This is a genomic window from Mycobacterium lentiflavum (assembly GCF_022374895.2).
GTDB classification, from domain to species: Bacteria; Actinomycetota; Actinomycetes; order Mycobacteriales; family Mycobacteriaceae; genus Mycobacterium; species Mycobacterium lentiflavum.
Map to the genome: position 1 here is coordinate 514424 of NZ_CP092423.2, position 57007 is coordinate 571430.

Annotated in this window: 55 protein-coding genes (2 of these 55 cut by a window edge); 34 read left to right on the plus strand and 21 right to left on the minus strand. The window is 66.7% G+C overall.

Translation table 11 applies throughout. The features are described from left to right. The 3 genes in view from MJO58_RS02465 to MJO58_RS02475 are tightly spaced (at most 56 nt apart) and all read right to left on the minus strand, a layout consistent with a single transcriptional unit that may run on beyond the window. Positions 1 to 366 carry the 5' end (the start) of an ABC transporter substrate-binding protein gene (locus MJO58_RS02465; RefSeq protein ID WP_239721911.1) on the minus strand. The gene continues 633 nt to the left of window position 1, outside the view, so 366 of the gene's 999 nt are visible here — the first part of the coding sequence; the start codon lies at positions 364 to 366; the stop codon falls past the left edge of the window. 56 nt (positions 367 to 422) lie between these two features. After that, entirely contained in the window at positions 423 to 1001 is a 579-nt protein-coding gene (locus MJO58_RS02470; protein WP_239723143.1) for an acyl-CoA-like ligand-binding transcription factor, read from the minus strand. Beyond that, the gene (locus tag MJO58_RS02475) at positions 994 to 2256 is read right to left on the minus strand and encodes a DNA polymerase domain-containing protein (protein ID WP_239721912.1); all 1263 of its coding nucleotides are present in this window, start codon (positions 2254 to 2256) and stop codon (positions 994 to 996) included. Before MJO58_RS02475 ends, MJO58_RS02470 begins: the two co-directional genes overlap by 8 nt. 58 nt (positions 2257 to 2314) lie before the next feature. Here MJO58_RS02475 and fadD2 point away from each other — a divergent pair, with 58 nt between their 5' ends. Continuing rightward, positions 2315 to 3994, plus strand: a complete 1680-nt coding sequence (gene fadD2, locus MJO58_RS02480) for a long-chain-fatty-acid--CoA ligase FadD2 (protein ID WP_239721913.1) — start codon at positions 2315 to 2317, stop codon at positions 3992 to 3994. 19 nt (positions 3995 to 4013) lie between these two features. Here fadD2 and MJO58_RS02485 read toward each other — a convergent pair whose 3' ends face one another. Then, positions 4014 to 4394, minus strand: a complete 381-nt coding sequence (locus tag MJO58_RS02485; RefSeq protein WP_239721914.1) for an ATPase — start codon at positions 4392 to 4394, stop codon at positions 4014 to 4016. 607 nt (positions 4395 to 5001) lie between these two features. Here MJO58_RS02485 and MJO58_RS02490 point away from each other — a divergent pair. Then, entirely contained in the window at positions 5002 to 5376 is a 375-nt protein-coding gene (locus MJO58_RS02490; protein ID WP_239721915.1) for a hypothetical protein, read from the plus strand. Between the two features lie 182 nt (positions 5377 to 5558). On the opposite strand, the gene MJO58_RS02495 is transcribed toward MJO58_RS02490, so the two are convergent. From MJO58_RS02495 to MJO58_RS02510, 4 genes are read right to left on the minus strand one after another with little or no spacing between them, the layout of a single operon-like run. Continuing rightward, entirely contained in the window at positions 5559 to 7757 is a 2199-nt protein-coding gene (locus tag MJO58_RS02495; RefSeq protein WP_239721916.1) for an acyl-CoA dehydrogenase family protein, read from the minus strand. A gap of 51 nt (positions 7758 to 7808) precedes the next feature. Next, complete coding sequence (locus MJO58_RS02500) at positions 7809 to 8792, minus strand: 2-hydroxyacid dehydrogenase (RefSeq protein ID WP_239721917.1); 984 nt, start codon at positions 8790 to 8792, stop codon at positions 7809 to 7811. Next, positions 8768 to 9901, minus strand: a complete 1134-nt coding sequence (locus MJO58_RS02505) for an alpha/beta hydrolase (RefSeq protein ID WP_090598905.1) — start codon at positions 9899 to 9901, stop codon at positions 8768 to 8770. The genes MJO58_RS02500 and MJO58_RS02505 overlap by 25 nt, the downstream gene beginning before the upstream one ends. A 1-nt stretch (position 9902) precedes the next feature. Then, positions 9903 to 10535 carry a TetR/AcrR family transcriptional regulator gene (locus MJO58_RS02510; RefSeq protein ID WP_090608363.1) on the minus strand — a complete coding sequence of 211 codons (633 nt, stop codon included), beginning with the start codon at positions 10533 to 10535 and terminating at the stop codon, positions 9903 to 9905. Between the two features lie 103 nt (positions 10536 to 10638). Here MJO58_RS02510 and MJO58_RS02515 point away from each other — a divergent pair, with 103 nt between their 5' ends. Further along, positions 10639 to 11220 (plus strand): VOC family protein, encoded by a 582-nt coding sequence (locus MJO58_RS02515; RefSeq protein WP_239721918.1) that lies wholly within the window; start codon positions 10639 to 10641, stop codon positions 11218 to 11220. Between the two features lie 35 nt (positions 11221 to 11255). Continuing rightward, positions 11256 to 11804, plus strand: a complete 549-nt coding sequence (locus tag MJO58_RS02520; RefSeq protein WP_090598913.1) for a hypothetical protein — start codon at positions 11256 to 11258, stop codon at positions 11802 to 11804. Here MJO58_RS02520 and MJO58_RS02525 read toward each other — a convergent pair. Then, positions 11737 to 12441, minus strand: coding sequence for a TetR/AcrR family transcriptional regulator (locus MJO58_RS02525; RefSeq protein WP_239721919.1), 705 nt, complete (start codon positions 12439 to 12441; stop codon positions 11737 to 11739). The genes MJO58_RS02520 and MJO58_RS02525 overlap by 68 nt on opposite strands. Positions 12442 to 12519: 78 nt before the next feature. Between MJO58_RS02525 and MJO58_RS02530 the strand changes: the two genes are divergently transcribed. From MJO58_RS02530 to MJO58_RS02540, 3 genes are all read left to right on the plus strand, one after another. Further along, complete coding sequence (locus MJO58_RS02530; RefSeq protein WP_239721920.1) at positions 12520 to 13428, plus strand: oxygenase MpaB family protein; 909 nt, start codon at positions 12520 to 12522, stop codon at positions 13426 to 13428. 159 nt (positions 13429 to 13587) lie between these two features. After that, the gene (locus MJO58_RS02535) at positions 13588 to 15186 is read left to right on the plus strand and encodes a PPE family protein (protein WP_239721921.1); all 1599 of its coding nucleotides are present in this window, start codon (positions 13588 to 13590) and stop codon (positions 15184 to 15186) included. 175 nt (positions 15187 to 15361) lie between these two features. Next, on the plus strand, positions 15362 to 16954 hold the full coding sequence (locus MJO58_RS02540; RefSeq protein WP_239721922.1) for a PPE family protein: 1593 nt from the start codon (positions 15362 to 15364) through the stop codon (positions 16952 to 16954). A gap of 20 nt (positions 16955 to 16974) precedes the next feature. Here the strand turns inward: MJO58_RS02540 and MJO58_RS02545 are convergent, their stop codons facing one another. Continuing rightward, positions 16975 to 17274, minus strand: a complete 300-nt coding sequence (locus MJO58_RS02545; protein WP_090598923.1) for a hypothetical protein — start codon at positions 17272 to 17274, stop codon at positions 16975 to 16977. Positions 17275 to 17871: 597 nt separating this feature from the next. Here MJO58_RS02545 and MJO58_RS02550 point away from each other — a divergent pair. The 13 genes from MJO58_RS02550 (at position 17872) to eccE (ending at position 35714) form a co-directional block, all read left to right on the plus strand. After that, positions 17872 to 18777, plus strand: a complete 906-nt coding sequence (locus MJO58_RS02550) for a class I SAM-dependent methyltransferase (protein ID WP_090598927.1) — start codon at positions 17872 to 17874, stop codon at positions 18775 to 18777. Positions 18778 to 18956: 179 nt separating this feature from the next. Beyond that, a complete protein-coding gene (locus MJO58_RS02555) occupies positions 18957 to 20462 on the plus strand; it encodes a PPE family protein (RefSeq protein ID WP_239721923.1) in 1506 nt (501 codons plus the stop codon). Between the two features lie 551 nt (positions 20463 to 21013). Further along, positions 21014 to 22867: a type VII secretion AAA-ATPase EccA gene (eccA, locus tag MJO58_RS02560; protein WP_239721924.1), complete on the plus strand. Its 1854-nt coding sequence runs from the start codon at positions 21014 to 21016 to the stop codon at positions 22865 to 22867. Beyond that, positions 22864 to 24465: a type VII secretion protein EccB gene (gene eccB / locus MJO58_RS02565; protein WP_090598938.1), complete on the plus strand. Its 1602-nt coding sequence runs from the start codon at positions 22864 to 22866 to the stop codon at positions 24463 to 24465. The genes eccA and eccB overlap by 4 nt, the downstream gene beginning before the upstream one ends. Continuing rightward, positions 24462 to 28430 (plus strand): type VII secretion protein EccCa, encoded by a 3969-nt coding sequence (gene eccCa, locus MJO58_RS02570; protein ID WP_239721925.1) that lies wholly within the window; start codon positions 24462 to 24464, stop codon positions 28428 to 28430. The genes eccB and eccCa overlap by 4 nt, the downstream gene beginning before the upstream one ends. A gap of 34 nt (positions 28431 to 28464) precedes the next feature. Beyond that, the gene (locus tag MJO58_RS02575) at positions 28465 to 28773 is read left to right on the plus strand and encodes a PE family protein (protein WP_090598946.1); all 309 of its coding nucleotides are present in this window, start codon (positions 28465 to 28467) and stop codon (positions 28771 to 28773) included. 2 nt (positions 28774 to 28775) lie between these two features. Next, on the plus strand, positions 28776 to 30272 hold the full coding sequence (locus MJO58_RS02580; protein WP_239721926.1) for a PPE family protein: 1497 nt from the start codon (positions 28776 to 28778) through the stop codon (positions 30270 to 30272). A 54-nt stretch (positions 30273 to 30326) separates the two neighbouring features. Continuing rightward, the gene (locus MJO58_RS02585; RefSeq protein WP_090598955.1) at positions 30327 to 30620 is read left to right on the plus strand and encodes a WXG100 family type VII secretion target; all 294 of its coding nucleotides are present in this window, start codon (positions 30327 to 30329) and stop codon (positions 30618 to 30620) included. A gap of 32 nt (positions 30621 to 30652) precedes the next feature. After that, complete coding sequence (locus MJO58_RS02590) at positions 30653 to 30943, plus strand: WXG100 family type VII secretion target (RefSeq protein ID WP_025736523.1); 291 nt, start codon at positions 30653 to 30655, stop codon at positions 30941 to 30943. 10 nt (positions 30944 to 30953) lie between these two features. Continuing rightward, positions 30954 to 31826 carry an ESX secretion-associated protein EspG gene (locus MJO58_RS02595; RefSeq protein ID WP_239721927.1) on the plus strand — a complete coding sequence of 291 codons (873 nt, stop codon included), beginning with the start codon at positions 30954 to 30956 and terminating at the stop codon, positions 31824 to 31826. Positions 31827 to 31897: 71 nt separating this feature from the next. Then, positions 31898 to 33310, plus strand: coding sequence for a type VII secretion integral membrane protein EccD (gene eccD / locus MJO58_RS02600; protein WP_239721928.1), 1413 nt, complete (start codon positions 31898 to 31900; stop codon positions 33308 to 33310). Beyond that, entirely contained in the window at positions 33307 to 34719 is a 1413-nt protein-coding gene (gene mycP, locus MJO58_RS02605) for a type VII secretion-associated serine protease mycosin (RefSeq protein WP_090598965.1), read from the plus strand. The genes eccD and mycP overlap by 4 nt, the downstream gene beginning before the upstream one ends. Next, the gene (gene eccE / locus MJO58_RS02610) at positions 34716 to 35714 is read left to right on the plus strand and encodes a type VII secretion protein EccE (RefSeq protein WP_239721929.1); all 999 of its coding nucleotides are present in this window, start codon (positions 34716 to 34718) and stop codon (positions 35712 to 35714) included. The genes mycP and eccE overlap by 4 nt, the downstream gene beginning before the upstream one ends. Here eccE and MJO58_RS02615 read toward each other — a convergent pair. After that, the gene (locus MJO58_RS02615) at positions 35701 to 36903 is read right to left on the minus strand and encodes an alpha/beta hydrolase family protein (RefSeq protein ID WP_239721930.1); all 1203 of its coding nucleotides are present in this window, start codon (positions 36901 to 36903) and stop codon (positions 35701 to 35703) included. The genes eccE and MJO58_RS02615 overlap by 14 nt on opposite strands. A gap of 138 nt (positions 36904 to 37041) precedes the next feature. Between MJO58_RS02615 and MJO58_RS02620 the strand changes: the two genes are divergently transcribed. Next, entirely contained in the window at positions 37042 to 37821 is a 780-nt protein-coding gene (locus MJO58_RS02620) for a trans-aconitate 2-methyltransferase (RefSeq protein WP_090598973.1), read from the plus strand. 7 nt (positions 37822 to 37828) lie between these two features. On the opposite strand, the gene MJO58_RS02625 is transcribed toward MJO58_RS02620, so the two are convergent. Further along, a complete protein-coding gene (locus MJO58_RS02625) occupies positions 37829 to 39202 on the minus strand; it encodes a sulfatase family protein (RefSeq protein ID WP_090598977.1) in 1374 nt (457 codons plus the stop codon). 180 nt (positions 39203 to 39382) lie between these two features. After that, a complete protein-coding gene (gene bluB, locus MJO58_RS02630) occupies positions 39383 to 40111 on the minus strand; it encodes a 5,6-dimethylbenzimidazole synthase (RefSeq protein WP_239721931.1) in 729 nt (242 codons plus the stop codon). 49 nt (positions 40112 to 40160) lie between these two features. On the opposite strand from bluB, the gene MJO58_RS02635 reads away from it, so the two are divergent. Further along, the gene (locus MJO58_RS02635; RefSeq protein ID WP_239721932.1) at positions 40161 to 40445 is read left to right on the plus strand and encodes a hypothetical protein; all 285 of its coding nucleotides are present in this window, start codon (positions 40161 to 40163) and stop codon (positions 40443 to 40445) included. Between the two features lie 117 nt (positions 40446 to 40562). Next, positions 40563 to 41459 (plus strand): alpha/beta fold hydrolase, encoded by an 897-nt coding sequence (locus MJO58_RS02640; protein ID WP_090598989.1) that lies wholly within the window; start codon positions 40563 to 40565, stop codon positions 41457 to 41459. A gap of 32 nt (positions 41460 to 41491) precedes the next feature. Here MJO58_RS02640 and MJO58_RS02645 read toward each other — a convergent pair whose 3' ends face one another. Next, positions 41492 to 41971 carry a winged helix-turn-helix transcriptional regulator gene (locus tag MJO58_RS02645; RefSeq protein ID WP_090598993.1) on the minus strand — a complete coding sequence of 160 codons (480 nt, stop codon included), beginning with the start codon at positions 41969 to 41971 and terminating at the stop codon, positions 41492 to 41494. A 117-nt stretch (positions 41972 to 42088) separates the two neighbouring features. On the opposite strand from MJO58_RS02645, the gene MJO58_RS02650 reads away from it, so the two are divergent. Then, positions 42089 to 42583 carry a hypothetical protein gene (locus MJO58_RS02650; RefSeq protein WP_239721933.1) on the plus strand — a complete coding sequence of 165 codons (495 nt, stop codon included), beginning with the start codon at positions 42089 to 42091 and terminating at the stop codon, positions 42581 to 42583. Between the two features lie 289 nt (positions 42584 to 42872). On the opposite strand, the gene MJO58_RS02655 is transcribed toward MJO58_RS02650, so the two are convergent. Then, on the minus strand, positions 42873 to 43355 hold the full coding sequence (locus MJO58_RS02655; RefSeq protein ID WP_239721934.1) for a hypothetical protein: 483 nt from the start codon (positions 43353 to 43355) through the stop codon (positions 42873 to 42875). A 68-nt stretch (positions 43356 to 43423) separates the two neighbouring features. Between MJO58_RS02655 and MJO58_RS02660 the strand changes: the two genes are divergently transcribed. Beyond that, the gene (locus MJO58_RS02660; RefSeq protein WP_239721935.1) at positions 43424 to 44059 is read left to right on the plus strand and encodes a phosphatase PAP2 family protein; all 636 of its coding nucleotides are present in this window, start codon (positions 43424 to 43426) and stop codon (positions 44057 to 44059) included. Between the two features lie 86 nt (positions 44060 to 44145). Beyond that, on the plus strand, positions 44146 to 44826 hold the full coding sequence (locus MJO58_RS02665; protein WP_239721936.1) for a L,D-transpeptidase family protein: 681 nt from the start codon (positions 44146 to 44148) through the stop codon (positions 44824 to 44826). 3 nt (positions 44827 to 44829) lie between these two features. Here the strand turns inward: MJO58_RS02665 and MJO58_RS02670 are convergent, their stop codons facing one another. Both MJO58_RS02670 and MJO58_RS02675 read right to left on the minus strand, forming a co-directional pair. Further along, on the minus strand, positions 44830 to 45309 hold the full coding sequence (locus tag MJO58_RS02670; RefSeq protein ID WP_239721937.1) for a nuclear transport factor 2 family protein: 480 nt from the start codon (positions 45307 to 45309) through the stop codon (positions 44830 to 44832). A 4-nt stretch (positions 45310 to 45313) separates the two neighbouring features. Next, positions 45314 to 45934, minus strand: a complete 621-nt coding sequence (locus MJO58_RS02675; protein ID WP_090599012.1) for a TetR/AcrR family transcriptional regulator — start codon at positions 45932 to 45934, stop codon at positions 45314 to 45316. Positions 45935 to 45972: 38 nt separating this feature from the next. On the opposite strand from MJO58_RS02675, the gene MJO58_RS02680 reads away from it, so the two are divergent. The 3 genes from MJO58_RS02680 (at position 45973) to MJO58_RS02690 (ending at position 49784) form a co-directional block, all read left to right on the plus strand. Beyond that, on the plus strand, positions 45973 to 47202 hold the full coding sequence (locus tag MJO58_RS02680; RefSeq protein WP_239721938.1) for a hypothetical protein: 1230 nt from the start codon (positions 45973 to 45975) through the stop codon (positions 47200 to 47202). A gap of 154 nt (positions 47203 to 47356) precedes the next feature. Beyond that, a complete protein-coding gene (locus tag MJO58_RS02685) occupies positions 47357 to 49306 on the plus strand; it encodes an Hsp70 family protein (RefSeq protein WP_239721939.1) in 1950 nt (649 codons plus the stop codon). A 91-nt stretch (positions 49307 to 49397) separates the two neighbouring features. Continuing rightward, positions 49398 to 49784, plus strand: coding sequence for an Rv0313 family protein (locus tag MJO58_RS02690; RefSeq protein WP_090599018.1), 387 nt, complete (start codon positions 49398 to 49400; stop codon positions 49782 to 49784). 180 nt (positions 49785 to 49964) lie between these two features. Here the strand turns inward: MJO58_RS02690 and MJO58_RS02695 are convergent, their stop codons facing one another. After that, positions 49965 to 50684: a DUF3060 domain-containing protein gene (locus MJO58_RS02695; protein WP_239721940.1), complete on the minus strand. Its 720-nt coding sequence runs from the start codon at positions 50682 to 50684 to the stop codon at positions 49965 to 49967. A 66-nt stretch (positions 50685 to 50750) separates the two neighbouring features. Between MJO58_RS02695 and MJO58_RS02700 the strand changes: the two genes are divergently transcribed. Next, positions 50751 to 51770, plus strand: a complete 1020-nt coding sequence (locus tag MJO58_RS02700) for an NADP-dependent oxidoreductase (protein ID WP_090599024.1) — start codon at positions 50751 to 50753, stop codon at positions 51768 to 51770. Positions 51771 to 51886: 116 nt separating this feature from the next. On the opposite strand, the gene MJO58_RS02705 is transcribed toward MJO58_RS02700, so the two are convergent. Beyond that, a complete protein-coding gene (locus MJO58_RS02705; protein WP_239721941.1) occupies positions 51887 to 52492 on the minus strand; it encodes a hypothetical protein in 606 nt (201 codons plus the stop codon). A 118-nt stretch (positions 52493 to 52610) separates the two neighbouring features. Between MJO58_RS02705 and MJO58_RS02710 the strand changes: the two genes are divergently transcribed. After that, a complete protein-coding gene (locus tag MJO58_RS02710; protein WP_090599033.1) occupies positions 52611 to 53030 on the plus strand; it encodes a MarR family winged helix-turn-helix transcriptional regulator in 420 nt (139 codons plus the stop codon). A 227-nt stretch (positions 53031 to 53257) separates the two neighbouring features. Continuing rightward, positions 53258 to 54091 carry a glycoside hydrolase family 16 protein gene (locus tag MJO58_RS02715; RefSeq protein ID WP_090599037.1) on the plus strand — a complete coding sequence of 278 codons (834 nt, stop codon included), beginning with the start codon at positions 53258 to 53260 and terminating at the stop codon, positions 54089 to 54091. Here the strand turns inward: MJO58_RS02715 and MJO58_RS02720 are convergent, their stop codons facing one another. Further along, positions 54092 to 55594, minus strand: a complete 1503-nt coding sequence (locus MJO58_RS02720) for a glycosyltransferase family 39 protein (RefSeq protein WP_239721942.1) — start codon at positions 55592 to 55594, stop codon at positions 54092 to 54094. It abuts the gene before it with no gap. Positions 55595 to 55642: 48 nt separating this feature from the next. Next, complete coding sequence (locus MJO58_RS02725; RefSeq protein WP_090599046.1) at positions 55643 to 55870, minus strand: hypothetical protein; 228 nt, start codon at positions 55868 to 55870, stop codon at positions 55643 to 55645. Positions 55871 to 55989: 119 nt separating this feature from the next. Between MJO58_RS02725 and MJO58_RS02730 the strand changes: the two genes are divergently transcribed. Together MJO58_RS02730 and MJO58_RS02735 are read left to right on the plus strand one after the other, a co-directional pair. Next, positions 55990 to 56295: a hypothetical protein gene (locus tag MJO58_RS02730; protein WP_239721943.1), complete on the plus strand. Its 306-nt coding sequence runs from the start codon at positions 55990 to 55992 to the stop codon at positions 56293 to 56295. Between the two features lie 215 nt (positions 56296 to 56510). After that, a protein-coding gene (locus MJO58_RS02735; protein ID WP_090608372.1) for a GAP family protein crosses the window boundary here: on the plus strand, positions 56511 to 57007 show its 5' portion. 196 nt of this gene lie beyond the right edge of the window; 497 of the gene's 693 nt are visible here — the first part of the coding sequence; the start codon lies at positions 56511 to 56513; the stop codon falls past the right edge of the window.

Sequence of the window (57007 nt, forward strand, 5' to 3'; positions counted from 1 at the left end):
AGAGATCTGGTCGACGGCTATCCCGTTGTCCAGGTTCAGCACCACGGGTTGTGCGCTGCCGAGCTTGGGCTGGGCCCACGGCCACACCGCGAACGGCTGGTCACCGAACCAGTTGGTCACCGCGATCGGTACGACGCCGAGGGCGAGCAGGTCGTCTTGCTCGGTGTAGCCCGCGCTGACCACACGTTTGGGCGGCGTCTTGACGACGGTCTGACCGAAAAGATGGGTGATCGTCACGCCTTCGCTGCCGGCAGTGCCCGCCGGCGGTTTGGGGTTCGAGCACCCCGCCGCCGGCCCGGCCGCCGCGGCGGCCGCGGCGGCACCGGCGAGCTGCAAGAACCCCCGCCGATTCCATCCCTGTCGCATCGCGTGAGAGTATCGCGTGGCCGACTCTGACCTGCATCGCCGCACGGTTTTGCCGCTCACCGCAGCGGCATGCCGGCATCGACGAAGTCCAGGGCCCGATAGATCGTCGCGGCCGTCGGTGGCGCGCTGTCGGCGGCGGCCATCATCGCGCCGGTCAGTGCTCCGGCGAACACCCGGACTTCGAAATCGTCTGTGGGACGGCCGATTCGGCGCCCGATCATCTCGGCCACAACGTTGACGGTGCGGTAGTACTCGTCGTACATGGCGGCCTTGAGCTCGGGTATCGAGAACATCAGCCGCTGCCGGGTGTTCTCGAAATCCAGCTGCTCAGCGGGCAGAGCGGCCATGACTTCGGTGTAGGCGCGGCGGATCGCCTCGGTGGGCGACAGCTCGGGCGGCTGCGCCTCGAACGCCGCGAAGATCAGCGGGTCCAGGTCGTCGGCGAGCAGCAACGACTCCTTGGATCCGAAGTAGCGGAAGAAGGTACTCGGCGACACCTCGGCGGCCTCGGCGATCTGCTCGACGGCGGTGGCCGCATAGCCGTTCGCCTCGATCAGGCGGAATGCCTCACGCCTGATGGCCTGGCGGGTCTTGAGTTTCTTGCGCTCCCGCAGACCCAGGGGTTGATCAGTCAGCTTTCCAGTCCCCTTTCCCTTCCCAAGGGCTGTAGTCGGCGATCAGCTCCTCCTGCGGCGGGCGCTGGTCGGCGGGAACGTGCTGCAGGTTGATCCGGATCCGGTACCAGATCGAACTCGGCCCGCGCATGCCGTCGACCAGCACATCGGCCGGCGCCAACCGCTCGGCGACGGCGGGGTAGCGGTCACGCCAGGTGTCCAGCGCGGCCATTGCCTCGTCCTTGGTCTTGGTCCGGGCGATCTCGATCAGTGGCATCGAGGACTGGCGGCGCCCGTCGGCGCTCTTTGCCGCGCCGCGCGGCGCCCGCTCCGGGGGGCCCATTTCCTCGGCCAGCATCAGCAGCCGGTCCAGGTCGCCGACCGCTGCTTGGTTGGAGGGGTCCATCCCCGCCCACGGGTCACCGATAGCGGCGAACCGGTCGGGGACGGTGGCGATCGTGAACGCCTCCGGCCGGCAGCCGGCCACCTCGTCCCAAAACAGCGGCGTCGACACCCGGGCGTCCGCGGTGGCCCGCACCGAGTAGGCGGACGCGACCGTGCGGTCCTTCGCGTTCTGGTTGAAGTCGACGAACACCCCCTCGCGCTCTTCCTTCCACCAGCGGCTGGTCGCGGCGTGGGGCACTCGCCGTTCCACCTCACGGGCCACGGTCTGGGCGGCCAGCCGGACCTGACGGAACTCCCAGCGTGGGGCGATGCGGGCGTAGATGTGAAGGCCGCGCGACCCGGACGTCTTCGGCCACGCGACCAGGCCGTAGTCCTCCAGCACCTCGCGGGCCACCAGGGCCACGTCGACGATGCCCCGCCAGTCGACCCCGGGCATCGGGTCCAGGTCGACGCGCAGCTCATCGGGGTGGTCGAGGTCGGTGGCGAGCACCGGGTGCGGGTTGAGGTCCACACAGCCCAGGTTGATCGCCCACGCCAGCCCAGCGGCGTCGTGGATGACGGCCTCGGCGGCCGACGTGCCCCGCGCGTAGTGGAGCTCGGCGACGTCGACCCAGTCCGGCCGCTTCGTCGGCGCACGTTTCTGGAACACCGCCTCCTGCGCGATTCCCTTGACGAAGCGCTTGAGGATCATCGGGCGCCCGGCCACACCCCGCAACGCACCGTCGGCCACCGAAAGGTAATAGCGGACCAGGTCGAGCTTGGTGTAAGGCCCGGTCTCACCATGGGCTTCGAAGACGACTTTGTCCGGGTGAGTGATCGTGACATGGTGCCCGGCAACCTCCAATGACACCGGACCGGTCATGGCGTTCATCGTAATTCCGGGAAAATTTTCTGGCCGCGTTGCGACCCGCGTCACATATGGTGAGGTTATGCCTAACCTTCCAGGCCTGCCCGGGCAAGCCGTTTCCAAGGTCCAGCAATATGTCGAACGCGGCTCAGCCGAACTGCACTACGTGCGGAAGATCTTCGAGGCGGGTGCATTCAAGCTGGAGTCGCCGCTGAAGACCGCCGCGATGGCGACCGACATCGCGAAGTGGGGTGAGTTCGGCATGCTGCCCTCGCTCAACGCCAGACGGACGCCGGATCGCGCGGCGCTGATCGACGAGGACGGCGAGTTCAGCTATCGCGAGCTCGACGAGGCCGCCCACGCGGTGGCCAACGGCCTGATCGAAAAGGGCGTCAAGGGCGGCGACGGCGTCGCCATCCTGGCCCGCAACCACCGCTGGTTCGTCATCGCCAACTACGGCGCGGCCCGCGTCGGTGCCCGCATCATCCTGCTCAACAGCGAATTCTCCGGTCCGCAGATCAAAGAGGTCTCCGAGCGCGAAGGCGCCAAGGTCATCATCTATGACGACGAATACACCAGCGCCGTCAGCAAAGCTGAGCCCGAACTCGGCAAGCTGCGCGCGCTGGGCACTAACCCGGACAGTGACGAGGACTCGGGCAGCACCGACGAGACGCTCGCCGACCTGATCAAGCGCAGCAGCTCCGAGCCCGCGCCCAAGGCCAGCAAACACGCGTCGATCATCATCCTGACCAGCGGCACGACCGGGACACCCAAGGGCGCCAACCGCAGCACCCCGCCCACCCTGGCCCCCGTCGGCGGCATCCTGTCGCACGTCCCGTTCAAGGCCAACGAGGTCACCTCGCTGCCGGCGCCGATGTTCCACGCGCTCGGTTATCTGCACGCCACTATCGCGATGTTCCTGGGATCGACGCTGGTGCTGCGGCGCAAGTTCAAGCCACCGCTGGTGCTGGAAGACATCGAGAAGCACAAGGTGACGGCCATGGTCGTGGTGCCGGTGATGTTGTCGCGCATCCTCGACACGCTGGAGAAGATGGATTCCAAGCCCGACCTGTCCAGCTTGAAGATCATCTTCGTGTCCGGATCTCAGTTGGGGGCCGAGTTGGCCAACCGCGCTCTGAAGGACATCGGTCCGGTCGTTTACAACATGTACGGCTCGACGGAGATCGCGTTCGCGACGATTGCCCGGCCCGAGGACCTGGAGAAGAACGCCTCGACGGTCGGTCCGGTCGTCAAGGGTGTGAAGGTCAAGATCCTCGACGACAACGGCAACGAGGTGCCCCAGGGCGACGTGGGTCGCATCTTCGTCGGCAACGCCTTCCCGTTCGAGGGCTACACGGGCGGCGGGCACAAGCAGATCATCGACGGCCTGATGTCGTCGGGCGACGTCGGCTACTTCGACGAAGACGGCTTGCTTTACGTCAGCGGCCGCGACGACGAGATGATCGTCTCCGGCGGCGAGAACGTGTTCCCCGCCGAGGTCGAGGATCTGATCAGCGGACACGAAGCCGTGGTGGAGGCCACCGCGATCGGTGTCGAGGACAAGGAGTGGGGCCACCGGCTACGCGCGTTCGTCGTGAAGAAGGAAGGCGCCGACCTCGACGAGGACACCATCAAGGGATACGTACGCGACCACCTGGCCCGCTACAAGGTGCCGCGCGAAGTGATCTTCCTCGACGAATTGCCGCGCAACCCGACCGGCAAGATTCTCAAGCGCGAACTGCGCGAAATGCAGGTCGACTAGCGGCGCGGTGGGGGACCGGCTAGCGCCGGTCCTGGATGGCTCGGACGATCTGGGCCGCGAGTTTGGGATCGGCCAGCAGCTGGTCGATGAGCGCGGTGAGCACCTCCTGGCCGGTGACCCGGGCGACGCCCAATTGGTCGGCGGCTTCCCGCTGCCAGATGTCGAGTGCTCGATGGGTGGCGGCCGGGAGGTCGACGGTACGCCGCGTCCGTTGGATGCGGGGGGTTTCGCCCGTGGAGCGTGACCGGGACCCCGCGGGATCGCCGACCATTCGTGGCGGGCGCGGCTGCCGGAACCCGGCAAGGCGTTCGGTTGGTGCGCTGTCTCCGGCGGGTGTCGGGGACATCTGCGCTCGGAACCCTCCGGCGCCGGGCCCGTTGTGGCCGGGGTTGAAGCTCACTGGGCGACCGTCCCTCCCGTGGGTTGCCGATCAGTAAATCAGTGCTTCCGTACACGTTGCCTACTGATTGTCGCACTGACCCCAGCGTAAGTCGCGTCGCGCGAGGTCGGGTGTTACGGCGGCATGCCGAGGAGCCGCGGCCAGCGCGGACGTGGCCGCAATCCTCACCGGCGGAAATTAGAAAGTAGCTGAAGGAATATAGCAAGCAATGTTCCTGACGACCGTGTGTTTGTCTGGCACGGAGTTTATCCGGGGAGGCCATAAAAGAGTACGGCGCCGCGAGTTGAGCGCATCGAGTTGCAGTAAACGATGATTTGCTTACTTGATGATCTCCGTACGTCAGTACATCAGTAAATGGCTTTGATCGGGGATTTAACACAACCAGTGGTTACTGATCTCAGTATCATCTGGTTTCCTGAATAACGCGGATAAGTATTAATTGAAACGCAGAATTACGGTACGCAGATACGTTCTACCGTTCGGCCCGGCGCAATTGAATTGTTACCGAATTCACGCCGCGATTTGGAGCCATTGCTATTGTTTGCCAAGGAATTTATGCGTAGCGTTTCGAGATGTCGGGGGACAGGGTTCTGGGAAGGAGCTCACCATGAGGAATTCAGTGCGATCGCTCCGCGGCGCGGCCGCGGGCGCTGTCGGCGCCGGCGCGGTGGCCGGCGCGATGCTGTTCGGCGGGACGCCCGCGGCGCAGGCCGCGCCGGCGCCCGCACCCGCGCCCGCCACGACTTTCGACATCGGCGGCCCGCACGGTGGCGCCCCGCTCAGCCCCGGGACTCTTCCCGAGCGGCCCGGCGGTGGCCACGGTGGCCACGGTTGGGGTCCCGGCGGCGGACACGGTGGTTGGGGTCACGGCGGCGGCTGGGACCGCGGCGGCGGCTGGGACCGCGGCTGGGGCCACGGCTGGGGTAATGGTTGGGGACACCCTGGCTGGGGCGGCGGCAACTGGTGGCGCCCCTGGTGGTGAGCCGCCAAAATGCGGGGCCGGCCAGCCTCGTCCTGCCAGATACATAGGCTGGCCGTCCCGCAACTAAGGGGGGAACCCACGCCGGTCTGACGACCCCAGACCGGCCTCAGACCGGCGTGGCCCTCAACTACATAGACGTCCATGCCGAACCGGGACCGGCCTCGGTTCGGCATGGATTTTCTTTACGGGTCGCGCGGCAGGCCCAGCAGCCGCTCGGCGATGATGTTGAGCTGTACTTCCGAGGTGCCGCCGTAGATGGTGGTGGCGCGGCTGGCCAGCAGATACTCGCCCCACTTACCCGCCAGCTCATCGGGGTCGCCGATTGCGGCGTCGGTGCCGAACGAGGACACCGCGAATTCGGCGTAGCCCTGACCGGTGCGCATCGACAACAGCTTCGAGATCGCCGCGGACGGCATCGCGTCACCGCCGGCCAGCGTCAACAGCGTCGAGCGCAGGTTCAGCACCTTGGCCGCGTGCCCTTCGGCGATCAACTGCCCGGCCCGGTGTTGGGCGACCTGATCGAATTGCCCTTCAGAACGGTAATTGCGGACGAACTCGACGAACTGGGGCAGGGTCGCCAGGAAGTTTGCGTCGCTGCTGCCGATCGACACCCGCTCCGCGGTCAGTGTGTTGCGGCTGACCTCCCAGCCGCGGTTGACCTCGCCCAGCACGCACTCGTCGGGAACGAACACGTCGTCGATGTAGACGGTGTTGAACATCGCGTTCCCGGTCAACTCCCGCAGCGGCTTGACCGTCACACCTTCGCTGCGCATGTCCAGCAGGAAGTAGGTGATGCCATTATGTTTCGGAGCGCTGGGCTCAGTTCTCGCCAGCAGCGCACCCCAGTGCGAGTACTGGGCGGCGGTGGTCCAGATCTTCTGGCCGGTGATGCGCCAGCCGCCGTCGGCCCGGGTCGCTTTGGTGCTCAGCCCGGCCAGGTCCGATCCGGCGCCCGGCTCGGAGAACAGCTGACACCAGACCATCTCGCCGCGGAAGGTAGGCGGCAGGAAGCGTTGCTTCTGCTCCTCGGTCCCGAACGCGACGATCGACGGGATGATCCACGCCGCGATGCCGACCTGTGGCCGCCGGACCCGCCCGGTGGTGAACTCCTGGGCGATGATGATCTGCTCGATCGGGCTGGACGCCCGGCCCCACGGCTTGGGCAGGTACGGCAATACCCAACCGCCCTCGGCGAGTGCCACCGTGCGCGGCTCCCGATCCCTCGCCTTGAACGCGGCGACCTCCGCGCGGATCTCCTCACGCAGCTTCTCGGTCTCGGGATCCAGGTCGATGTCCACCGGCCGCATGCCGGTGGTAGTCGCGGTGTTGACCACCTTCTGCGGGTAGTCCGAACTGCGACCGAAGCAGGCGGCCAGCATCAGCGCACGGCGGTAGTACACGTTCGTGTCGTGCTCCCAGGTGTAGCCGATGCCGCCGTGCACCTGAATGCAGTCCTGCGTGCAGCGCTGGGCGGCCGTGGGTGCCAGCGTCGCGGCCACGGCGGCGGCGAACTCCACGTCCGGCGAGCCTTCGTCGATCGCGCGTGCCGCATCCCACACCGCCGCGGTGGCCCGCTCGGTGTCGGCGATCATCTCGGCGCACTTGTGCTTGATGGCCTGGAACTGGCCGATCGGCCGGCCGAACTGCTCCCGGATCTTGGCGTACTGCGCCGCCGTGTCGGTCGCCCAGCGGGCCACGCCGATCGCCTCGGCGGACAGCAGCGTCGACATCAGCGCGTGGGCGTTCGTCCTGGTCAAGGTGCTCAACAGAGCATCCTCGCCGACCTCGACGGCGTCGGCGGTCACATGGGCAATCGGCCGCAGCGGATCCAGGCTTTTCACCGGCTCGATGTCGAGTTCCTCGGCGCGCAGCACCACCCACTCGTCGCCGGAGTCGATCGCCACTGGCAGCACCAGCACCGACGCCTGCGCCGCGGCGGGCACCGCGCGGACCTCGCCGCGGATCACCAGCACCCCCTCGTCCTCTGGGCCCTTGCGGGTGGCGGTCAGCCCGGAGTCCAGCGCGTAGGCGGCGATGGCCGCGCCGGACGCCAGCTCGGCGAGCACCTTGGCCTCCGGGTCGTGCGACGCGATCAGGGCACTGGCGATCGCCGACGGCACGAACGGCCCGGGCACTGCGCCGTAACCGAACTCGGCCAGCACGATGGCCAGCTCGAGCAGGCCGAAGCCCTGCCCGCCGACCGCCTCGGAGAGATGAACACCTTGCAGGCCTTGCTCGGCGGCAGCCTGCCAGTACGGCGGCGGGTTCTCGACCGGAGTCTCCATGGCCGCGTGCAACACCTCGGACGGCGCGACGCGCGCCACCAGGGAGCGCACCGAGTCGGCCAGATCTTGATGCTCGGAAATTATTGCGATCGGCATTGGTCGCCTTCCCATGCGTTCGGGGCTTGTTTCGGCCAAGCAGTCTTCAATCTAATAACCGGTGGGTTGGTTGACTACAGGGGTTACCAGGTGGGCTAGCGGCTCGCCGTCGCGCAGCCGGCGGCAGTTGGCGACGGCCTGGACCAGATAGCGCCGCATCGTGTCGACGGTGTACCAGGTGACGTGCGGTGTCAGCACGACGTTGTCCAGGCCGAACAGCGGATTGTCGGGCGCGGTCGGCTCGGCCTCGAAAACGTCGAGGCCCGCGGCCGCCAGCCGTCCGTCGCGCAGCGCGCCGGCCAGCGCGTCCTCGTCGACGATGGCGCCGCGCGAGGTGTTGACCAACACCGCGCTCGGCTTCATCAAGGCGATCGCGTCCCGGTTGAGCAGATGATGGGTGTCGGCCGTCAACGCCAGGTGCAGCGAGACGATGTCGCTGCCGGCGAGCAGTTCGGGCAGCGGCCGCCAGCCGGGCCGGCCGTCGTCGCGCGTGCTGGTGTGCACGACGGTGGCGCCCATGGCGCCGACGAAGGCGGCGACGCGCGCGGCGATGTTGCCGTAACCCACCAGGCCGACTGTGCAGCCACCGATGTCGCGGACTGTCTCGCCCAGGTCGGGATCGAGCGGCCACCCACGCCCCTGTCGGGTGGCCCGGTCGAGCTCCGGCAGCCTGCGCAGGGCGGCGAGCATCAACAGCACGGTTCCCTCGGCCACCGACGGCGCATTGGCGCCGGGCATGTTGGCGACCGCGATGCCGCGGTCGGTCGCGGTCGCCACATCGATGGTGTTCACCCCGGCGCCGAGCTTGTGCACCAGCCGCAGCTTCTTCCCGCGTTTCAGGTCGTCGCCGGACAACGGCCGTAGTACATGCCAAATCACGTCGGCTTCGGGCAGCTCGCGGTAGAAGCCGGTGTCGTCATCGGGGGCGCACCAGCGAATGTCGAGCCAATCTGCTTCGGCCGCAAGGAAATCGAGGACTTTGTCACCGGGAACGAAGTGGGCGAGAACTCTCAGCGCCACCGCTTGCTGATCCACCTGGCGATGGTATCCGCCTGCTCGCTACGCGCGCCCGGGGTGGTGAAGTAGTGGTCGCTGTCGATCGAGACCTGCAACTTGTCAGTGCTCGCGAGCGCGTCGTAGATGCGTTGGGCGTCCGACGGAAACACGCCGGTGTCCGCCTCGGCGTTGATCACCAGGGCCGGGCAGGCGACGCGGCCCAGGTGCGGCTCGGCCCGGGTTTGCGCCACCCGCAGGCTCCACATACCCAACCAGTTACGCAGCGTGCAGGACGCGGCGATGCCGTGTGCCGAGCGGTTGGCCTTGGCCGGCACACCCGCGTAGCACAGGTTAGGCGAACGCTGGGTGGGCTCGATGCTGGGATCGACCATGCGGGGATCGGCCCAGGTTCGCATCACCGAGAACGGCCTATCCGAAAAGCCGGCTGCGCGAACACGTTTGAGTTCCGTCTCGGCCCAGTCGGTGATGGCGTGGTTGCGCGCGAGCTGCGCCGAGCGGTATCGGGCGATGAACTCCGGCGGGTACGGCGGACCGTTGACCTCGTTGAACAGGTCGAGGTCTGGGTCGGTGGCGACGGGGTCGTTTTCGTCGACGACGGCGGCATCCATCCAGGCGGTCAGCACCTCCGGGCGTCCGGGGTGCGCCGCGGTGGCGACATAGCCGTCGGCGGGGAGCAACTCCGTCAGCCCGCTGGCCGGCCGCATACCCGGCAGTGGGGTCACATTCGGCTCGACGGCCTGTGACTGGTATGCGGACATCAACGATCCGCCTCCCGAATTGCCCAGCAGTACAACGGTGTCCACGCCCTGAACCTCGCGTAACCAGCGCACTCCCACGCCGATGTCGACCAGCGCGTGGTCGAGCAGGAAATTGTTTTCGAAGCCACGGAACCTGGTGTTCCAGCCGAGAAATCCAATACCCCGAATCGCCAGGTAATCGGCGAGATAGTGCTCGGAGAAGTCGATCTGGTAATGCGTGGCGATCATGGCTACCTTCGGCTTGCGCCCCACGCCGCGGTGATACAGCCCCTGGCAGGGGTGTCCGCCCGCGCCGGCGCGCCCGGCGGTGGGCGACGGAAGGCCGACGAACTCGCGGACAACTCCTGCGCTGCCACTGTTAGGCGTCAATTCAATGACCTTCCGTTGCGAAGATCGCCCGGTAGTAGATGTTCGCGAGGGTTTGAATGCAGGCCTGGTCGTCGAGTTCCCCGTCGGTGGATCGACTGAGCTGGATGTAACAGAACTGGTTGAACATCGCCACGATCGCCTCGGCGATCAGCTGTGGATCGTCGCCCGGGCAATACCCTTTGGTTTGCGCGCGACGTACCGTTTCGGCGATGAAAGAGATTGGGATATCGCAGATCTCGGCCCAGTATTGCGCGAAGTCGTCGTTGACCATCGCCAGCTGGGACACACTGATCACCTCGGCCAGCCGGTTGCGGTAGGTGTGCCAGTGCGCCGCGGCCGCCTCGTGGGCGCGTTCCCGGTTGGACAGACCATGCCCGGTGACCGAGCGGGCGCGCTCGTTGGCCTCGTCACGAAAGCGCAGCGCCCACTGGCGGACCATCGCCTCTTTGGAGTCGTAGTAGTTGTAGAAGGATGCCGACGAACGGCCGGCTTCCGCGGCGATGTCGGCAATCGTCGTCGCCAGGATTCCCTTGCGCGCGATGACCGTTCGCGCGGCCGCATCGATCGCCGCCTGCGTCTGACGGCCGCGGTGCGTCGGGAATTCGGCCGGCCGGCCGTTGGACGCCGCCGCGATCGGCACCTGATATTCCTCCTTGGAGTGGAACTGAATCTGATGTTAGATTCAGTTTCACTGATTAGCCAGGCCCGACGCGTCAGGAATCTAGGGGAGCCGCAACATGATCAAGCCCGACCACCCCAACTCCGAATTCGAACTCGGCGGAATCAATCATGTTGCGCTGGTGTGTTCGGACATGGCTCGCACCGTGGACTTCTACAGCAACATTCTCGGCATGCCACTGATCAAGTCGCTCGATCTACCGGGCGGCGCGGGCCAGCATTTCTTCTTCGACGCCGGCAATGGCGACTGCGTCGCGTTCTTCTGGTTCGCCGACGCACCCGACCGGGTGCCGGGCATCTCGTCGCCCGGCGCGATTCCGGGTATCGGCGACATCACCAGCGCGGTCAGCACGATGAACCATCTCGCCTTTCACGTCCCGGCCGAGAAGTTCGACGCTTACCGGCAACGGCTCAAGGACAAGGGCGTACGAGTCGGCCCGATACTCAACCACGACGAGAGCGAGATGCAGGCTTCGGCGACGTTGCATCCCGGCGTCTACGTGCGCTCGTTCTACTTCCAGGATCCTGATGGGATCACGCTTGAGTTTGCCTGCTGGGTACAGGAATTCGGTGCGAGTGATGCGCAGGCTGTGCCCAAGACGGCGGCCGACCGGCGACCCCGGGAGCACGCCGTAACCTAGTCGGCAAAACCGTTGCCAAGTCGGGGGAGTCGATGATGACGGACGGCATTTTGACCGACGAGCAGATCGCGGCGCTGACACCCGCGCAGCGGCGGGATCTGATCACGCGGCTGGAGGCACCGCTGTCCGAGGTGATCGACCCGGCGGTGATTGCCCGGATGAGACGTCTCCGATTGGGCCTGATGATCGGTGGCTCGATCGCGATGATTCCCTGGCTGGCCTATCTCGCGCTGACGCTGCCGGATAGTTACGTCGCGCACAACTGGGTACTGACCTGGGTGGGCTTCGACATCCTGTTGGTCGGCTTCATGGTGGCGACGGCGGTTTTCGGTTACTTCCGCCGCCAGGTATTGCTGTTCGCGGCCTTCACTTCCGGCGTGCTGCTGATCTGTGACGCCTGGTTCGACCTGATGACCGCCGGGCCCGAAGACATCTGGCTGTCGGTGGTGACCGCACTGGGCATCGAGGTGCCGCTGGCAATTTTCATGATCCGTGGTGCCCAGCGCATCATGCGGCTCACGATGTTGCGTCTATGGCTCTTGGATCCCGGGATGCGGCTGTGGCAGTTGCCGTTGTTTCCGTGAGGCCGTACAGCCGCGGATGGGCGAGTTCGTCGAGCAGCACGGCCAGCTGATCGACGAGTTGGTCGGGGTCTAGCTGCACGTCGCCGACCAGCCAGGCGCTGATCATCTGCCCGACCCCGCCCACCGCGAAGTGTGCGCCCGCCTTCACGCTGTTGCTGGCCGGCATCCGCAACTTGTCGCCACCGTGCTGGCCCAGCAGCATTGCGAACAGTGCGGTGGATTCGGCGCGTTTGCGCACGATCACGGCGTCGGCGAGCTGGGTGCTGAACAACAGCCGTCCGACCCGCGGATCCTCGGCGATGGTTCGCACGATGTTGGCCATGCCGGCGCGGGACTGTTCCGGTATGGGCACCGCTGCAACCGCGGCCTGAGTGGTGGCGGCCAGGTCGGCGATCACCGAGTCGAACACCGCGCCGACGAATCCGTCTCTGTCGCTGAAGCTTTCGTAGAAGTAGCGAGGGGTCAGGCCGGCGCGGGTGCAGACCGCGCGAACCGTCAACGCCGACGCATCCTGCTGGTCGGCGCCCAGCAGGTCTAGGCCCGCGGCCAACAGCCGGCCCCGTCGTTCGGCCAGTCGCCGCGCGGCCTCGACGCCGCGGTAAGGGCGCTCGCTGGGGGTCTGGTCCATGAGCACCATCTTGACACCGACGCGATGCCCCGACAATATCAGGAAACAAGCGTTGTCACATTTAGCGAAGAGGCCGAGGGTTACCGGATGGCGATTCACGAGACGGTTGCGCCGCTCATTCCGCATGTCGAGCGCCCGATCTCCGATCCACCGCGGCCACAGTCGAGGCGACGCAGCCGGCTGGTGCCCGATGGCTACGCCCTGATGGGTGTGGCGTTGCTGGCCGGTCCGGCCAACGTGATCATGGAGCTGTCGATTCCCGGCGTCGGCCACGGCGTGGCGGAAAGCCGGGTCGAGAGCGGTCGAATCGACCGTCATCCGATCAAGCGGGCGCGCACCACTTTTACCTACATCGCGGTCGCCAACGCCGGGACCGACGAGCAGAAGGCCGCCTACCGGCGCGCGGTCAACCGGTCGCATGCAGAGGTCTACTCCAGGCCCGGTGACCCGGTGCAGTACAACGCATTCGATCCGGAGTTGCAGCTGTGGGTGGCGGCCTGCATCTACAAGGGTGGCATCGACATCTACCGCACCTTCATCGGCGAGATGACCGAGCAGGACGCGGATCGGCGCTACCGCGACGGCATGTCGCTGGGCACCACGTTGCAGGTGCCACCGGAGATGTGGCCGGCGGACCGGGCGGCGTTCGACAAGTACTGGCAGGAGTCGCTGGAGAAGGTCCACATTGACGACACCGTTCGCGAATTCCTGTATCCGATCGCCGTGTCCCGGGTGCGCGGCGTGCGCTTGCCCCGGCGGGTGCGCGAACCTTTGGAGAATTTCAACCTGCTGATCACCACCGGCTTTCTGCCGCAACGGTTTCGCGATGAGATGCGGCTGCCGTGGGATGCCGCCAGGCAGCGGCGCTTCGACCGGCTGATGTCAGTCCTGGCGGTGGTGAACCGGATGCTGCCGCGGGTCCTCCGGGAGTTTCCGTTCAACCTGATGCTCTGGGATCTGGACCGCCGGATCCGGACGGGACGCCCGTTGGTCTAGCGCACCGTGGGGCCGCCGTACCAGGCTCTGTTGATAACGACAATCATTTTCAGTACGCTCTTGGCAACCTCATATCTTCCAGCCCTGAGGAGTTGCCGTGCTGCCAACTGGCGATGTCGCGTCAGGTTCGTCGTGTTTGGTTGTGGGCGGTGGTTTGGGATGACGGCGCCGGTGTGGATGGCTGCGCCGCCGGAGGTGCACTCGGCGTTGTTGAGTAGTGGTCCGGGGCCGGCGTCGATGTTCGCGGCGGCGGCGGCGTGGAGTTCGATGAGTGTCGAATACGCTTCGGCGGCAGAAGAGCTCAGCGCATTGTTGGCTTCGACTCAGGCCGGGGCGTGGCAGGGGCCCAGCGCCGAGTCGTATGTGGCCGCGCACGCGCCGTACTTGGCGTGGTTGTCGAAGGCCAGCGTGGACAGTGCTGCGGCGGCCGCCGAGCACGAGACGGCGGGGATGGCGTATACCGCGGCGTTGGCGGCGATGCCGACTTTGCCGGAGTTGGCCACTAACCATGTCGTCCATGGTGCGTTGATGGCGACGAATTTCTTTGGTATCAATACGATTCCGATCGCGGTCAACGAGGCCGACTATGCGCGGATGTGGGTCCAGGCCGCCACCACGATGACGACCTATGAAGCCGTCTCCAGCGCGGCCGTGGCGGCCACACCGCAAACCGACCCAGCACCGCAGATCATGCACGCCGACGACGCAGTCGCCCAGGACGACGGCGGCGGTGACGACGAGGAGTTCCCCGACCCCTCGGTCGACAACCCGTTCAACCAGTTCCTTGCCCAGATTCTGCGGTGGTTCGGGATCGATTGGAATCCCGGCCAAGCGACTGTCAATGGCATCCCGTACGACGAATACACCAACCCGGGCCAGCTGATCTTCTGGGTTGTTCGCGCACTGGAACTGCTTGAGGACTTTGAGCAGTTCGGCGAGTACCTGCAGACAAATCCGGCCTTGGCTTTTCAGTACATCGCCTTCCTCGAGTCAGTCGACTGGCCGACCCACATCGCTGAGATCGCCAGCTGGCTATCGAGCACGCCGCAATTGCTACTCGTTCCGGTCATTGCGGCGGTTGCGCCGCTCGGGGCCGTCGGCGGCTTGGCCGGTCTGGCCGGACTGGCCGGAATACCTCAGCCAGCCGTCCTGCCGGCGCCGCCCGCTCCGCCGCCGCCCGGACTGGTGCCGGCGCTCGGGTCGACCCCGATCGCCGCGCCGGCTGCGGTCCCCGCCTCGGCGCCCGCGCCCGCGCCCACTGCCGCGCCGAGTACGGTGGCCAGTCCGGCGCCGCCCGCGCCGCCGGCTCCGGCCGGGCCTGGATTTGTGCCGCCCTATTTCGTCGCGCCGCCCGGCGTCGGGGCGGGTTCGGGAATGAGCGCGGCCGCTGCGGCTGCCGCGAAAAAGAAGGCGCCGGAACCCGATTCGGCTGTTGCCGCCGCCGCTGCGGCAGCTCGAGAGGCGGCCCGGTCGCGGCGGCGCCAGCGGTCACGGCAGCGCGGGTACGGCGACGAGTACATGGACATGAACGTCGACGTCGACCCGGACTGGGAGGAGCCGACGACGACGGCGTCGGATCGGGGCGCGGGAAACCTGGGTTTCGCGGGCACCGCGCGCGTGCAAAGCCCCGCCGCTGCGGGGTTGGCCACGCTGGCCGGTGACAAATTCGGCGGTGGCCCACAGCTGCCGATGGTGCCGGGCACCTGGGACGCAGGCAATGGTGCCGCAGAAAGTGAAGGGCCACAAGACAGTAGGTAATCTCACGGCCAACACCAGCGGCAATGGCGATGCCCGTATCGGCGGGGCTGATCGCTTAGTGTGACGCTGTCTTGATAACGACAATCATTTTCATTAGGCTCCTCGGCAACTTTACAGTCCGTCTCAGCCGAGGAGTTGTGGTGATGTCGTGTTTGGTTGTGGGCGGTGGTTTGGGATGACGGCGCCGGTGTGGATGGCTGCGCCGCCGGAGGTGCACTCGGCGTTGTTGAGTAGTGGTCCGGGGCCGGCGTCGATGTTCGCGGCGGCGGCGGCGTGGAGTTCGATGAGTGTCGAATACGCTTCGGCGGCAGAAGAGCTCAGCGCATTGTTGGCTTCGACTCAGGCCGGGGCGTGGCAGGGGCCCAGCGCCGAGTCGTATGTGGCCGCGCACGCGCCGTACTTGGCGTGGTTGTCGAAGGCCAGCGTGGACAGTGCTGCGGCGGCCGCCGAGCACGAGACGGCGGGGATGGCGTACACGGCGGCGTTGGCGGCGATGCCGACTTTGCCGGAGTTGGCCACTAACCATGTCGTCCATGGTGCGTTGATGGCGACGAATTTCTTTGGTATCAATACGATTCCGATCGCGGTCAACGAGGCCGACTATGCGCGGATGTGGGTCCAGGCCGCCACCACGATGACGACCTATGAAGCCGTCTCCAGCGCGGCCGTGGCGGCCACACCGCAAACCGACCCAGCACCGCAGATCATGCACGCCGATGCGGCTACCGACGACGATCACGATCACGATCACGAGGAAGGCGACGGCCACGAAGGTCACGAGCACGGGTTTGACAGCCCGTTGAGTCGGTTCGTCGCACAAATCCTGCGGCTATTCGGAATCGATTGGGATCCCCTCGAGGCGACTCTCAACGGAGTGCCCATTCACGACTACACGAACCCCGGTGAAGTCCTCTGGTGGGTGGCGCGGGCGCTCGAACTATTCTCAGATTTTCAACAGTTTGGCGCTTTGTTGCAGGAAAACCCGGCCGCAGCTTTCCAATTCATCACCGAGCTCGTGCTGCTCGATTGGCCGACCCACCTAGCCCAGCTCGCTAGTTTTCTACCCACCCAGCCGCAGTTGTTCCTGGTGCCGATGCTCATCGTGGCGGCCCCCTTCGGGGCCGTCGGCGGCTTGGCCGGTCTGGCCGGACTGGCCGAAATCCCTCAGCCAGCCGTCCTGCCGGCGCCGACCGCTCCGCCGCCGCCCGGACTGGTGCCGGCGCTCGGGTCGACCCCGATCGCCGCGCCGCCGGCCGCGCCGGCTGTCTCGGCGCCAGCGCCCGCGCCCACTGCCGCGGCGAGCCCGGCGGCTAGTCCAGCGCCCGGCCCGCCCATCAATAGCGGATTTATGCCCCCGTACGCGGTCGGGCCGCCCGGTATCGGGTTTGGTTCCGGGATGAGCGCCGCTGCCGCCGCGGCCGCGAAAAATAAGGCGCCGGAACCCGATTCGGCTGCTGCCGCCGCTGCGGCAACTCGAGAGGCGGCCCGGTCGCGGCGGCGCCAGCGGTCACGGAAGCGCGGGTACGGCGACGAGTACATGGACATGAACGTCGACGTCGACCCGGACTGGGAGGAGCCGACGACGACGGCGTCAGATCGGGGCGCCGGAGATCTTGGGTTTGTCGGTACGGCGCGCAAGGAAACCGCAGCCGCGGCGGGCCTGGCAACTCTGGCCGAAGGTGAATTCGGTGACGGGCCGAATATGCCAATGCTGCCGGGCAGCTGGGGCCCGGAGGGCAGCGCAGGGTCGCCAGACAGCGACGGCTAACGCGCGTAAACCCTTGGGCGTCAGTGCTCGTCGTAATGGTCGTCGTGCGCGGCGTGCCGGCAACCGTCGTGCACGTAGTCGACGTGATCCCGGTGCGGGATCGCGACGTGCCCGCATCCCGTACCGTGCACGTGATCATGAGGTTCGTGCACGGTGTGGCTGGAGGGCTCGCATTCGTCGTAGTGACCCTCGTGCAGCCGATGTATGTGACCGTCGTGCACGTAGTCGATGTGACCTTCATGTGGGACCGCGACGTGCCCGCATCCTTCGCCGTGCGCATGATCGTGTTCAAGGTGTTCGTTGTGGAGTGTGCTCGTCATCTAACTCCGCCTCCGTGCGGGATCTTGGAATCGCGCACCAATTGGCGCGATTACCGTGAGGCTAGCTCGATGCCCCACCACCGTCGAGGGCATCAGGCCTCCCGTCGGCCGCGGTTCATCGGGCCGTTGACCGTCGGCAAGGATCGTCCACGCTCTAACCAGTCCGCGATGATCGTCGCGTCGTCGGCGTCCGCGATGGGACCGATCCATAGCGGCGGGCCGCAAGGTACGCGGTCTTGCGTGCCTGGCTGAAGCAAGGCCACGACGCCGCATCCGGTCGGGCGGGATGCGGCGTCACAAACATGGACTCCGCGGCGACGAGTATGGGCTCGGATGGTGAGACGTAGCTCCGCGACGACGGCAACGCCTTGGTCGCCGACGCAGGCCGCGCGTACGACCACGTTGAACGGACGTTTGGTGGCGTTGCCTGATTGGCATCGGTACCGAATGAGCTGCTACATCCGGTCGGGCTATTGAGTTGGCGAGCAAACCGTTCACCAGGCCGCTGCCTAAAAGCAACGTGAGCTGTCCCGGCTTCAATGTCCTTTGCCCCCAGCGGGAAAGGACGGGTCGGCGCGCCGGCGTAGTGTCGATTGGGTGCGTAGCGAAGGTGACACCTGGGACATCACAACGAGCGTCGGATCGACGGCGTTATTCGTAGCGACGGCGCGGGCACTGGAGGCGCAGAAGCCCAACCCGCTGGCTCTGGACCCGTATGCGGAGATCTTCTGCCGCGCCATCGGGGGTTCGTCGGCCGACGTTCTGGACGGCAAGGAGCCCGACCACCCGCTCAAGAGCGCCGACTTCGGCGACCATTTCGTGAACTTCCAGGCCGCTCGCACGAAGTACTTCGACGAGTACTTCCTGCGGGCCGCCGACGCCGGAGCCCGGCAGATCGTCGTGCTGGCGGCCGGGCTTGACTCGCGCGCCTATCGGCTGGACTGGCCCGCCGCGACCACGATCTTCGAGCTGGACCGCCCGCAGGTCCTCGATTTCAAGCGTGAGGTGCTCGCCGGCCACGGCGACCACCCGCGCGCCGAGCGCCGGGAGATCGCCGTGGATCTGCGCGACGACTGGCCAGAAGCGTTGCGCGACAGCGGCTTCGACCCCGCCAAGCCCTCGGCGTGGATCGCCGAGGGTCTGCTGATCTATTTGCCGGCCACCGCGCAGGAGCAGCTGTTCACCGGCATCGACAGCCTGGCCGGACACGGCAGCCATGTCGCGGTCGAGGACGGCGCACCGCTGCAGGCCGACGAATTCGAGGCCGCGGTCGAAGAAGAGCGTGCGGCCGCGGCGCAGGGCGACAAGCGGCTGTTCTTTCAGTTGGTCTACAACGAGCAACACGCCCCGGCCACCGAGTGGTTCGGTCAGCACGGCTGGAACGCGGTCGGCACCCCGCTGGCCGATTATCTGCGCGAGGTCGGCCGCCCGGTCCCCGGACCGGACACCGAGGCGGGTCCGATGATTGCCCGCAACACCCTGGTCAGCGCCGTCCGGGCCTGAGCTCGCTGCGCCTGCTTTTCTGAAGAACTTTCAATGAGTTGAAAGTCCGCCGGAACTTCTGCATACCCCTCACCGACTAATTACCGGCTGATACGTGCCGCCCACAGCCCGGGTGTCGTCGGTTTCGGCTAGGCGAGGAGTGCTGACATGGCGCTACGGTCCGACGAGGGCGGCCGCGAATGACCGCACCGATATGGATGGCATCGCCTCCCGAAGTTCATTCCACCTTGCTGAGCAGCGGTCCAGGGCCCGGCGGCTTGTTGGCCGCCGGCGGCGCCTGGAGCTCGTTGAGTGCCTCGTACGCGGAAACCGCGGACGAACTCTCCGCGATCCTGGCGGACACTCAGGCCGGGGCCTGGCAGGGGCCGAGCGCCGAGGAGTATGTGGCCGCTCATGCGCCCTACCTGGCGTGGCTGACCCAGGCCAGCGCCGACAGCGCGTCGATGGCGGCCCAGCACGAGACGGCGGCCGCCGCGTACACCGCAGCATTGGCCGCGATGCCGACACTGCCCGAACTGGCCACCAACCACGTCGTCCACGGCGCGCTGGTGGCGACGAATTTCTTTGGCATGAACACGATTCCGATCGCGGTCAACGAGGCCGATTACGCGCGGATGTGGGTCCAGGCCGCCACCACGATGTCCACCTATCAAGCCGTCACCAGCACGGCACTGGTGGCCGCGCCGCAAGCCGATCCGGCGCCGGTGATCATGCACGCCGACGAAGACAGCGGTGACACCGGCAACGATAGCGGGAGCAATCTTCCCTACGACGACATCATCGACAACGACGACGGCAACCCGTACCAGCTGAGTTGGTGGATCAACCGATTCCTCGAAATATTCCAGACGCTCGACCGCGATTTACGGCTATTCCAAACGAACCCGGCCCAGGCGTTCCCGCAGCTGTTGGCCGATATTGGGTTACTGATCGCCGACGAGTTCACCCACGTTGGCGAGGCGTTTCAGGCCTTCGCCCCGCAAATTGCGATTATTGTGGCGACCTCCACCCTTGGGTTCGCCGGAGCCTTGGCGAGCCTGGCGTCGCTGGCGGCCATTCAGCCTCAAGTTGCCGCGGCCCCGGCCCTGGCGGTGCCCGCACCAGCGCCGGCGACGCCGAGCCTGCATGCGGTGGCGGGCATGCCCACCGTGGGTGCGCACGCCGCCCCGACGCCGTCCTCGGCTCCGAATTCGGCTCCCGTGTCCGCGCCGGCTTCGGCGCCGGCAGCCGGATCCCCACCGCCGCCCGCCGGGGTCGAGAGCGCGTACCCGTACCTAGTGGGAGGCCCCGGCATCGGGTCCGGCGCCGGGATGAGCAGCGGTGCACAGCGCAAGGCTCCGCAGCCCGATTCGGTCGCGGCCGCCGCCACGGCCGCGGCGCGGGAAGAGAGCAGGGCACGTCGGCGCCGGCGGGCAGCGATGCGAGGCCACCAGCCTGGCTACCGTTACGAATTCTTGGACTTCGATGATGAGGCCGGCCCGTTCGTCGACGCTCCGGCAGTCGACGGCCCGACCACGCCTTCCGCGCAGGGCGCGGGTGCTTTGGGGTTTGCTGGGACGGTCCGCAAGGATGCCGCTGCCGCAGCAGGATTGGCGACGTTGGACGGCGACGGATTCGGGAGTGGCCCGTCGGTTCCGATGGTGCCCGGAACCTGGCCGGGGCCCGGCGCTGACGGACCGACGTGAAACGGCCGGGAGCTGGAACCGAGCGTGCCCGATAGGGAACTTTTCTGGTCGAGCAGCCGACTATTAGCTGCCTGCTCGCGGCGCCGCTATCAACTAGGCGGTCGTTGCGCCCCACCCGACCGGTTAGGAGTCGCTGCTGTGACCGCGCCGGGTTTGATCGCCGCACGCTCACGACGGCGTATGGCCCTCAATGACCTCAATGACCTCAATGACCGCGGCGAATCCGCGTCGGCCCCTGGGATTGAGGCCGGCACGTTCCTAGCGTCGGCGCGCGGGGCGGGGTCCCAGCGGGTTTCACCCGTCTCGGGTTGCAAGAGTCCGCTTTGATAATGAAAACCATATTCAGTAAGCTTTGGTCGCCGCACGAAGTGCGGCCAATGCCACAACAGGAGCGGGGAACCGGTGAGCGGGCAGAATACGCAGGTCAAGGCCCCGAACGGGGTCGGTGGGCGGCAAGTCGGGCGGCCACGGGAGCCTCGACACTTAGCTTATGCAATGCTAACTTCAGCAAATTAAGTTAGGGGAGACTATCTTCATGGAAAATTGCGGCCGTGGAACTCGGTGATAGCGGGGTGCTCGCAGTCCAGCCCGGCACTTCCCGGTTGGACACCAGAGTCGACAGCGACGTCGTTAGCCGCTTTGCGACGTGCTGCCGCGCCCTTGGCATCGCGGTCGATCAACGTCAGCGCCCGGCCGATCTGGCCGCCGCTCGCTCGGGCTTCACGGCGCTGACCCGCGTCGCACATGATCAGTGCGACGCGTGGACCGGGCTCGCGGCCGCGGGCGACGCATCCTTCCGGGTGCTGGAGGCGGTGTCGCGCACCGTGGCCACGGCCGGCGTGCTGCAGCGGCAGGCTGACCTGGCGCCCGGCGCCCTGGGCTTCCGTTACGACAGCGGACTGTATCTACAGTTTCGCGCCACCAACCCGGACGAGTTTCACCTCGCCTACGCCGCAGCCCTGGCGACGGCCGGGCGGTTTGCCGAGGCCGACGAGATCGTTACCGGGCTGACCGCTCGCCGCCCGCGCTGGCGTGAGGCGCGGTGGATCTCCGTCGTGATCAACTACCGCGCCGAGCGGTGGTCCGACGTCGTCAAGCTGCTGACCCCGATCGTCAACGACTCCGATCTCGACGGCGCCTACGCCCACGCGGCCAAGATCGCCCTGGGCACCGCGCTCGCCCGCCTGGGCTTGTTCGCCCCCGCGCTGTCTTACCTCGAGGAGCCCGAGGGCCCGGTCGAGGTGGCCACCGTCGATGGGACGTTGGCCAAGGCGCTTGTGCTACGCATGCACGTCGACGAAGAGTCGGCGAGTGAAGTGCTGCAGGACCTGTATGCCGCACACCCGGAGAACGAACAGGTCGAAAAGGCCTTGACCGACACCAGTTTCGGGATTGTGACCACCAACGCGGCCCGCATCGAGGCCCGCACCGATCCGTGGGATCCGGAAACCGAGCCCAGCGCAGAGGATTTCGTCGACCCTGCCGCGCACGAGCGCAAGTCCGTGCTACTGCACGAGGCCGAACGTCAGCTCACCGAGTTCATCGGCCTCGAAGAGGTGAAGAACCAGGTATCGCGGCTCAAGAGCTCGGTGGCCATGGAGCTGGTGCGCAAGCAGCGCGGCCTGCAGGTTGCCCAACGCGCCCACCACCTGGTTTTCGCCGGACCGCCCGGGACCGGTAAGACGACGATCGCGCGTGTGGTTGCCAAAATCTATTGCGGGCTGGGCCTTTTGAAGAAGGAAAACATCCGCGAGGTGCACCGCGCCGACCTCATCGGTCAGCACATCGGCGAAACCGAGGCCAAGACCAACGCGATCATCGACAGCGCCCTGGACGGGGTGTTGTTCCTCGATGAGGCCTACGCCCTGGTGGCCACCGGTGCCAAGAACGACTTCGGCCTGGTCGCCATCGACACACTGCTGGCCCGCATGGAAAACGACCGCGACCGGCTGGTGGTGATCATCGCCGGCTACCGGGCGGATCTGGACAAGTTCCTGGATACCAACGAGGGTCTGCGGTCGCGTTTTACCCGCAACATCACCTTCCCGTCCTACAACTCCCACGAGCTGGTGGAGATCGCACGCAAGATGGCCGAACAGCGCGACAGCATCTTCGAGCAGTCTGCGCTCGACCACATGGACGAACTGTTCGAGAAATTGGCGACGGCCACCACGCCCGACTCCAACGGCGTCGAACGGCGCAGCCTCGACATCGCGGGTAACGGTCGTTTCGTCCGGAACATTGTCGAGCGTTCCGAGGAGGAGCGCGAATTCCGGTTGGACCATTCAGAACAGGCGGGAACCGGTGCGTTCACCGATGAGGAGCTGATGACAATCACCGACCGAGATGTCAGTAATTCGGTAGAGCCGCTGTTACGCGGACTTGGACTCTCGGTGCCGTCATGACCAATCCCGAACCTCAGGACGAACGGCGTTCCTTCTCGTCGCGGACCCCCGTGAACGACAATCCCGACAAGGTGGTCTACCGCAGGGGGTTCGTCACCCGGCATCAGGTGACCGGCTGGCGTTTCGTGATGCGCCGCATCGCCTCGGGAATCGCCTTGCACGACACCAGGATGCTGGTCGACCCGCTGCGCACCCAGTCGCGCGCGGTGCTGATGGGCGCCCTGATTCTGATCACCGGCCTGGCCGGCTGCTTCGTGTTCTCGCTGATCCGGCCCAACGGCCAGGCGGGCAACAACGCAGTGCTCGCCGACCGGGACACGGCCGCACTGTATGTGCGCATCGGCGATGAACTGCACCCGGTGCTGAACCTGACCTCGGCCCGGCTGATCGCGGGCAAGCCGGTCAACCCGGCCACGGTGAAAAGCCGCGAGCTGGACCGGTTTCCGCGCGGAAACCTGATCGGCATCCCGGGTGCGCCGGAACGCATGGTGCAGAACGCATCCCATGACGCGAACTGGACGGTGTGTGACGCGGTCAGTGAGGCGGCCCAGGGCTCGCACGCCGTGCACAGCACCGGTGTCACGGTGATCGCGGGCACCCCCGACAGCAGCGGCGCGCGTGCGGCGGCGATCGCGCCGGCCGACGCAATCCTCGTCGAGTTCACCGGCGACAAGGGCACCAGCACCTGGCTGCTGTGGAACGGCAAGCGCAGTCAGATCGACCTGGCCAACCACGCGGTCACCAGTGCGTTGGGGCTGGGTGCCGACGTGCCCGCACCGCGGCCGATCGCGGCGGGGCTGTTCAACGCGATCCCCGAAGCGCCCGCGCTTTCCGCGCCCGGCATCCCGAATGCCGGCGCCCCGGCGAACTATCCGGTCCCCGCCCCGATCGGGTCGGTGGTGACGTCCTACGGCGTCGACCCGGGCAATGTGCGTTACTTCGTGGTGCTGCCGGACGGCCTGCAACCGATCTCGCCGGTGCTCGCCGCGGTCCTGCGCAACACCAATTCCTATGGGCTGGACCAACCCCCGCGACTGGGCGCCGATGAGGTGGCTAAGTTGCCGGTCTCACGGACGCTGGACACCACGCGCTTTCCGGATCGCCAGATCGCCCTGGTAGACGCGGCCAAGAATCCCGTCGCCTGCGCTTACTGGAGTAAGCCGGCCGGGGCCGCGAGCAGTTCGCTGGCCCTGCTGGCGGGTTCCGCGCTGCCGGTGCCGGACGCGGTGCGCACCGTGAATCTGATCGGCGGCGGTACTCAAGGCATCGCCACTAGGGTGGCCCTGCCGCCGGGCACCGGCTACTTCGCTCAAAGCGTCGGTGGCGCAGCGACCTCGCCGGGTGCCGGCTCGTTGTTCTGGGTGTCCGACACCGGTGTGCGCTATGGCATCGACAACGAGGCGGAGAACGCCGGACACGGCAAAACCATTGAGGCCCTTGGCTTGACCCCACCCCCCGTTCCCATTCCCTGGTCGATACTGTCGCTGTTCGCGACGGGCCCGACGCTATCGCGCGCCGACGCGTTACTTGCACACGACGGCCTGGCACCCGATAGCAAGCCCGGACGTCCGGTGTCGGCCGAAGGAGGACCCCGATGAGCCGACTGATCTTCGAAGCCCGCCGGCGCCTGGCGCCGCCGAGCACCCGCCAGGGCACCATCACGATCGAGGCGCCCCCCGAGCTGCCCCGGGTGATACCGCCGTCGTTCCTGCGCCGCGCCATGCCGTACGTGCTGGTGATCCTGATCGTCGGCATGATCGTCGCGCTAGTCGCCACGGGGATGCGGGTGATCTCCCCGCAGACGCTGTTCTTCCCATTCGTGTTGCTGCTGGCGGCAACCGCGCTCTATCGCGGCAACGACAACAAGATGCGCACCGAGGAGGTCGACGCCGAACGCGCCGACTACCTGCGGTACCTGTCGGTGGTCCGGGACAACATCCGCACCCAGGCCGCCCAGCAGCGTGCCGCCGCGCAGTGGTCGCATCCCGAGCCGGCGGCATTGGCCACGGTGCCCGGGTCTCGCCGCCAGTGGGAACGTGACCCGCACGACCCCGACTTCCTGGTGTTGCGGGCCGGCCGTCACCAGGTCCCCCTGGCCACCGCGGTGCGGGTCCAGGACACCGCCGACGAAATCGATCTGGAACCGGTGTCGCACAGCGCATTACGCAGCCTGCTCGACACGCAGCGCACCGTGCGCGATGTGCCCACCGGAATCGACTTGAGGACGGTCTCCCGCATCACCGTCCTCGGCGAACCCGACGAGGTGCAAGGGGCATTGCGGGCCTGGATCGCTCAGGCCGTCACCTGGCACGACCCGACCGTGCTGGGAGTGGCACTGGCCACCCGCGATCCGGAGAACCGCGACTGGTCGTGGCTGAAGTGGTTGCCCCACATCGACATTCCCGGCGAGGTGGACGGTGTCGGCCCGGCCCGCTTCCTGTCCAGCAGCCCCGACGAACTGGTGACGTTGTTAGGCCCGGCGCTGGCCGACCGGCCGGCGTTCAACGGCGAGCCGGCCGACGCGTTGCGGCACCTGCTGATCGTCATCGACGACCCTGAATACGACGTGAACGCCTCGGCGCTGGCACTCGGACGGGCCGGCGTGACCGTCGTGCACCGCACCACGACATCGCCCAACCGCGAACAGTATTCGGATCCCGAAAAGCCGATCCTGCGTGTCGCGAATGGGGTAATCCAGCGCTGGCAGACCGGCGGCTGGCAGCCCTTCATCGACAACGCTGACGCGCTCGGCGCCGACGAAGCCGCCCACCTGGCCCGTCAGTTGTCGCGCTGGGATTCCAATCCGACTCACACCGGGCTGCGCTCGGCGGCCACCCGCGGTGCCACCTTCACGACGCTGCTGGGTATACCGGATGCTTCGCAGCTGGATGTGCCGACACTGTGGGGACCGCGTCGCCGCGACGACGAGTTGCGGGTGCCGATCGGTGTCACCGCGACCGGCGAACCGCTGTACTTCGACCTCAAGGACGAAGCCGAGGGCGGGATGGGTCCGCACGGCCTGATGATCGGTATGACCGGTTCCGGCAAGTCGCAGACGCTGATGTCAATTCTATTGTCGCTGTTGACAACTCATTCGGCCGACCGGCTCATCGTGATCTACGCCGACTTCAAGGGTGAGGCCGGGGCAGACAGCTTCCGCGACTTCCCGCAGGTCGTGGCCGTGATCTCGAACATGGCCGAGAAGAAATCGCTGGCCGACCGGTTCGCCGACACGCTGCGCGGTGAGGTGGCACGGCGCGAAACGCTGCTGCGCGAGGCCGGCCGGCGGGTCCAGGGCAGTGCGTTCAACTCGGTGGTCGACTACGAGAACGCGATCGCCGCCGGGCATGACCTGCCGCCGATCCCGACCCTGTTCGTGGTCGCCGACGAGTTCACGCTGATGCTGGCCGATTATCCGGAGTACGCGGAATTGTTCGACTACGTGGCGCGCAAGGGCCGCTCGTTCCGCATCCACATCCTGTTCGCGTCCCAGACGTTGGATGTCGGCAAGATCAAGGACATCGACAAGAACACCTCGTATCGCATCGGTTTGAAGGTGGCCAGTCCCAGCGTTTCTCGCCAGATCATCGGCGTGGACGACGCTTACCACATCGAATCGGGTAGAGAGCACAAAGGCGTGGGCTTCCTGGTGCCCGCCCCCGGTGCCGCCCCGATCAAGTTCCGCAGCACCTACGTCGACGGCATCTACGAACCACCGCGGACCGCTAAAACCCTTGTGGTGCAGTCTGTTCCGCAACCCAAACTGTTCACGGCCGGACGGGTGGAGCCCGATCAGGGCACGGTGATCACCGGCGCCGACCAAGACGAGTTCGACGGTCCGCCGCGCAAGCTGATCGCGACTATCGGCGAGCAGCTGGCGCGCTACGGGCCCCGGGCGCCGCAGCTCTGGTTGCCGCCGCTGGACGAGCCGATCCCGCTGACAACCGTTCTGGCGAACGCCGCAGTGCCGGACCGGCAATGGCGTTGGCCGCTCGGTGAGATCGACAAGCCGTTCGAGATGCGCCGCGACCCGTTGATTTTCGACGCCGCGTCCGCGTCGGGCAACATGGTGATCCACGGCGGCACCAAGTCCGGTAAATCGTCTGCGCTGCAGACGTTTATCCTGTCTGCGGCCAGCTTGCACTCGCCGCGTGACGTTACTTTCTACTGCCTGGACTACGGCGGTGGTCAGCTGCGTGCGCTGCAAGACCTCGCGCACGTCGGCAGTGTCGCGTCACCGTTGGAGCCCGAGCGCATTCGTCGCACCTTCGGCGAACTCGAGCAGCTGCTGATTTCCCGGCAGCGCCGCGAGGCGTTCCGCGACAAGCACGGTTTGACTCACGACGACGGCTTCGGTGAGGTGTTCCTGGTCATCGACAACCTCTACGCCTTCGCCCGGGACAACACCGACCAGTTCAACACGCGTAACCCGTTGCTGGCCAAGGTGACTGAGCTTGTCAACGTCGGTCTGGCGTACGGCATCCACGTGATCATCACCACCCCGAGCTGGCTGGAGGTGCCGTTGGCGATGCGTGACGGCCTCGGGCTGCGCCTCGAGCTCAAGCTGCACGACGCGCGGGACAGCAACGTGCGGGTGGTCGGGGCGCTGCGCCGCCCGGCCGAGGCCGTGCCGGCCGACCAGCCTGGTCGCGGGTTGACCATGGCCGCCGAGCACTTCCTGTTTGCGGCCCCGCAGCCCGACCAGGTGGCCGCGATCAATGCCCGCTACCCGGGTGTGGCCGCACCGCCGGTTCGGCTGCTGCCGACCAACCTGGCACCGGATGCCCTCGAGCCGCTGTATCGCGGACCTGAACAGGTCGTCATCGGCCAGCGGGAAGAGGACCTGGCGCCGGTGGTGCTCGACTTCGCCGAGAACCCGCTGCTGATGGTGTTCGGCGACAGCAAGTCCGGCAAGACCACATTGTTGCGCCACATCATCCGCACCATCCGCGAGCACTCCACGTCGGACCAGGTGGCGTTCACGGTGCTGGATCGGCGGCTGCACCTCGTCGAGGAGCCGCTCTTCGCCGATAACGAGTACACCGCCAACATCGACCGGATCATTCCGGCGATGCTGGGCCTGTCCAACATCATCGGCTCGCGGCGCCCACCGGCGGGCCTGTCGGCAGCGGAGTTGGCCCGGTGGAGCTACCAGGGTCACACCCACTACCTGATCATCGACGACGTCGACCAGATTCCGGACGCGCCGGCGATGAGTGGCCCATACATCGGGCAGCGCCCATGGACCAGCCTGATTCCGGAGCTGAGCCAGGCTGCCGACTTGGGGCTGCGGGTGATCGTGACGGCACGGGCCACCGGGTCGGGGCATGCCCTGATGACCAGCCCGCTGCTGCGCCGATTCAACGACTTGCAGGCAACCACGTTGATGCTGGCGGGCAACCCGCAGGACAGCGGGAAGATCCGCGGTCAACGATTTGGCCGGTTGCCTGCCGGACGGGCAATTCTGTTGGGAGACACCGAAAGCCCGACGTATGTGCAGTTGGTCAACCCGTTGGTTGGCGAGTCTGTTGTAGGGGGAGCCGACGAAGGTTTCGCCCGCTGATGGTGATTAGTGAAGCGCAACAAAAGGAGTCATTATGACGTTGCGAGTTGTCCCTGAAGGCCTGGCGGCGACGAGTGCGGCGGTGGAGGCGCTGACGGCGCGGTTGGCGAGTGCACACGCGGCGGCCGCTCCGGCGATCACCGCAGTGGTGCCGCCCGCGGCGGATCCGGTGTCGCTGACGACCGCGGCCGGATTCAGCGCCCAGGGCCAGCTGCACTCGGTGGTGGCCGCCGAGGGCGTCGAGGAGCTGGGCCGCGCCGGCATCGGTGTGGGCGAAGGCGGCGCGAGTTATCTCGCGGGTGACGCCGCGGCGGCCGCGACGTACGGAGTGGCGGGCGCCTGAGCATGACCGCGCCCATCTGGATGGCTTCTCCGCCGGAGGTGCATTCGGCGTTGCTGACTGCTGGACCGGGACCGGGGCCGCTGTTGGCGGCCGCCGGTGCGTGGACCGCGCTCAGCACCGAATATGCCGACGCGGCAGCCGAACTCAGTGGGCTACTGGCGGAAGTACAGGCGGGGGCGTGGGAAGGGCCGACCGCCGAGCAGTACGCGGCCGCGCACCTGCCGTATCTGGCGTGGCTGATGCAGGCCAGCGCCGCCAGCGCGGGCGCGGCCGCCCAGCATGAAGTCGCGGCGGCGGCCTACACCGGCGCCTTGACGGCCATGCCGACGCTGGCGGAGCTGGCTGCCAACCACATGATCCACGGTGTCCTGGTGGGGACGAATTTCTTTGGGATCAATACGATTCCGATCGCGGCCAACGAGGCGGATTACGCACGGATGTGGGTCCAGGCCGCCTCCACGATGAGCACCTACCAGGTCGTCTCCGACGGTGCGCTGGCGGCGTCGCCACAGCCGGACCCCGCCCCGAACGTGCTGCGTCCCGGTGCCGAAACCAACAACTTCTCGACGCTGGCCCAGCAGAGCGGTTCGAACGTGGGCAATTGGATTGACGATCTGCTTCGCCAGCTGCAGCAGTTCTTCCAGAATCTCTTCCAGAATTTGCAGGACTTCATCTCGAATCTGATGCGGGATCTGCCGGGCTTTCTTGTGGCCAATGGGCCGCTGCTGTTCTTCCTCGCCTACCAGCTGATCACCAACTTGCTCGGCTGGCCGACGTGGGGCGCGATTTTGAGCGCACCATTCCTGATCCCGCTGGTGATCGGCATCGGCGCGTACCTGTACTTACAGACCCCCGCGGACCTGCCGGATGTTCCGGCTGCCGTGGCGGTGCCGCCGGCGCTGGCTTCTCAGAGCCCGGCGATGCCGCCGCTGGCAGCCATGGCCGCGCCGGCGCCGTCGCCCGCTTCGGCTCCCGCGTCCGCACCGGCTGCGCCCGCCACCGCGGCGCCCGCGCCGGCGCCCGCGCCGGTCGCCGGAACTTTCGGCTACTTGGTGGCCATGGGTGGCGATCCGGAGACCGGCTTCGGCCCCACCCTGGGTGGCCGCGGCGGGATCAAGGCGCCGGCCGCGACCATCCCGGCGGCCGCCGCGGCGGTACCGGGCCGCGCGGCCGCGGCACGGCGGCGCAGGCGGGCAGCGATGCGCGATCACGGTGACGAATTCCTGGACATGAACGTGGACGTCGATCCCGACTGGGGTGGCGCCGACGAAGAGGAACTCGTCACGGCCGCAATGGCTTCGGGAAGCGGGGCCGGGCGGCTGGGGTTTGCCGGAACCGCGCGCAAAGACGCGGATCTGCAGGCGTCGGGACTGACCGAGCTGGCCGGCGATGAATACGGCAGCGGCCCGCAGATGCCCATGGTGCCGGGAACCTGGGACCGCAACGGAGCGGACCCGGATGGGCCCGATGAAGCGGGGGGAGGGGGCTCCGAAAGTTAGCAGTAACTCAGCCAATAGCCGAAATCGTAAGGGACAGAAGAGAAAGGAAACGTCATGAGTCTTCTGGATGCTCACATTCCACAGTTGGTGGCCTCGCAGTCGGCGTTCAGCGCCAAGGCGGCCCTGATGCGCAGCACGATCAACGGAGCCGAGCAGGAAGCGTTGGCCGCCCAGGCATTCCACCAGGGTGAGTCTTCGGCTGCGTTCCAGGCCGCGCACGCCCGGTTCGTGGAAATGGCGGCTCGGGTCAACACCCTGCTGGACATCGCCCAAGCCAACCTCGGTGACGCCGCGGGCACCTATGTGGCCGCTGACGCCGCCGCCGCGTCCGGCTACACCTCGTTCTGAGTTGACTACCAGTAACCGCGAAAGGACTTGAGATGTCGCAGATCATGTACAACTACCCGGCGATGCTGAGCCACGCCGCCGACATGTCGGGCTACGCCGGCACGATGCAGGGCCTCGGCGCCGACATCGCCACCGAGCAGGCCGCGCTGCAGAACGCCTGGCAGGGTGACACCGGTATGACCTACCAGGTCTGGCAGGCTCAGTGGAACCAGGCCATGGAGGCGTTGGTGCGCTCTTACCAGGCGATGGCCAGCACGCACGAAAACAACACCCTGGCCATGTTCGCGCGCGACACGGCCGAAGCCGCCAAGTGGGGCGGTTAGTCCTCGGTCGATGAGTATCGAGCCCAATGCCGTCGAGCTGACGGTCGAAAACGCATGGTTCATCGCCGAAACCATTGGAGCGGGTAGCTTCCCATGGGTTTTGGCGATCACCACGCCCTATCGCGATGCCGCGGAGCGCGACGCGTTCTTCAAAGATCAGCAGGACGAGTTGACCCGGATGGGTCTGATGGAGCCCGAAACCCGAAGAGTGAACCGGGCGGTCGCCGACTGGATCAAGTTGGTGTGCTTTCCCGACCAATGGCTTGATTTGCGCTACGTCGGCTCCGGCGCGGCCAGCGGTGCCGGGGAGTTGCTGCGCGGTGTCGTCGCGCGGCGCGCCGGCACCACCGGCAACACCGTCGTCGCGCTACGCAGCGCGCAGCTGGTCACGTTTACCGCCATGGATATCGGCGACGCGCGGGCACTGGTTCCGGTCCTCGGTGTGGGGCTGGGCCAGCGTCCGCCGGCGCAGTTCACGGAGTTCAGTATGCCGGCGCGTGTCGGAGCCCGCGCCGACGAACGGCTGCGCTCCGGTGCGCCGCTAACCGAAGTCCTTGACTACCTGGGCATTTCGCAATCGGCCCGCGCGGTGGTGGAATCCGTATTCACCGGCCCGCGTACCTACGTGGAGATCGTCGCCGGCTGCCATCGCGACGGCCAGCATGCCACCACCGAAGTCGGAATGAGCATTGTCGACACCACCGCGGGCCGGATCCTGGTCAGTCCGTCCCGCGGGTTCGACGGCGAATGGGTTTCGACGTTCAGTCCGGGAACCCCGTTTGCGATTGCCGTCGCGATCGAGCGCTTGACCGCCTGCCTGCCCGACGGACACTGGTTCCCCAACCAGCGGCTGTCGCGAGATCTATCCACCCAATACGCCTAACACACAACAAGATAGAGAGAGAACACGATGTACCAGGCTGATTCGAGGATCCGTTGACCTCCGGCGCCGTCATGCCAATCGTTCGCGTGGCCATCCTCGCGCACAGCAGGCTGACAGAAGTTGCCCTGCCCACCGAGCTGCCGCTGCGTGAAGTCCTGCCCGCGGTGCAGCGATTGGTGGTCCCGACGGCAGAGAACGGCGACGGCGGTGACCCCGACGGTGCGCGCCCCGGCGCGGTTTCCCAGCTGAGCCTGGCACCGATCGGCGGAGCACCGTTCAGTCTGGACGCAAGCCTGGATACCGTCGGTGTGGTCGACGGGGATCTGCTTGCGCTGCAGCCGGTTCCGTCCGGTCCGGCTGCGCCGGGCATTGTCGAGGACATCGCCGACGCGGCGATGATCTTCTCGACGTCGCGGCTCAAGCCGTGGGGCATCGCGCAGATTCAGCGCGGGGCGCTGCTGGCGGCGATCCTGGTCGCCTTCCTGGCGACGGACGTGGGAGTGACGTACCGGGTCGCCACCGGCGGACTGGCCGGGCTGGTCGCGGTCAGCGTGATCGCGGCAGTGAGCGCGATCGCCGGTTTGTTCGTCACGCTGCGCTCGGAACGCACCGGGATGGCGCTGTCGATGGCGGCGCTGGTACCCATCGGCGCCGCCCTCGCGTTGGCGGTACCCGGGAAGTTCGGTGCGGCACAGCTGGTGCTGGCCGCTGCCGGTGTGATCGCGTGGTCGCTGATCGTCCTGATGGTGCCGACCACCGAGCGTGAGCGCATTGCCGGTTTCTTCACCGCGACCACGGTGCTCGGGGGCGGCGTTTTGCTGGCCGCGGGTGCCGAATTACTTTGGCAGCTACCGATACTGACCATCGGTGCCGGGCTGATCGTGGCGGCGCTGCTGGTGACCATCGAGGCGGCACAGCTGTCCGCGCTGTGGGCTCGCTTCCCGCTGCCGGTCATCCCGGCACCCGGGGATCCGACGCCGTCGGCGCCCGCGCTTCGGGTGCTCGAGGACCTGCCGCGACGGGTGCGCATCGGGGACGCTCACCAAAGTGGTTTCATCGCCGGCGCGGTGCTGCTCAGTGTGCTGGGATCGGTGGCGATCGCGCTGCGGCCCGAGTCGTTGAGCGGATGGGGCTGGTACGTGCTGGCCGCCACCGCGGCGACCTCCGTCCTGCGTGCCCGCGTGTGGGATTCGGCCGCGTGCAAGGCGTGGCTGCTGGCTCAGCCGTTCCTGGTCGCCGGTGTCCTGCTGGTGTTCTACGCCTCGACCGGACGCTTCCCGGCCGCACTCGGTGCGGCGGCGGTGCTCGTCGCGCTGGTGTTGGCGTGGGCAGTGGTGGCACTGAACCCGAGCATCGCCTCGCCGGACACCTATTCGCTGCCGCTGCGCCGCCTGCTGGGCTTCGTCGCGACCGGCCTGGACGCTTCGCTGATTCCCGTCATCGCCTACCTGGTCGGCCTCTTCGCCTGGGTGCTCAATCGATGATTCGTGCCGGATTGGCTTGCCTCACAGCGGCGTTGGTCTTCTCGCAGGCCATCGTGCCGTGGGGCTGTCCGCAGGCATCGGCGATCAGCCAGCCCGTGGTGGACCCGGGCGTGCAGCCGCCGAGCGGAGCTGCGGGACCGGTTCAGCCGATGGAGCAGCGTGGACCCTGCGCCGCCTCCGGCGTCATCGGTGGCAGCGATCCCACGGCCGTGACGCCCAGCCAGGCGATGCTGAATCTGCCTGCGGCATGGCAGTTTTCCCGTGGCGAAGGCCAGCTGGTCGCGGTGCTCGACACCGGGGTGCGGCCGGGACCGCGACTGCCGAATGTCGATCCCGGCGGCGATTTCGTGGAGACGACCGACGGCCTGACGGACTGCGACGGGCACGGCACCCTGGTCGCCGGGCTTGTCGCGGGCCAGCCGTCCGCCGAGGACGGCTTCTCGGGTGTCGCGCCCGCGGCTCGCGTGCTGGCGATCCGGACGGCGTCGGGCAAGTTCTCGCCGCGCTCCCCGGGCGGCGACCCGATGGTGGCGCGGGTGTCCCTCGAGGTCGCGACGCTGGCCCGGGCGATCGTGCACGCCGCCGACCTGGGCGCGCGGGTGATCGATATCTCGGAGGTCACCTGCATGGCCGCCGACCGGCCCGTCGACCAGGCGGCGCTCGGTGCGGCGATCCGCTTCGCGGCGGTGGACAAGGACGCGGTGATCGTGGCGGCCGCGGGCAACACCGGGTCCACCGGCTCGGTCGGGGGCGGAATGTCCTGCGAGTCAAACCCGCTCACCGATCTCGCCCGCCCCGACGATGTGCGGAACTGGGCTGGCGTCACGTCGGTGTCGATCCCGTCGTACTGGCAGCCCTACGTGCTGTCGGTGGCTTCCCTGGCCGCGGATGGGCAACCGTCGAAAATCACCATGTCCGGACCGTGGGTGGGTATCGCGGCCCCGGGCGAAAAGATCGTGTCGGTGAGCAACCGCGACGGTGGCGGCCTCGCCAACGGCCTGCCCGACGACCATCAGCAATTGGGCGCGCTCGGCGGCACCAGCTACGCGGCCGGCTACGTGTCGGGCGTCGCGGCGCTGGTCCGCGGCAAATACCCCACCCTGTCGGCCACCGAAGTGGTGCGCCGGATCACCGCGACAGCACATAACGGCGCCCGGGCGCCGTCGAATGTCGTCGGCGCCGGCAGCGTGGACCCACTGGCGGCGCTCACCTGGGAACTGCCCGCGAATTCCGGGCCGGCCGCAACGCCGGCGAAGCCGGTCGCCGTGCCCCCGGCACCGGCGCCGAAAGACAACACCCCGCGGACCGTCGCGTTCGCCGGGACCGCCGCGCTGGCGTTGATTGTCGCGGCGGTTGCCGCCGCGGCCGCTATCGGCGGCGCGCGCCGACGGAAGGAGACCACCTCGTGAGCTCGATCCCGATCCCGGGGAGCGCCCGAATCACCTTGGCGGCGTTGGCGGTAGTGCCAGCGGTGCTGGCCTACCCCTGGCACTCGACCCGCGACTACTGGCTGCTCGGCATTGCCGTCGTGGCGGTGATCGTGTTGTTCGGCTGGTGGCGTGGACTGCATTTCACTACGATCCTGGGGCGCCGCTTGGCCATCATGAGGCGGCGCAACCGCACCGACGAGGCCGACGCTCAATCCGCCGTTGCGGCAAAGACAACCGCGTTGGTGCGGATCGGGCCGTCCAGCGCCGACGACGCGGTGCTCCCGCTGGAGCTGATCGCCCGGTACCTGGACCGCTATGGCATCCGCGCCGACAAGGTCCGTATCACCAGCCGTGACAACGCATCCGACGCGTCGCGACGCGAGACGTGGGTCGGTATCACCGTGTCAGCGGCCGACAACTTGCCGGCCCTGCAGGCGCGTTCTTCGCGCATCCCGCTGTATGAGACCGGCGAGGTTGTCGCGCGGCGGCTGGCCGACCATCTCCGTGAGATCGGTTGGGAAGCCAACACCGTCGCGCCGGACGACGTGCCGCGGTGGCTGACGGCCAACGCCCGCGAGAGCTGGGGTGCGGTGCAGCGCGGCACTTCGGATTTCGTTGCCGCATACCAGATTGTCGTCGATGCGGGACTGCCTGCGACGCTGGAGGCCATCCGGTCGCATCCGGCCCGCGAGACGTGCACTGCGCTCGAGATCGCACGTTCGGGTGATCTGGAGACGGTCGCGGCCGCCTGTGCTTTCCTCACCGATGCGCTGCCGGACGGCGCGGCACCGGTGGATGGACTGATCCCGCAGCGCGGCAACCAGGCGCCGGCCTTGGCGGCGCTGGATCTGTTGTCCACGCAGCGGCTTGACGGCCACACCGCGGAGCCCGGCGGCCTGCTGGCGACCTTGGATTGGCCGACGCCGGTGACCGGAGCGCACCGCGCGGTCACCGCGGCGGCTAGTCCAGCATGAAGCCGTTCAGGAAGCCGGTCATCCGGCGCAGGTAGTCCAGCTGGCTGGTGTGCAGCACGTGGCTGCCCGGAAACCAGTGCAGCGCACAGCGATCCCAGTGCTCCCACAGCAGCACGGCCTGCCCCGGGGGAGCCATCCGGTCGGCGAGGCCGGTGATGATCATCCGCCGATCCTTGGGAAGTTGTGGCCGGTAGTTCAGCGGGCAGTGGTAGGCGAGACCGGCGTTTAGGTCGTCGCGGTTGATGCTGGACAGCGCTAGCCCCAGGCCGACCAGCTTGTTGGCCGGAAACCACTGGTCGAACATCGTCGCCGGCGTGACGACCGGGCAGTTGGGGATGACGGCCTCCAGCCGGTCGTCGACGGAGGCCACCAACGCGGAGGTGTAGCCGCCCAGCGAAAGGCCGGTCAGCGCAATGCGTTCGACGCCGGTGTGCCGCAAATGGTCGATCACCGACCGGAAGTCGTGTACGGCCTGGGCCATCGATTCGGCGAAGCCGCTGAGCCCGCCGGCGAAGTAGCCGAAACCGCTGAACGGCGAGCACTTTTCGGCGCGCTGACCGTGGAACGGCAAGGTAAACAGCAAGACATCGTAGCCGGACCGGTAATACCACGGCATCGAGAAGAAACGGCCGTTTGCCAGATACGACGATCCCATGAAGCCGTGGATTACGCACAGCGTGGGACGAGGCCCGTCGTCGTGGCGCCAATGCTGAGCGCGCACGATGTTGTTGGACCCCCACGCATTCCACCGCTCGCGCATCGCGGGGTTGATCGCGGTGAAGCTGCTGAGGAACGAGATGTTGTCGACGGTGCCGCGCGCGATCCATCTCGCGAGCGGGCCGGCAGGCCGCGACGATACCCGTGGCGGTTCGGTGGGAGCGGGGAAAGACTTCGCCGGATCGTGCTCGGCGGCCAGCTCGGCGTAGAAGTTCAGGTTGGCGCGTTCGCTGCCGGATTCGGTGTGGCGCAACGTGGTGGCCACCACCACCGGCGCGGCCGTCGCGGCCAGCAGCGACGACACCCAGGTGCGCAAGGCGATATCACCGGCGGCGCAGGCCACAACCACCCTGCGTTCATGCGGCGACAACGCCGACAGCGGTGGCAATCCGTCGGCGCCGGGCGGCACATCGGCGCCGGGAACGTCGGGAACCGGAATGGGCGGATCGATCGGATCTGTGTCGGACCCCACGAATGCCGATGCTATCCCGGCCCAGCGGCCGATCCCGGGCATTTGACCCGATTCCGGGGCCACTCGGGCACCACGGGGGCACGATGCGGTAATACGGTTTGTCTATATCGCCGACCAGCGCTGATCAGGAGGACCGACATGTGGGATCCAGACGTCTACCTGGCCTTCGCAGACCATCGCAGCCGTCCGTTTTACGACTTGCTCTCGAGAGTGGGGGTGGAGCGGGCGCGCCGGGTGGTCGACCTGGGCTGCGGACCCGGCAACTTGACGAAATACCTCGAGAAGCGCTGGCCCGGCGCGGCCGTCGAGGCGCTGGACACCTCGCCGGAGATGGTGGCCGCCGCCCGGGAGCGCGGGATCGATGCCTCGGTCGCGGACTTGCGGGACTGGAAGCCGAAACCCGACACCGACGTGGTGGTCAGCAATGCCGCGCTGCATTGGGTTCCCGAACATGCCGACCTGCTGGCCCGGTGGGCCGGCCAACTCCCGGACCGGTCGTGGATCGCGGTGCAGATTCCGGGCAACTTCGAAACCCCGTCGCATGCCGCGGTACGGGCGGTGGCGCGCCGTGAACACTACGCAAAGACGCTGAAAGACATACCGTTCCGGGTCGGCGCGGTGGTCCAGCCGCCGGCGCATTACGCCAATCTACTGATGGATGCCGGCTGCCGGGTCGATGCCTGGGAGACGACGTACCTGCACCAGCTGACCGGGGAACACCCAGTGTTGGAATGGATTACCGGTACCGCGCTGATTCCGGTGCGTGAGCGCCTCGACGACGCCGGCTGGGATCAGTTCCGCGAGGAGCTCATCCCGCTGCTCGACGACGCCTACCCGTCGCGGGCCGACGGTACGACGATTTTCCCGTTCCGGCGGGTATTCATCGTCGCCGAGGTCGGCGGTGCGGCCGCGGGATAGCGGCTGCCTACTCTTCGACGCCTCGGTCGGCGGCGATCGCCGACCGGCTGGTCGGTGTCGTGTGATGGATCTGTAGATAGGTTTCGGTATAGCGCATCGCGATGCGGGTACCGGCGAAGTCCGAAGGGATCACGTCGCCGGTACGTTGACGCCAATCATTAAGGCGGACAGCCAAATCAGCGGCGATCGCATCCATTCCCGGATCGCCATCGGCCAGCAGATTGGTGGTCTCGGTGGGATCGGTCTGCAGATCGTAGAGTTCACGTTCCGGGCGGGGCGACTTGACGAACGGCGCGACCACCATCCCGGATGGGCTCTCTTCGATATCCCACGGTAGGTCCAACAGCGGGCGCGCCGCGTAGTTCTCGATGTAGCTGTATTCCTTTGTCCGGATTGCCCTAATCGGATCGAACGAGTCGTGGTAAGTCTTCATCGTGTACACCTGCTCACGCACCGGATCGGCCGGCGTATCCGGCGCGAGCAGGGCGTGGGCGTGCGAGACGCCCTCGACCTCGGCGGGCACGTCGAGGCCCAGCAGCTCCAGCAACGTCGGAACCAGGTCGACCCCGCTGAACAGCTCTTCGTAGACCTGGGGTGTCGGGGCCCGTTTCGCCGAAGTGGGCGGGCGGATGAGCAGCGCGATGCCGGTTCCGGCGTCGTACAGCGTGGATTTCGCGCGGGGGAAGGCCGGGCCGTGATCGGTGAAGAACACCACCCAGGTGCTGGCGTCCAGACCCGTTTCGGCCAGCGTGTCCAGTATCCGGCCGACCGCGGCGTCGGCGGTGCTGATGGCGCCGTAGAAGTCGGCAAGGTCGCCGCGCACCTCGGGTGTGTCGGGCAGGTAGTCGGGCGGATCGACGGCAGCGCTGTCGGCCGGTTCGTAGCGGTCCCGGGGGTAGGGCCGGTGGGTCTCGAAGAATCCCGCCGTCAACAGGAACGGTTGTCCACCCCGTGCCGCGGCGTCGGTGCGCAGCCAATCCTGGACTCGGTCCACCACGTAGTCGCAATACGAGTTCGACACGTCGACCTCGTCGAAGCCCAGCCGCTTCGGGTAGGATGTCTCGTGTTGCATACCGAAAAGCGCTGAATGCCAGCCTGATTCAGACAGGATCTGGGGAAGGGTCTGGACACCGGCGCGGTATTCCCAGCCGTGGTGGGCCAGGCCGATGAGCCCGTTGCTTTGCGGATAGCGACCGGTGAACAACGAGCCGCGTGACGGTGTGCACAGCGGAGCGGTGGCATGAGCACGGGTGAACAGGATGGCTTCGGTGGCGAGCTGATCCAAGCGCGGGCTAATGACGTCCGAGTGGCCATAGGCGCCCAGATAGCGCCCCAGGTCGTGCCAGTGCACGATCAGTACGTTGTCGCCGGTCACTGCCACCTCCCTACGATGCCTTGCCGACCGGCGACGATACCGCAGCCGCCTGCGAAGAATCTGAATGCGTCGCCGCGTCCCCGTCCGCCGAACGTGCTCTGAGGGCGGGTTTTCGCCGCCTTTTTATCGTTGAGAACACGTTCGGCGCGTGAGTATGCCAAAGTCGCCGATTGCTGCGTTCACGAGTCACACCGAGTGGACGGCACCGTGCTGGGCGGGCCGAGTGTCCGGCGGCTGAGTCCATCGGTTTTCGGAGACGAATTCCGAGAGCGGTCGCGCATGCGTCCAGCCGTCGAGCTCCAGCGCCGGCCGGTCGGGGAAGTCGGGCACCGGGCCGACGCACAGGATGGCCACCGGCTCGGCGTCGGCGGGCATGCCCAGCAGCTCGGCCAGGGGTTGCGGATCGAACAGCGAGACCCAGCCGACCCCGAGACCTTCGGCCCGGGCCGCCAGCCACAGGTTCTGAATCGCGCAGGACACCGACGCGAGATCCATCTGCGGGAGCGTGCGCCGGCCGAAGATGTGGACGTCGCGTTTGTCGGCCAGCGCCACCACCAACAGTTCGGCGCATTCGAGAATGCCTTCGACCTTGAGCCGCAGGAACTCCGCGCCGCGCGGTCCCAGCGCCGCTGCGGTGCGCGGGCGTTCCTCGTCGACCAGGGCGTGGATGCTGCGCCGCACCGCGTCATCGGTGATCCGGATGAAGCGCCACGGCTGCATCAACCCGACGCTGGGCGCGGCGTGCGCGGCCTGCAACAAGCGGGCCAGCACTTCCTCGGGCACCACGCTGCCGGGCACGAACCGGCGCATGTCCCGTCGTTCGGCGATCACCCGGTACACGACGCGACGATCTTGCGAGCTGAACGCGTGTTCGCTCACAGCGCCATCGGAGTATTCGCCGGGGGAGAATGGCATTAGCGTCAATGTATCGCGCAGTCGCACAACACCACCAAGGGAGCGTGCAGTGAAGTATTCCGAAGTGCTCGATCAGCTGCCCACCGACCGTCAGCCGGGGCGTGTCTACGGCGAGCCCTTCGAGACCACCGACGGTGTCACCGTGATCCCGGTCGAAAAGCCGCGCGGTATCTTCGTGATCCGCGAGGGCAAGGCGACGTGGGTGCCCGCCGTCGACGCCAACCGCATCGCGCTGATCGGCGTGCTAACCGGTTTGCTCGCGGCGGTCATCGGCAGCCTGGCGGTGCTGCGACAGCCGCCCTGGCCGCTGATGACGATCACCGAGAATCGTTAACCCGGGCGCGCTCGGGTAATCGCTTGCCAGTAGCTGCCAAGCCGTCATTCGCGTCGCCGCCGCTAATGTGAGACCTCGACTGAGCTGACTTTCATCGCGAACGCGAAGGATCCGGACTTGTTTTCCCGTTCTCACCTGACGCCGGCGGAACCGTCCTGGTTCACCGCCGCACTCGGTCAAAAGCCGGACCACTGTGACGTCGATGTCGACGGCTGCCGAATACACTTGCGCGCCTGGGGTAACCCGGAACAACCGCCCGTGGTGTTCGTCCACGGTGGTGCCGCGCACTCCGGCTGGTGGGACCACATCGCGCCGTTCTTTTCCCACACCCATCGGGTGATCGCGCCGGATCTGTCCGGACACGGCGACAGCGACACCCGCGCGAGCTACGACCTGGAAACCTGGGCAACCGAAGTGATGGCGATCCTGCCGGCCGCCGGTGCCTCGGGTCGGCCCACGATCGTCGGCCACAGCATGGGCGGTTGGGTGGCAGCGATCGCGGCGATGGATTGCGGCGACGAGATCAACAGCGTCGTAGTGATCGACTCGCCGTTGCGGGACCGTGCGCCCGAAGCGGCACGGCTGCGCAATCGCAAGCGCACCGAGTACGGGTCACGAGATGAAATCCTGTCCCACTTCGCCGCGGTCCCTCGGCAGGAGTTGGTGCTGCCCTACATCGCCAAGCACATCGCCGCCGAATCGGTCCGCAAAGCAGGCAAAGGGTGGGTGTGGAAATTCGATCCGACCATTTTCGACGGTGAATTTCTGGAGCCACAAGCCGACGACGAAGAGTCGCTGGAGACCATGATTGCCCAAATGCGTTGCCGCATTGGGTATCTGAGCTGCGAGGCCGGGTTGGTGTCGGTCGCCATGGGCGAGCGGCTGCGCTCCATCTTCCAGCTCAGGGGCCCTTTTGTGGAGTTGGCCGAAGCCGGTCACCATCCGATGCTCGACCAACCGCTCCCGCTGGTTGCCACGTTACGCACCCTGCTCGAATTCTGGTCGATCACCTAGCGAAGCAGCGAGACGGCGCCTCTCCCAGTTCTTTACGTGCCAGGTGCCGGGTGGGCACCGGGTCCGGGTACCGGTCGGAGGTCTCGGGCAGTCAGCACGGTGTCGTCGTGGGGGCAGCGCAGGATTGCTTCGACTTGATGACCGCAATCGTCGTGCAAGATTCTGACCGGCGGTCCGTCCTCATCGGCTTCCCAACGGTCTCCCCATTGCATGAGGGCGATGACGGCGGTGATGAGGTCCAATCCCTTATCGGTGAGCCGGTATTCGTGTCGCTCGCGTTGTCCGGGCTCGCGATAAGGGACTCGCCGCAATATCCCGGCCTCGGTCAGGGTCAGCAGGCGTTCGCTGAGGATGTTGCGCGCGCATCCGATTCGGGCCTGGAAGTGCTCGAATCGGCGCGCACCGTAAAACGCCTCTCGCATCACCAGCAAGGTCCATTTTTCGCCGACGACGTCGAGCGCCCGCTTGATCGAGCAATTGTCGGCGACATAGTGCTCACGCAGGTCAGACATATCCCGAGCCTATCAGAGTTTGACATTGCAACCCAGCTCCGCCTACTCTGCGTTGTATTACACAACTCAGGGCGGTTAAGGCCCGCCGCCCCGATCGGAAGGCAGACCGTTATGCCCATGCTGGACGTCTACATTCCCAACCAGGCCCTGCCCGCAGATGCCGAAAAAGACTTGCTGCGCCAGCTCGCCGAGATCCTGATCGAGCATGAGGGCGCCGACCCGTCCGATCCGGTTGCGCGGTCGCTCGCCAAGGTGTGGCTGCATCGGCCCGCAGCGATGCTGCACGCCGGTGAAACGCCCGCGGCCCCGCACTACAAGGTGATCGCCTCAGTGCCCCAAGGCCAGCTCGACGATGCGCGCACCGCAAGCGCCTTCGCCGCCATCACCAACGCAATCCTGGCGGCCGAAGACGGGCGCTATGACCAGGACCCGCTGCGAATTTGGGTCATTGGCAACGAGATCCCCGATGGCCACTGGGGCGCCGGTGGACGTGTGGTGCGTCTTGCGGACATCGCGGGGGCGGTGTTGCGTGACCCCGACAAGGGGCGCGAGTACGCCCAGCAACGCCTGGCCGGACAGCCGGTCGCATTCTCGGGATCAACCGGTGGCTGACATCGCGGCGGGGACCCGACGGGCCACCGCCAACGAATGGAGCATCCCCGGGCATATTCCTGCCCCACGGCGAATCAGTTCGGCGCGCTGCTCAATCGGTCGACAAATCGCAGGATGGTTCCTTGAGAGGTTCCTTGAGACCGTGATTGCTGCTCGCGCCGTGGCTATTTCACCGCGACGTAGGGACAGGCCTTCCGAACCGCACTACCACCGGCGCGAAAGCTTCGTCGAGGACGCTGCGATGTCCCGCGAGATGTTCAGACTGTGAGACCGCCGGCCACACCGCAGATCACGGGCTGTAGGTAACTCCGACCGCGCGGACGATGCAGTCCGGCGCCATGTCGAACGTCAACGAGCACACCGGCAGCCCGCTGAGCACGTCCGCCGGGATCGCGGTTTTGTAGAGCAGCGACAGTTCGCCGCTGTACTTGTCGTCGACGCGCGCGACGTCGACGTATACCGCCAAACCGTCCGACGAGATCTCGGCCCTGGCAGTGCCGGTCTGCGGGGCATCCCAGGGCACGTCGACGGTCGCGCCGGCCAGCTTCGGCAGCATCGACAGCGTCGCGAGAACCCGTTGCCGCGTGAGCACCAGCGAGCCCGTGTAGTAGGCGACGCTGTGCGGCAATCGCACACCGGGGATGATGCCGCTGAACCGCCTGGTCACCGGGACGTAGTCGGCGAGGTACAGCAGGCCTTCCGCTTCGACCTGAGCATGCAGGTCCTCGGGTAGCTTGCCGATACCGAGCAACCTGCGGACAACGACCGCCATGACGCCAGTATGACGCGCAACCGTGCGGGGTCCACCAATCCGCATGGTGATCCTGGTATCGCTTAGGGGTGACCCGCCCCCGGGCCTGGATGGCCCGTTATGCCGCCCTGGTGGCCGTCGCGGTCTACGCGCTGATGTGGGTGGGTTACCTACAGAACTGGGGCTGGCTGCATCTGATCGATTGGTCGCTGTTGAACGCGTCGCACGACGCCGCGGTCAAGCATCCGGTGTGGCTGCGCTTCTGGGGAGTGGTGACGAATGTGCTGGGGCCGGTCCCACTGCGGGTGCTGGACACGGTCGCGGCGGCGGCCGCGTTGGTGCGGCGAAACCTGCGCGCGGCGCTGATGCTGGTGGCCTGCGGCCTGCTGAACGGGTTGGTGACGCAGGCGGCCAAGGGCCTGGCGGATCGTCCGCGGCCGTCGACCATGTTGGTGCCCATCGCCCAGACGTCGTTTCCCTCGGGGCACGCGCTCGAGACCACGGCGTCCCTGCTCGCCCTGCTGGCCTTCGTTATGCCGATGCTCAGTGCGACGCTGGGTCGCGTCGCGATCACGGTGACCGCGATCATTCTTGTGCTGGTTGGCTTTTCGCGGGTTGCCTTGAACGTGCATTACCCGTCCGACGTAATCGCCGGCTGGGCACTGGGATTCCTATACGTCCTGGTGTGTCTGGCAGTGTTCCGTCCTAAGCCGCTGCCGCCGTGAGCCTTTCGTTGGTCACGGCGTCGTGACCCAACCGGGGCTAAAGCTTGACTTGACCCCTGAGGTTGCGTGGCTGGACGATGGAATGCATGCGCCGATTGCTAGCTTCGTTGTGTGCTGTGGCGTGTTGCGCGTGGGCATCGCTGCTACTCGCCCCGATGTCAACTGCCGCCCCAACCGGCAACCCATTGGCCGGCACGCCCTGGTTCGCGAATCAGGTTGGTAATGCCACACAGGTGGTTTCGGTCGTCAGCACTGGCGGCTCCAACGCGACCATCGACATCTACCAGCGCACCGCTGCCGGCTGGCAGGCGCTACGCACCGGTGTTCCGACGCACGTCGGTTCGGCGGGGATGGCACCGCAGGCCAAGAGTGGGGTGCCGGCCACCCCGACGGGCGTGTACAGCCTCGACGCCGCGTTCGGCACCGCCCCGAACCCCGGTACCGGGCTGCCTTACACCCAGGTGTCCGGGCCCAACTACTGGTGGAGCGGCGACGACCACAGCCCCACGTTCAACTCGATGCAAATGTGCCAGAAGGCGCAGTGCCCGTTCAACACCGCCGAGAGCGAGAACCTGCAGATCCCGCAGTACAAGCACGCGGTCGTGATGGGCGTCAACAAAAACAAGACCCCGGGTGGCGGCGCCGCGTTCTTCTTCCACACCACCGACGGCCAACCCACCGAGGGCTGCGTTGCGGTCGACGATGCTCAGCTGGTGTCGATCATGAAATGGCTGCGCCCCGGCGCAGTCATCGCGATCACCAAGTAGCGCTTAGTCGACGCTGGCGATGGCGCGCCCGGGCTTGAGCGTGAAGTTCATGCCCTCCAACGACATCGTGGCGTCGTAGGTCCGGTCGTAGCCGGTGCCGCAGATCTTCCAGCCGGCGTCGGTGCGCCGGTAGGTGTCGCGGTAGAAGGCGGCACCGATCAGCATGAAGTTGAGGTCGGCGACGATCACGCGGTCCTGTAGATACCAACTGCCCGTTGCGGTGTCGCCGTCGACGACGATGTCCGGATGGGTCACCCGGTGTTCGGTGATGACGTTCGCGGGCAGCGACGTCCGCATGTACTCGACCAAGTCGGCGCGGTTGGTGAAGTGCAACTCGTTGCCGATCGACGGCCCGTAGTCGGCCTTGATGTCCTCGGCCAGGGTGTCGTTGAAGTCGTCCCAATGCTTGGTGTCCAGCGCGCGCAGATACCGGTATTTGACTTGCTTGATGGCTTCGATATCGGCCAGATCGTCGAGGGTCATCCCGTCATTGCAGCACACGGGTAACCATGTCGATCAGGGCCCGTCGTTCCAGGCTCCAATCGATAGTCGTTCCGGTGACCATCTGGGCCAGTACCACGCCCCGCAGCGTGGCCCAAATAACTTCGGCCACACCGGCATTCGCCGGATCGGTGGTGATCAGCCGGCCCAACTGGGCGATCGCGGAGTTCATCTCGAGCAGGTGGCGTCGCGAGGAATCGCCGAGGCCACCGCGGGTGGCCCACAGGATCTCGAACGCGGCCATCGACGTCGGGCTGCTATAGCAGCTCCACGCGGTGTCGATGACGACCTCGATGCGTTGTTGTGGTGGCAGCTCGCTGACGTCGGCTGACGACAGGCTCTCGATCAGCCGGTCCACCCCGTCGTCGACGACGGCCATCAGCAGGCCGTTGCGGTCGCCGAAGTGGTATTGGATCACGCCCCAGGTGACGCCGGCGCGTTCGGCCACATGCTTGGCGGTAGCGGCGGCAAAGCCTTCCTCTTGGATGCAGCGCACCGTCTCGTCGATGATCTTCGCCCGGGTGTCGTCGCCACGTTTGCGCGGTGCAGTGGTGCGCCGGGTCGGGCTGACCGGGCGCCCGGACGTCTGGCCTGCGGCAATGGACATTGTTGACTTTATAACATAGCCGCGTCTATTTTTGTGGCGTGAGCAGCCCCTCGCGATACGCGCAATTGTCCCGTGACGAGCTGGTCGTGCTGCTTCCCGAACTGTTACTGATCGGGCAGCTGATCGACCGGTCCGGAATGGCGTGGTGCATTTCCTCGTTCGGCCGCGAGGAGATGGTCCAGATCGCGATCGAGGAGTGGGCGGGCGCCAGCCCGATCTATACCCGGCGCATGCAGGAGGCGCTGAACTACGTGGGCAATGACGTGCCCACCATCTTCAAGGGCCTGCAGCTCGACATCGGTGCCCCACCGCAATTCATGGATTTCCGCTACACCGTGCACGACCGGTGGCACGGTGAATTCCACCTCGACCACTGCGGCGCGCTGCTCGACGTGGAACCGATGGGCGAGCAGTACGTGTTCGGCATGTGCCACACCATCGAGGATCCGACTTTCGACGCGACCGCCGTGGCGACCAACGCCCGGGCTCAGGTGCGCCCCATCCACCGCCCGCCGCGGACGCCGGCGGGCCGGCACCCCCACTGCGCGTGGACCGTCGTCATCGACGAGTCCTATCCAGAGGTGCAAGGCATTCCTGCCCTGGACATTGTTCGCCAAACGCAGGCCGCGACATGGAAACTCGATCCCATCGACACCTCGGACGAGGGACAGGCGGATTACTCGGGTCCGCTGCTCTCCGATTTCGATTTCGCCGCCTTCTCGCATTCGGCGTTGGTCCGGATGGCCGACGAGGTCTGCTTGCAGATGCATCTGCTCTATCTGTCCTTCGCGATCGCGGTGGCCGCTCGCGCCGCCGACGAGGGCGAGGCCACCGGGGTGTGCACTCGCGGCCTGATCGGTATCGCGGGCCTTGCCGCCGAACGCATTCACCGCGCGCTGAAATTGCCGGGTGGCATCGAGGGCGTGCGACAGGTCCTGGAGTTGCACCCGCTGCTGAACCCGGTGGGCTACGTTGCCGCAGAACTGGAATCGAACCGGCTGCACGTCTACCAGTCTCCGGCCCACGAGGACGGTGCCTGGATCTCGTTGTGTTCGCCGGAATCCGGACAACCACTGCAGGCGATCGCCACGGCGATCGATCCGCGCCTCGAAGTGCGAGTTAGCGGAACCGCCAATGACTGGACGGCCGAGTTCATCGAAACCGACACTGATGCTGCGGAACTGCCAGAGGTTTCGGTGGTCAGGGTCAGTGGCGGAGCGACGTTCCAGTTCGAGTCGAGGCGTTCGCTGCCGCTGACCGTGGTCTGACGCGCAGCTCTTTGTCAAGGGGTTTTCAGTACCACTTCGGTGACACAACCGCATCGGGGCGATACCAATGGCATTGCAAGCCATCGGCTTTGCGCGTGTCGGCGGCTATCGTTAACGCTGGCCACCGACCCCTATAGACGAAAGCATTCGCTCTATGTACGACCCACTTGGGTTGTCGATCGGCACCACGAACCTGGTCGCAGCGCGTGACGGAAACCAGCCGGTTTCACGGCGAGCGGTACTAACCTTGTACCCGCACTGCGCACCGAAAGTTGGTCTACCCGAAGAGAACCCGCAGCTCACCGAGCCCGGCATGTTGATGAGCGGGTTCGTCGACCGTGTCGGCGACTCGGTGGCACTGGTTTCCGTCGATGGCTCCGCTCACGACCCCGACCTGTTGATGGTCGAAGCACTGGACGCGATGGTGTTGGCGGCCGGTGCGGACGCCGGCTCTTCGGAAATCTCGATCGCTGTTCCGTCACACTGGAAACCGGGCACCGCACAGGCATTACGCAACGCACTACGCACGCATCTGGGCTTTGTGCGAAGCGGTATGGCACCGCGCCTGGTTTCGGACGCGATCGCATCATTGACCGCGGCGAACGCCGAGCTGTGCCTCGCCGCGACCGGTGTCGTCGGCTTGCTCGACTTCGGCGGCTCGGGTACGTCGGCCACCCTGATAGATCTCGCGGGCGACTTCAAACCGATCAGCGCCACAATGCGTTACACCGACTTCTCCGGTGACGAGATCGACGCGGCGTTATTGCTCTGCGTGTTCGAGGAACTGGGACACGGCAGCGGTATCGATCCGGCCAGCACCGCCGCGGTCGGGCAACTCGCTCGCCTTCGGGAGCAGTGCCGTACCGCCAAGGAGCAGCTATCCACGGAACGCACAACGGAATTCGCGGCCGAGCTGGGTGGGCGCCGGGCGACCATGAAGTTCACCCGCGACGAGCTGGGTGACCTGATCCAGGATCGGCTTACCGGGCTCATCTACGCGTTCGACGACATGTTGTGCCGGCACCGCAAGGGCTGGAACGACCTTTCCGCTGTGATCACTGTTGGTGGCGGTGCCTGCATTCCGCTTGTCAACGAACGTCTTTCGGTGCACAGCCGCCGACCGGTCATGTCACCGGCGCAACCCGCATTCGCCGCCGCCGCCGGCGCGCTGTTGCTGGCCGCCCGCGGCGAGGAAGTCGACCTGCGCACCCGCACATCGATCGGTCTGCTCGCTGCGTCGTCGGGCAACGACATCATCGAACTGCCCGCGGGCGACCTGTTGGTGATCGACGAGGAAGCGCTCACCGACCGCGAGTTGGCTTGGTCGCAAACCGAATACCCTGGCGACATCCGGGTGCCCTACACACCCGAGGCGTTCGACGAAGACAGCAACCCCGGCGGCTGGTCGATGCGGTTGAACGTGATCGAGCCGCCCCGGGAGCGGGCGTGGCGCCGGGTCCGGCTGTCGCAGTTGGTCGTCGGGATGTTCGCGCTAGTGGCGATGACCGCGATCGGCGGCGTGGCGTACACGCTGACCGGGATCGAAAACCGCCAGGCGCCGCCCGCGCCCTCCGTCGTCCCCGTGCCGCTGCCGCCGGCCAGCACCCTGGTGCCCAGTCCCGTCCCGCCCACCGCGGTGCCTCCGCCGCCCACCGCCGCGCCGGTGCCCAGCTCGGTGCCGCCTGCGCCGCCGCCGCCGGAACCTTCGCCGTCGCCCGAGCCTCCGCCCGTCGTGGTGACCACGGCGCCGCCGCCGGTGCACACCACGCACCGTCCGCCGCCGCCACAGACGACGCCGACTTCCCAGCCCGCGCCGCCGCCCACGACGGCCATGACGACGCCGACCACCGAGCCTCCGCCACCGCCCACGTCGACGACGCCCACGTCGACGACGGTGCCGATGACCACGCAGTGGATCCACGTTCCGCTGCTGCCGGTGCCGATCCCGATCCAGGTGCCGGCCAGTCAGGCACCGGCGAACCCGGCTCCGCAGTACCCGGCTCAGCAATATCCCGGGGAGTATCCCGGTGGTGGTTACGGGGGCGGTTATCCCCCCAGCGGTGGCGGGTACTCGCAGAACCCGTTCCTGGGCCCGGGCTATTAGCGGTGGGATTCGGCCGGGAGCAAAGTCCGTGGCGCATCACCGTGCGGGGGCGCACACTGGGTACTAACGCTACGAGCTGCTAGGAGGCCACGTGGGCGAGCATGGTCCGTTCGGGTTCGATCCCGAAGAGTTCGATCGGGTGATCAGGGAAGGCAGCGAGGGACTGCGCGACGTGTTCGAGCGGATCGGCAGGTTTGCTGCTGCTCCGGGCGCCCGCAGCGGTTTTTCGGCGTTCTTCGACGACCTGTCACGGCGGCCCCGGTCCGAGCCGGAAACCGCAGGCGAGGCCGGCGACGGCGTCTGGGCGATTTACACCGTGGACGCCACGGGCGGCGCGCACGTCGAACAGGTGTATGCAAGTGAGCTCGACGCGCTGCGGGCCAACAAGAACAACGTCGACCCCAAGCGCAAGGTGCGCTTCCTGCCCTACGGCATCGCGGTCGGCGTTCTCGACGACGACGCGGAAGAGCAGACATAAGTTGCCGATTTCGGGGCGTTTCCACTAACCGGGATTCCGCCTAGGGTTCAGACGTGACGCCAGCGCGAGTCCGTGGCGACGAGACCGGCTATCACCATCTCCCGCAACGCTTTCGGGACAGGGCGCAAGACGTCGGATTCGAGGGCTAAGTGGCCGACGCGATGGCCGCGGACTGACCCGTCACCCCTGCGTGACGACGTTATCGACGCCGGAGTTGGAGATCTTCGGTGCGCCCGAGTGGAACGTCACCTGGTTGTTCATCCCGGACGCTTCGATGGTGTCGGAGGAATCGACGGTGACCGAGTTCTTCATGCCGGACACCGACAGGCTCGCACAGTGGCCGGTGATCACGATCGTGTTGTTGATCCCGCTGACCGTAACCACGTTGTCGTTGCACGCGATCGTCTTGTTCTCGTCGATGCCGGACACGTCGAGCGGCGCGCCCTGCGGCGGCAGCGGCGATGTCGAGGGAGCCGAACTGCGGGTCGGGCTCGTCGCGCTGGTCGACGGCCGCGGACTGCGGGTCGTGCGGGGTGACGTCGTCGCCGGCGTGGTCGTCACCTCCGACGAGATGATCGACCGGACAGTGGAAAGCTGGTGTGCGGCAAAGGCTGCGATGACGCCGGCGAGCACCAGCACGCCGACGACGATGACGGTGCCCACGATCCACCACATGCGGTTGCCGGAGGATTTCGGCGAGGACCCGTACGGGCCGCCATACCCATACATGGGCGGTGGCGGCGGTGGTGCGCCGTAGGACGGCGATGGCACCGGGCCGGCGGGCGGCGGCGGGTAGGCCTGGCCCTGTCCTGCGCCGCCCAATTCGGAAGCGCGCGCGGTCTCGGCCAGCGGGCGCTCCAGGTCCCGGATCCGCTTCTCCGGGTCGTCCTGCGATTCCATGGGACAGATGCTCCCACCAGAGGCGTCTCATAGGAAGTTTCGGCTTGAATCGGTAGTTTCAGCACCGTGCCCGACATGCCGAATCGCCAGATCCTCCTTCGCCGTCGTCCGACCGGGCTGGTTGCGCCCGACGACACCGAGCTGATCACCCGGCCGGCACCCGAACCCGGCGACGGTGAGGCGCTGGTCCGAACCACCTACGTCGGCCTCGACGCGGCGGTCCGGACCTGGCTGAACGACCAGCCCAGCTACCTGCCGCCGGTGCAGCTCGGCGAGGTGATCCGGGCCGCCGGCATCGGCGAAGTCGTCGCGTCGCGGTGCGACGCCTACGCCGTCGGCGACGTAATCACCACACTGACCGGCTTTCAGGAATACGTGATCATCCGCGACGACGTGTTCAGCACGCCCATTCCCGGCGAGGACGATCAGCTCGCGATCATGTCGGTCTACGGCCCGACCGGGGCCACCGCCTACTTCGGCATGACCGACATCGGTAAGCCCAAGGCCGGTGAGACGGTAGTGATCTCGGCGGCGGCGGGTGCCACCGGATCGGTGGCCGGGCAGATCGCCAAGATCGCCGGTGCCCGGGTGGTCGGCATCGCCGGCGGGCCGCAGAAGTGCCGGGCCGTGATCGAGGACTTCGGTTTCGACGCCTGCATCGACTACAAGAACGAGGACGTGCCGACCGCGCTCAAGCAGCATTGCCCGAAACGCGTCGACGTCTATTTCGACAACGTCGGCGGGCCGATCCTCGACGCGGTGCTCGGCCGGCTCGCCAACAACGCGCGCGTCGTGCTCTGCGGCGTCATCTCCAGCTACCTGACCGGTGAACACCCCGGTCCGGCGAACTATGTGAACCTGCTGTCGAAGACCGCGCTGATGCAGGGCTTCAACGCCCTCGACCAATGGGGCCGCTTCGACGAAGCCTTTGCGGCACTGCGCCAATGGGAGGCCGAAGGCCGACTCAAGCACCGCCAGACCATCTTTGAGGGCATCGAGTCGTGCGTCGACGCCCTCAACGGGTTGTTCACCGGAGCCAACATCGGCAAGACGCTGGTCAAGATCAGCGAGCCTGCATCCGGCTGAGGGCTCGACGGCACCGTGCATATGGGGCTGTCAGCGTGCGCCGACGGCGTGCTCGCCCGGCGTGTCGCCGCCCTGAACGCACACGCAACGCCGTCGGCGCACGCTGGCCCAGCCCGCTAGTCCTCGCCGAGAACCCGGTGCAGCGTTTTCTTGGCCTCGCGCACGGCTTCCAGCACTTTGGTCCGGGCCTCGGCGAGCTTTTCCTTCTGCTCGTCGGTGCCGGTCCAGGTGATCGTTCGGGCCAGCCCGGCGATCTCGACCAGTTCCCTGCGGATCTTGAAGGCGTCGCCGAACTTGGCCGCCCGCCCCAGGAAAGCGTGCGCGGTCTCGCTGCTGACGCCGCGCCAGGCCAGCAGGTTGTTGCCGAGCTCGGTCAGGGTCGCGACGCCGTTGTCGACGGTCACCACGCCGCGGCCGGCGAGCAGGCCGATGGCAAGCTCGGCCACGTCCTGCGGAGGGGTGAATGCTCCCTCGGTCGCGTCGGTCACCCGCTGCACGATTTGCGCGGCATCAGCCGGCCCATCGAGCAACAACGCCGCGGTGACGAACGCCGCGCGCTTGAGCGGAGGGCGGCCACCGCCCGGGCCGAAGCCGCCGCCGAAACCGGGGCCGCCATGACCCTCGCCGTGCTTGCCCCAGCCGCCACCGAAGCCACCGAAACCGCCTGGGCCACCGCCGAAACCGCCGGGCCCACCAAAGCCGCCAAAAAATCCACCAGACATCCTTGTCTTCCTTTCGTATTGGAGTATCAATCTCCTTGATACCACCCGCAGCGACAATGTCAACAAAGTTGATGGTTCGGTGCGATGAACGACGCGGGCGCATGTCAGCATGTGAAGCATGAGTGCATGCCACGACGAGCCCCTGGGGTTTCTGCTATACCGCGTGGTGTCGTCGTTGCGACCCCAGATGGCGGCCGAGCTCACGCCGCTCGGGCTCGGCCTGCCCGAATTCGTATGCATGCGGATTTTGTCCGAGCGCCCCGGACTCACTAGTGCCGAGCTCGCCCGCGGTACCCACGTCTCCGCGCAGGCAGCCAACCAGGTGCTACGCGCGCTCGAGGAACGCGGCGCGCTGAGCCGCCGGGCGGGGATCCCCGCCGGCCGGGCGATGCCGGCCCAGCTGACGCGGCGCGGGAAGGCGCTTTTGAAGCGCGCCGACGCCGCGGTCCAACGAGCCGAAGAGCGAATTTTGACGCGGCTTACCCCTGAGCAGCAAGGCCAGCTCAAAGAACTGCTTCATGCTGCGGGCACCCCTTGAACCGAAAGGGCCAGCTAATGATCGTCGCGCGACGATGCTGCTGGCCGGATTCGGAGCGCTACCTGCCCGGCGGGAAATGCTGGTCGACTGGGTGCGTGTCGGCTAAGGCCCGGGCGCGGGATGCACGCCATCGGCGCGCATGGTTGTATAACACCGTTTGCGGGAGTTGGCCGGGGGGAACCGTGCCAAGTCGGAGCTCCGGCTTTTAGCGATGGGTGGTAGTACATATGGATCGTCGCCGCATGTTGATGACGGCAGGGCTCGGCATGCTGGCAGCGGCGGCATCGATGCCTCTCCCCGAAGCACTGGCGTCCCCGGCGGCGCCGGCCGCACCCGCCGCCGGGCCGGGTGGACCCTACCTGTTCTCCGACGAGTTCGACGGCCCGGCCGGCTCGGCCCCGGACCCGGGCAAGTGGACGATCCAGACGTGGCAGGACGACGTCTACCCACCGGTCGAGGGGATCTATCGCAACGACCGCCAAAACGTGTTCCAGGACGGGCACTCCAACCTGGTCCTGCGCGCCACACACGATTTCTTGGCCAACACCTACTACAGCGGCAAACTGCGCGGCAACTGGCGCGGGATGATCAACACCACCTGGGAAGCCAAGATCAAGCTGGATTGCCTGACCCCGGGCCTGTGGCCGTCGTTCTGGACGGTCAACGAGGACCCGCTGCCCGACGGCGAGGTCGACATCTTCGAGTGGTACGGAAACGGCGAATGGGCGCCGGGTACCACCGTCCACGCGGCATCCAACGGAAAGACCTGGGAAGGCAAATCGATCCCCGGCCTGGTCGACGGTGATTGGCACACCTGGCGGATGCGTTGGGACGACAAGGGATTCGCGTTCGCGCGCGACGGCGCCGAGTACTTCAAGGTTCCGCCTAAGCCGATCCACGTCGCCGGCAACCCGCCGGAGGACATGCGCTGGCCGTTCAACAATCCCGGCTACTGGATGACGCCGATGTTCACGCTGGCGGTCGGTGGTGTCGGTGCCGGCGATCCCGCCGGCGGGGTCTTCCCGGCGTCCATGCTGATCGACTACATCCGCGTCTGGTGATCACCGCGTCGCTTTGAACACCTGAACAAGGTTGAACTGCCAGCGCTCGACGAGCCGGAAACCCAGGTCATGCGGGACCGCGAACGCGGGCGTCGCGCCATAGCGCGGGCCCGGCGGCAACGCGGAACCCTGCTCGTGGGCGGGCATCGACTCGTCGGCTTGGGTGATGATCCACACCACCCGGCACTGGCCGAGCGGCGCGGCGACGACCTCCGGGATGAGGTTGGTGTCAAAGACATCCCGGCGATCGGTGGCCCGTTGCCACAGTGTGAGGTCGATCAGCTTGCGGTAGGCATCGGGGCGCGCCGCCATCAAGGGGCGCATGGGGGCGGGCATAAACGTCACAGTGTCGTTTATCAGCAGGCAATCACCCGGCGCCGCGTTGGCCGTGATCAGATCCGCTACCTGGCTGTAGTCCATGCCGTACTTGGCATACGGGTTATGTTGCACCCATAAGTAATTCGGTGCCGCGGCGACCGCGAAAAGGCTGACGATGGTTGGCGCCACCCATGGTTTGGCAGCCAATGCGCCGACGCAGACGCCCAGGACCAGCGCGATCGCCGGCGCAGTGAAGCACAGGTAGCGTGGCGTGTAGATCGGGTGAAGCAGCACCGACCACACCACGATCAGCGCGGTCGGTATCAGCAGCCAGGCCACCGCCAGCGTCAGCAATTGCCGATCTGCCGCAACGAGTTTCACCGATGTCCACTGCCACACGGCAGCGGCTGTCGCGACTACCAGAGCCGACAGCACCGCGAACGGTGGACTCCGCTCGAAGTACTGCTGAACGGTCACGTCCTCGATCGTGCGGTGTCCGATCGGCGCGACCCAACTGATCTGATGCACCTGCCCCGCGGCCACGAACAGAAACGGCGCCACGGCACAACTCGCCAGAACCGCCGTGACGACGAAGGAGGCGACGACGGTTCGCTTGCGCAGGAACGCGCAGACGAACGCGAAGTGAACCGGCAGCAGCAACACCAGGTACACGTCGAGCACGACTGAAATCGCTTGGGCGACACCGTAAGCCACCCAGATACGGGCGCTGTCGCGGCGCGTCGCGTAGACGAACAGGACGGTCAGCCACACCGCGGCCATCATCGACATGGCGTACGGCCGAGCCTCGATCCCGGCCCACGTCGACCGCGGCAAGATCCCGCAGATCACCCCGGCGGCCAGTGCCACGGTGCGAGAGGAAAATTGGCTGCCCAGCACCACGACTCCGGCCGCAGCGCCTCCGACGGCCAGACCACTCGGCGCGCGCGACCAGAACTCGGTAGGCGGGAAAAGCTGGAACCACCCGTGCATCAGCAGGTAGTACAGGCCGTGCACGGCGTCGACGTTGCCCAGCATCTGCCACAGCTGAGCGAGAGAGCGGCTGTACGCCGCCGAAATCGTCGCGGCCTCGTCGTACCAGAACGAGGGACGGCCGGCGCCGACAAGGCTTACCGCGGTGGCCAGTACGCCGACGATCAGCGGGTCCAGCACGCGACGCCCTGACACACCGTTATGGTGCCAGAAGCAAACCCGGACTCTGCCCGGGCGCGCCTGCTAGTTGGTCAGGTACAGGTAGTACAGGCCGTCGCCGTGCTGGCGGCAGTCCCAGTGCGTGTACAGGTGGTCGTTCTGGGCGATCTCGACATGCGGGCCGTCGGCTTCGCATGCTCCCAGGGTCGAATAGACGCCGTCGACCTGAATCTCATCGGCATTGGCCACGCCCACCGCGGTGGTCATCAGCCCGCCCAAGGCCAGTACGCCCGTAGCGATAAGCCTGATCATGCGGATCTCCCGGTTGTCGCGGTCGCTTGCGAGGCGAACTATATCGATTTGCGGGGGCGCTGAGGGGCAAATCGACCGGACGCAACCAGACCTTCACTTTTCGAACGTATGATCGAACAATGAGGCCGCTCGCGTCGATCGGGTACAACGGACAGCCGGTCCGCGACCCATTTCGGGTGGTGCGCCCGCCGATCGCGGTGCTGATCGACCTGACGGTGCTTTTTCCTCGCGAGCCACATCGCTCGGGCCGGTATCAGCCCAACGGTCTGCAGCTGCACAAGGTCGTCGAAGGTCGGCTGAGCTGCTGGGGTCTGTGCGAGCAGGGCGACTGGTGGGGACTGGTGACCTATCCAATCGCCTACGGGTCCAAGCAGAAAACCGTGACGCACTGGATACCGGCCTGGACGCTGCGGCGAAAGGGCTAGCGGCGAAAGGGCTAGCGGCGGTGCGGGTTACAGCCGGCGGCCCCGTACATAGGTGCCGGCGAGGTGAAAAATGTGCCCAAGATGAATCCGAGCCACCTGATCGTCCCCTACTGTTTTCCCCGTCGCGCTGCAATTCACATACAACCACCTGGGTCGTGTTCAGCTACGGCCCGGACAATGCGCGCGGCTCGTGCGGTAGCACGCTGACGATGTCGATGAGAGGATTGCTGCCCGTGGCAGGAAGCTGGAGCTCGCTGTTACCCACCCTCATCCCGCTGGCGCTCGTTACCGCCGTTTCTCCGCTGTCGATCATCCCGGCCGTCCTGGTGTTGCACGCACCGCAGCCGCGGCCCGCCGGACTGGCGTTCCTCGGCGGCTGGGTGTTCGGGCTGGTGGCGCAGACCGTGATTTTCGTGGCGGGCTCGGACGGGCTCGGCGACATGCACAAGTCGTCGCCACCGACGTGGGCGTCCTGGATGCGAGTGGTGCTGGGCTCCGCGCTGATCCTGTTCGGGATTTATCGGTGGCTGACCCGGCACCGCTCCACCGAGTCCCCGGCCTGGATGCGGCACTTTTCCACGATGCGCCCCCGGCGCGCCGCCATCACCGGACTGGTCCTGACGGTGGTCCGCGTCGAGGTGTTGCTGATGAACGTGGCCGCCGGCTTGGCCATCGGCACCAGTCAGCTCGACGGTGTCGACAAGCTATCGGC

Bases quoted from the DNA above. Each gene is read 5' to 3' on its own strand.
- MJO58_RS02475 (WP_239721912.1), bottom strand. From the start codon at position 2,256: ATGAACGCCATGACCGGTCCGGTGTCATTGGAGGTTGCCGGGCACCAT.
- fadD2 (WP_239721913.1), top strand. From the start codon at position 2,315: ATGCCTAACCTTCCAGGCCTGCCCGGGCAAGCCGTTTCCAAGGTCCAG.
- MJO58_RS02490 (WP_239721915.1), top strand. From the start codon at position 5,002: ATGAGGAATTCAGTGCGATCGCTCCGCGGCGCGGCCGCGGGCGCTGTC.
- MJO58_RS02495 (WP_239721916.1), bottom strand. From the start codon at position 7,757: ATGCCGATCGCAATAATTTCCGAGCATCAAGATCTGGCCGACTCGGTG.
- MJO58_RS02515 (WP_239721918.1), top strand. From the start codon at position 10,639: ATGATCAAGCCCGACCACCCCAACTCCGAATTCGAACTCGGCGGAATC.
- MJO58_RS02520 (WP_090598913.1), top strand. From the start codon at position 11,256: ATGACGGACGGCATTTTGACCGACGAGCAGATCGCGGCGCTGACACCC.
- MJO58_RS02525 (WP_239721919.1), bottom strand. From the start codon at position 12,441: ATGGTGCTCATGGACCAGACCCCCAGCGAGCGCCCTTACCGCGGCGTC.
- MJO58_RS02530 (WP_239721920.1), top strand. From the start codon at position 12,520: ATGGCGATTCACGAGACGGTTGCGCCGCTCATTCCGCATGTCGAGCGC.
- MJO58_RS02535 (WP_239721921.1), top strand. From the start codon at position 13,588: ATGACGGCGCCGGTGTGGATGGCTGCGCCGCCGGAGGTGCACTCGGCG.
- MJO58_RS02540 (WP_239721922.1), top strand. From the start codon at position 15,362: ATGACGGCGCCGGTGTGGATGGCTGCGCCGCCGGAGGTGCACTCGGCG.
- MJO58_RS02545 (WP_090598923.1), bottom strand. From the start codon at position 17,274: ATGACGAGCACACTCCACAACGAACACCTTGAACACGATCATGCGCAC.
- MJO58_RS02555 (WP_239721923.1), top strand. From the start codon at position 18,957: ATGACCGCACCGATATGGATGGCATCGCCTCCCGAAGTTCATTCCACC.
- eccB (WP_090598938.1), top strand. From the start codon at position 22,864: ATGACCAATCCCGAACCTCAGGACGAACGGCGTTCCTTCTCGTCGCGG.
- eccCa (WP_239721925.1), top strand. From the start codon at position 24,462: ATGAGCCGACTGATCTTCGAAGCCCGCCGGCGCCTGGCGCCGCCGAGC.
- MJO58_RS02575 (WP_090598946.1), top strand. From the start codon at position 28,465: ATGACGTTGCGAGTTGTCCCTGAAGGCCTGGCGGCGACGAGTGCGGCG.
- MJO58_RS02580 (WP_239721926.1), top strand. From the start codon at position 28,776: ATGACCGCGCCCATCTGGATGGCTTCTCCGCCGGAGGTGCATTCGGCG.
- MJO58_RS02585 (WP_090598955.1), top strand. From the start codon at position 30,327: ATGAGTCTTCTGGATGCTCACATTCCACAGTTGGTGGCCTCGCAGTCG.
- MJO58_RS02590 (WP_025736523.1), top strand. From the start codon at position 30,653: ATGTCGCAGATCATGTACAACTACCCGGCGATGCTGAGCCACGCCGCC.
- MJO58_RS02595 (WP_239721927.1), top strand. From the start codon at position 30,954: ATGAGTATCGAGCCCAATGCCGTCGAGCTGACGGTCGAAAACGCATGG.
- eccD (WP_239721928.1), top strand. From the start codon at position 31,898: ATGCCAATCGTTCGCGTGGCCATCCTCGCGCACAGCAGGCTGACAGAA.
- mycP (WP_090598965.1), top strand. From the start codon at position 33,307: ATGATTCGTGCCGGATTGGCTTGCCTCACAGCGGCGTTGGTCTTCTCG.
- MJO58_RS02620 (WP_090598973.1), top strand. From the start codon at position 37,042: ATGTGGGATCCAGACGTCTACCTGGCCTTCGCAGACCATCGCAGCCGT.
- bluB (WP_239721931.1), bottom strand. From the start codon at position 40,111: ATGCCATTCTCCCCCGGCGAATACTCCGATGGCGCTGTGAGCGAACAC.
- MJO58_RS02645 (WP_090598993.1), bottom strand. From the start codon at position 41,971: ATGTCTGACCTGCGTGAGCACTATGTCGCCGACAATTGCTCGATCAAG.
- MJO58_RS02650 (WP_239721933.1), top strand. From the start codon at position 42,089: ATGCTGGACGTCTACATTCCCAACCAGGCCCTGCCCGCAGATGCCGAA.
- MJO58_RS02655 (WP_239721934.1), bottom strand. From the start codon at position 43,355: ATGGCGGTCGTTGTCCGCAGGTTGCTCGGTATCGGCAAGCTACCCGAG.
- MJO58_RS02665 (WP_239721936.1), top strand. From the start codon at position 44,146: ATGCGCCGATTGCTAGCTTCGTTGTGTGCTGTGGCGTGTTGCGCGTGG.
- MJO58_RS02670 (WP_239721937.1), bottom strand. From the start codon at position 45,309: ATGACCCTCGACGATCTGGCCGATATCGAAGCCATCAAGCAAGTCAAA.
- MJO58_RS02675 (WP_090599012.1), bottom strand. From the start codon at position 45,934: ATGTCCATTGCCGCAGGCCAGACGTCCGGGCGCCCGGTCAGCCCGACC.
- MJO58_RS02685 (WP_239721939.1), top strand. From the start codon at position 47,357: ATGTACGACCCACTTGGGTTGTCGATCGGCACCACGAACCTGGTCGCA.
- MJO58_RS02695 (WP_239721940.1), bottom strand. From the start codon at position 50,684: ATGGAATCGCAGGACGACCCGGAGAAGCGGATCCGGGACCTGGAGCGC.
- MJO58_RS02705 (WP_239721941.1), bottom strand. From the start codon at position 52,492: ATGTCTGGTGGATTTTTTGGCGGCTTTGGTGGGCCCGGCGGTTTCGGC.
- MJO58_RS02710 (WP_090599033.1), top strand. From the start codon at position 52,611: ATGAGTGCATGCCACGACGAGCCCCTGGGGTTTCTGCTATACCGCGTG.
- MJO58_RS02715 (WP_090599037.1), top strand. From the start codon at position 53,258: ATGGATCGTCGCCGCATGTTGATGACGGCAGGGCTCGGCATGCTGGCA.
- MJO58_RS02725 (WP_090599046.1), bottom strand. From the start codon at position 55,870: ATGATCAGGCTTATCGCTACGGGCGTACTGGCCTTGGGCGGGCTGATG.
- MJO58_RS02730 (WP_239721943.1), top strand. From the start codon at position 55,990: ATGAGGCCGCTCGCGTCGATCGGGTACAACGGACAGCCGGTCCGCGAC.